57 protein-coding genes and 2 riboswitches (1 of these 59 running past the window's edge) are annotated in these 55,502 nt (G+C 63.5%); of the genes, 31 read left to right on the forward strand and 26 right to left on the reverse strand.

The genetic code is table 11. The annotated features are described in order from the left end of the window. The coding region (locus RQH14_RS14435; RefSeq protein ID WP_311213874.1) for an aldehyde dehydrogenase family protein at window positions 1–462 on the forward strand (462 nt) is incomplete at its 5' end. 72 nt (window positions 463–534) lie between these two features. On the opposite strand, the gene RQH14_RS14440 is transcribed toward RQH14_RS14435, so the two are convergent. Next, on the reverse strand, window positions 535–1,041 hold the full coding sequence (locus tag RQH14_RS14440) for a hypothetical protein (RefSeq protein ID WP_311213875.1): 507 nt from the start codon (window positions 1,039–1,041) through the stop codon (window positions 535–537). A 110-nt stretch (window positions 1,042–1,151) separates the two neighbouring features. On the opposite strand from RQH14_RS14440, the gene RQH14_RS14445 reads away from it, so the two are divergent. Beyond that, window positions 1,152–2,009, forward strand: a complete 858-nt coding sequence (locus RQH14_RS14445; protein ID WP_043806369.1) for a prephenate dehydratase — start codon at window positions 1,152–1,154, stop codon at window positions 2,007–2,009. Window positions 2,010–2,041: 32 nt separating this feature from the next. On the opposite strand, the gene RQH14_RS14450 is transcribed toward RQH14_RS14445, so the two are convergent. The 4 genes from RQH14_RS14450 to arsB are packed head-to-tail and all read right to left on the reverse strand — an operon-like array spanning window position 2,042 to window position 5,990. Further along, window positions 2,042–3,424: an FAD-dependent oxidoreductase gene (locus tag RQH14_RS14450; protein WP_311213876.1), complete on the reverse strand. Its 1,383-nt coding sequence runs from the start codon at window positions 3,422–3,424 to the stop codon at window positions 2,042–2,044. A gap of 27 nt (window positions 3,425–3,451) precedes the next feature. After that, window positions 3,452–4,429 (reverse strand): thioredoxin-disulfide reductase, encoded by a 978-nt coding sequence (trxB, locus tag RQH14_RS14455; RefSeq protein WP_311213877.1) that lies wholly within the window; start codon window positions 4,427–4,429, stop codon window positions 3,452–3,454. A 23-nt stretch (window positions 4,430–4,452) separates the two neighbouring features. Further along, a complete protein-coding gene (locus RQH14_RS14460; protein WP_311213878.1) occupies window positions 4,453–4,875 on the reverse strand; it encodes an arsenate reductase ArsC in 423 nt (140 codons plus the stop codon). Continuing rightward, the gene (gene arsB / locus RQH14_RS14465; protein WP_396136305.1) at window positions 4,872–5,990 is read right to left on the reverse strand and encodes an ACR3 family arsenite efflux transporter; all 1,119 of its coding nucleotides are present in this window, start codon (window positions 5,988–5,990) and stop codon (window positions 4,872–4,874) included. The genes RQH14_RS14460 and arsB overlap by 4 nt, the downstream gene beginning before the upstream one ends. A 110-nt stretch (window positions 5,991–6,100) precedes the next feature. Here arsB and RQH14_RS14470 point away from each other — a divergent pair, with 110 nt between their 5' ends. Together RQH14_RS14470 and RQH14_RS14475 are read left to right on the forward strand one after the other, a co-directional pair. Then, window positions 6,101–6,457 (forward strand): metalloregulator ArsR/SmtB family transcription factor, encoded by a 357-nt coding sequence (locus tag RQH14_RS14470; protein WP_311213879.1) that lies wholly within the window; start codon window positions 6,101–6,103, stop codon window positions 6,455–6,457. A 59-nt stretch (window positions 6,458–6,516) separates the two neighbouring features. Beyond that, window positions 6,517–6,999: an N-acetyltransferase family protein gene (locus tag RQH14_RS14475; RefSeq protein WP_311213982.1), complete on the forward strand. Its 483-nt coding sequence runs from the start codon at window positions 6,517–6,519 to the stop codon at window positions 6,997–6,999. Between the two features lie 118 nt (window positions 7,000–7,117). Here the strand turns inward: RQH14_RS14475 and RQH14_RS14480 are convergent, their stop codons facing one another. Further along, entirely contained in the window at window positions 7,118–9,292 is a 2,175-nt protein-coding gene (locus RQH14_RS14480; RefSeq protein ID WP_311213880.1) for an MMPL family transporter, read from the reverse strand. 166 nt (window positions 9,293–9,458) lie between these two features. On the opposite strand from RQH14_RS14480, the gene RQH14_RS14485 reads away from it, so the two are divergent. The 5 genes from RQH14_RS14485 to RQH14_RS14505 all read left to right on the forward strand — a co-directional run bounded on the left by RQH14_RS14485 (window position 9,459) and on the right by RQH14_RS14505 (window position 13,492). Then, window positions 9,459–9,965 carry a MarR family transcriptional regulator gene (locus RQH14_RS14485; RefSeq protein ID WP_311213881.1) on the forward strand — a complete coding sequence of 169 codons (507 nt, stop codon included), beginning with the start codon at window positions 9,459–9,461 and terminating at the stop codon, window positions 9,963–9,965. A 29-nt stretch (window positions 9,966–9,994) separates the two neighbouring features. Then, complete coding sequence (locus RQH14_RS14490; protein ID WP_311213882.1) at window positions 9,995–10,810, forward strand: methyltransferase domain-containing protein; 816 nt, start codon at window positions 9,995–9,997, stop codon at window positions 10,808–10,810. Window positions 10,811–10,912: 102 nt separating this feature from the next. Then, window positions 10,913–11,272 carry a YciI family protein gene (locus RQH14_RS14495; RefSeq protein ID WP_311213883.1) on the forward strand — a complete coding sequence of 120 codons (360 nt, stop codon included), beginning with the start codon at window positions 10,913–10,915 and terminating at the stop codon, window positions 11,270–11,272. A gap of 45 nt (window positions 11,273–11,317) precedes the next feature. Then, a complete protein-coding gene (locus tag RQH14_RS14500) occupies window positions 11,318–12,490 on the forward strand; it encodes a DUF6596 domain-containing protein (RefSeq protein WP_311213884.1) in 1,173 nt (390 codons plus the stop codon). An 18-nt stretch (window positions 12,491–12,508) separates the two neighbouring features. Beyond that, window positions 12,509–13,492 (forward strand): aldo/keto reductase, encoded by a 984-nt coding sequence (locus tag RQH14_RS14505; RefSeq protein ID WP_311213885.1) that lies wholly within the window; start codon window positions 12,509–12,511, stop codon window positions 13,490–13,492. Window positions 13,493–13,520: 28 nt separating this feature from the next. On the opposite strand, the gene RQH14_RS14510 is transcribed toward RQH14_RS14505, so the two are convergent. Next, window positions 13,521–14,576 (reverse strand): DNA polymerase IV, encoded by a 1,056-nt coding sequence (locus RQH14_RS14510; protein ID WP_311213983.1) that lies wholly within the window; start codon window positions 14,574–14,576, stop codon window positions 13,521–13,523. Window positions 14,577–14,763: 187 nt separating this feature from the next. Between RQH14_RS14510 and RQH14_RS14515 the strand changes: the two genes are divergently transcribed. Genes RQH14_RS14515 through RQH14_RS14525 form a run of 3 tightly spaced genes read left to right on the forward strand, consistent with a single transcriptional unit; the run spans window position 14,764 to window position 16,525 of the window. After that, on the forward strand, window positions 14,764–15,387 hold the full coding sequence (locus RQH14_RS14515; protein WP_311213886.1) for a LysE family transporter: 624 nt from the start codon (window positions 14,764–14,766) through the stop codon (window positions 15,385–15,387). A 42-nt stretch (window positions 15,388–15,429) separates the two neighbouring features. Beyond that, the gene (locus tag RQH14_RS14520) at window positions 15,430–15,783 is read left to right on the forward strand and encodes a hypothetical protein (RefSeq protein ID WP_311213887.1); all 354 of its coding nucleotides are present in this window, start codon (window positions 15,430–15,432) and stop codon (window positions 15,781–15,783) included. A gap of 28 nt (window positions 15,784–15,811) precedes the next feature. Beyond that, window positions 15,812–16,525, forward strand: a complete 714-nt coding sequence (locus RQH14_RS14525; RefSeq protein ID WP_311213888.1) for an ASCH domain-containing protein — start codon at window positions 15,812–15,814, stop codon at window positions 16,523–16,525. On the opposite strand, the gene RQH14_RS14530 is transcribed toward RQH14_RS14525, so the two are convergent. Continuing rightward, on the reverse strand, window positions 16,515–17,552 hold the full coding sequence (locus tag RQH14_RS14530; RefSeq protein ID WP_311213889.1) for a LacI family DNA-binding transcriptional regulator: 1,038 nt from the start codon (window positions 17,550–17,552) through the stop codon (window positions 16,515–16,517). The genes RQH14_RS14525 and RQH14_RS14530 overlap by 11 nt on opposite strands. A 211-nt stretch (window positions 17,553–17,763) precedes the next feature. Here RQH14_RS14530 and RQH14_RS14535 point away from each other — a divergent pair, with 211 nt between their 5' ends. From RQH14_RS14535 to RQH14_RS14545, 3 genes are read left to right on the forward strand one after another with little or no spacing between them, the layout of a single operon-like run. Next, entirely contained in the window at window positions 17,764–18,789 is a 1,026-nt protein-coding gene (locus RQH14_RS14535; protein WP_311213984.1) for a nucleoside hydrolase, read from the forward strand. Next, a complete protein-coding gene (locus RQH14_RS14540; protein ID WP_311213890.1) occupies window positions 18,789–20,234 on the forward strand; it encodes an MFS transporter in 1,446 nt (481 codons plus the stop codon). Before RQH14_RS14535 ends, RQH14_RS14540 begins: the two co-directional genes overlap by 1 nt. Continuing rightward, complete coding sequence (locus RQH14_RS14545) at window positions 20,231–21,187, forward strand: ribokinase (RefSeq protein ID WP_311213891.1); 957 nt, start codon at window positions 20,231–20,233, stop codon at window positions 21,185–21,187. The genes RQH14_RS14540 and RQH14_RS14545 overlap by 4 nt, the downstream gene beginning before the upstream one ends. 79 nt (window positions 21,188–21,266) lie before the next feature. Here RQH14_RS14545 and RQH14_RS14550 read toward each other — a convergent pair whose 3' ends face one another. Continuing rightward, window positions 21,267–21,578, reverse strand: coding sequence for a hypothetical protein (locus tag RQH14_RS14550; protein ID WP_311213892.1), 312 nt, complete (start codon window positions 21,576–21,578; stop codon window positions 21,267–21,269). Between the two features lie 100 nt (window positions 21,579–21,678). Here RQH14_RS14550 and RQH14_RS14555 point away from each other — a divergent pair, with 100 nt between their 5' ends. From RQH14_RS14555 to RQH14_RS14565, 3 genes are all read left to right on the forward strand, one after another. Beyond that, complete coding sequence (locus tag RQH14_RS14555) at window positions 21,679–22,293, forward strand: TetR family transcriptional regulator (protein WP_311213893.1); 615 nt, start codon at window positions 21,679–21,681, stop codon at window positions 22,291–22,293. Window positions 22,294–22,392: 99 nt separating this feature from the next. Next, on the forward strand, window positions 22,393–22,953 hold the full coding sequence (locus tag RQH14_RS14560) for a low molecular weight protein-tyrosine-phosphatase (RefSeq protein ID WP_311213894.1): 561 nt from the start codon (window positions 22,393–22,395) through the stop codon (window positions 22,951–22,953). Then, window positions 22,950–25,004, forward strand: a complete 2,055-nt coding sequence (locus RQH14_RS14565) for a chorismate-binding protein (RefSeq protein WP_311213895.1) — start codon at window positions 22,950–22,952, stop codon at window positions 25,002–25,004. Before RQH14_RS14560 ends, RQH14_RS14565 begins: the two co-directional genes overlap by 4 nt. Window positions 25,005–25,061: 57 nt before the next feature. On the opposite strand, the gene cls is transcribed toward RQH14_RS14565, so the two are convergent. Further along, a complete protein-coding gene (cls, locus tag RQH14_RS14570) occupies window positions 25,062–26,534 on the reverse strand; it encodes a cardiolipin synthase (protein ID WP_311213896.1) in 1,473 nt (490 codons plus the stop codon). Between the two features lie 87 nt (window positions 26,535–26,621). On the opposite strand from cls, the gene RQH14_RS14575 reads away from it, so the two are divergent. Both RQH14_RS14575 and RQH14_RS14580 read left to right on the forward strand, forming a co-directional pair. Beyond that, window positions 26,622–27,563 carry an aminodeoxychorismate lyase gene (locus RQH14_RS14575; RefSeq protein ID WP_311213897.1) on the forward strand — a complete coding sequence of 314 codons (942 nt, stop codon included), beginning with the start codon at window positions 26,622–26,624 and terminating at the stop codon, window positions 27,561–27,563. 250 nt (window positions 27,564–27,813) lie between these two features. After that, complete coding sequence (locus RQH14_RS14580; RefSeq protein WP_311213898.1) at window positions 27,814–29,268, forward strand: amino acid permease; 1,455 nt, start codon at window positions 27,814–27,816, stop codon at window positions 29,266–29,268. Between the two features lie 302 nt (window positions 29,269–29,570). On the opposite strand, the gene RQH14_RS14585 is transcribed toward RQH14_RS14580, so the two are convergent. From RQH14_RS14585 to RQH14_RS14600, 4 genes are all read right to left on the reverse strand, one after another. After that, window positions 29,571–30,053: a carboxymuconolactone decarboxylase family protein gene (locus tag RQH14_RS14585; protein ID WP_311213899.1), complete on the reverse strand. Its 483-nt coding sequence runs from the start codon at window positions 30,051–30,053 to the stop codon at window positions 29,571–29,573. A 146-nt stretch (window positions 30,054–30,199) separates the two neighbouring features. Next, window positions 30,200–31,264: a cysteine synthase family protein gene (locus RQH14_RS14590; protein ID WP_311213900.1), complete on the reverse strand. Its 1,065-nt coding sequence runs from the start codon at window positions 31,262–31,264 to the stop codon at window positions 30,200–30,202. Beyond that, a complete protein-coding gene (locus tag RQH14_RS14595; RefSeq protein WP_311213901.1) occupies window positions 31,258–32,880 on the reverse strand; it encodes an aromatic amino acid ammonia-lyase in 1,623 nt (540 codons plus the stop codon). The genes RQH14_RS14590 and RQH14_RS14595 overlap by 7 nt, the downstream gene beginning before the upstream one ends. Beyond that, complete coding sequence (locus RQH14_RS14600; RefSeq protein ID WP_311213902.1) at window positions 32,880–34,208, reverse strand: NtaA/DmoA family FMN-dependent monooxygenase; 1,329 nt, start codon at window positions 34,206–34,208, stop codon at window positions 32,880–32,882. Before RQH14_RS14600 ends, RQH14_RS14595 begins: the two co-directional genes overlap by 1 nt. Before the next feature lie 154 nt (window positions 34,209–34,362). Between RQH14_RS14600 and RQH14_RS14605 the strand changes: the two genes are divergently transcribed. The 5 genes from RQH14_RS14605 to RQH14_RS14625 all read left to right on the forward strand — a co-directional run bounded on the left by RQH14_RS14605 (window position 34,363) and on the right by RQH14_RS14625 (window position 38,818). Beyond that, window positions 34,363–36,069 carry a SulP family inorganic anion transporter gene (locus RQH14_RS14605; RefSeq protein ID WP_311213903.1) on the forward strand — a complete coding sequence of 569 codons (1,707 nt, stop codon included), beginning with the start codon at window positions 34,363–34,365 and terminating at the stop codon, window positions 36,067–36,069. An 83-nt stretch (window positions 36,070–36,152) separates the two neighbouring features. Beyond that, window positions 36,153–36,264: riboswitch (SAM riboswitch) on the forward strand. A 13-nt stretch (window positions 36,265–36,277) separates the two neighbouring features. Next, window positions 36,278–36,544, forward strand: coding sequence for a DUF1737 domain-containing protein (locus RQH14_RS14610; RefSeq protein WP_089596407.1), 267 nt, complete (start codon window positions 36,278–36,280; stop codon window positions 36,542–36,544). Then, complete coding sequence (locus RQH14_RS14615; RefSeq protein ID WP_159708158.1) at window positions 36,541–36,951, forward strand: rhodanese-like domain-containing protein; 411 nt, start codon at window positions 36,541–36,543, stop codon at window positions 36,949–36,951. The genes RQH14_RS14610 and RQH14_RS14615 overlap by 4 nt, the downstream gene beginning before the upstream one ends. Continuing rightward, entirely contained in the window at window positions 36,952–38,160 is a 1,209-nt protein-coding gene (locus RQH14_RS14620) for an O-succinylhomoserine sulfhydrylase (RefSeq protein WP_311213904.1), read from the forward strand. It begins immediately after the preceding gene. A 10-nt stretch (window positions 38,161–38,170) separates the two neighbouring features. Beyond that, window positions 38,171–38,818, forward strand: a complete 648-nt coding sequence (locus tag RQH14_RS14625; RefSeq protein ID WP_311213905.1) for a hypothetical protein — start codon at window positions 38,171–38,173, stop codon at window positions 38,816–38,818. Here the strand turns inward: RQH14_RS14625 and RQH14_RS14630 are convergent. Then, window positions 38,815–40,011 carry a glutamate--cysteine ligase gene (locus RQH14_RS14630; RefSeq protein ID WP_311213906.1) on the reverse strand — a complete coding sequence of 399 codons (1,197 nt, stop codon included), beginning with the start codon at window positions 40,009–40,011 and terminating at the stop codon, window positions 38,815–38,817. The genes RQH14_RS14625 and RQH14_RS14630 overlap by 4 nt on opposite strands. Window positions 40,012–40,160: 149 nt before the next feature. Next, a complete protein-coding gene (locus tag RQH14_RS14635; protein ID WP_311213907.1) occupies window positions 40,161–41,684 on the reverse strand; it encodes a UDP-N-acetylglucosamine 1-carboxyvinyltransferase in 1,524 nt (507 codons plus the stop codon). A gap of 210 nt (window positions 41,685–41,894) precedes the next feature. Here RQH14_RS14635 and RQH14_RS14640 point away from each other — a divergent pair, with 210 nt between their 5' ends. Then, window positions 41,895–42,872 carry a DUF6973 domain-containing protein gene (locus RQH14_RS14640; protein WP_311213908.1) on the forward strand — a complete coding sequence of 326 codons (978 nt, stop codon included), beginning with the start codon at window positions 41,895–41,897 and terminating at the stop codon, window positions 42,870–42,872. 143 nt (window positions 42,873–43,015) lie between these two features. Continuing rightward, entirely contained in the window at window positions 43,016–43,366 is a 351-nt protein-coding gene (locus RQH14_RS14645; RefSeq protein WP_311213909.1) for a hypothetical protein, read from the forward strand. A 30-nt stretch (window positions 43,367–43,396) separates the two neighbouring features. Here RQH14_RS14645 and RQH14_RS14650 read toward each other — a convergent pair whose 3' ends face one another. Further along, window positions 43,397–44,131 (reverse strand): siderophore-interacting protein, encoded by a 735-nt coding sequence (locus tag RQH14_RS14650; protein WP_311213910.1) that lies wholly within the window; start codon window positions 44,129–44,131, stop codon window positions 43,397–43,399. A 101-nt stretch (window positions 44,132–44,232) separates the two neighbouring features. Here RQH14_RS14650 and RQH14_RS14655 point away from each other — a divergent pair, with 101 nt between their 5' ends. Further along, window positions 44,233–46,347 carry a penicillin acylase family protein gene (locus RQH14_RS14655; protein ID WP_311213911.1) on the forward strand — a complete coding sequence of 705 codons (2,115 nt, stop codon included), beginning with the start codon at window positions 44,233–44,235 and terminating at the stop codon, window positions 46,345–46,347. A gap of 49 nt (window positions 46,348–46,396) precedes the next feature. After that, window positions 46,397–46,996 carry a GNAT family N-acetyltransferase gene (locus RQH14_RS14660; protein WP_311213912.1) on the forward strand — a complete coding sequence of 200 codons (600 nt, stop codon included), beginning with the start codon at window positions 46,397–46,399 and terminating at the stop codon, window positions 46,994–46,996. Here the strand turns inward: RQH14_RS14660 and RQH14_RS14665 are convergent. From RQH14_RS14665 to RQH14_RS14675, 3 genes are read right to left on the reverse strand one after another with little or no spacing between them, the layout of a single operon-like run. Next, a complete protein-coding gene (locus tag RQH14_RS14665; RefSeq protein WP_311213913.1) occupies window positions 46,993–47,787 on the reverse strand; it encodes an energy-coupling factor transporter transmembrane component T in 795 nt (264 codons plus the stop codon). The genes RQH14_RS14660 and RQH14_RS14665 overlap by 4 nt on opposite strands. Then, window positions 47,784–49,382, reverse strand: coding sequence for an ABC transporter ATP-binding protein (locus RQH14_RS14670; protein ID WP_311213914.1), 1,599 nt, complete (start codon window positions 49,380–49,382; stop codon window positions 47,784–47,786). The genes RQH14_RS14665 and RQH14_RS14670 overlap by 4 nt, the downstream gene beginning before the upstream one ends. Then, window positions 49,382–50,002 carry an ECF transporter S component gene (locus RQH14_RS14675; RefSeq protein WP_311213915.1) on the reverse strand — a complete coding sequence of 207 codons (621 nt, stop codon included), beginning with the start codon at window positions 50,000–50,002 and terminating at the stop codon, window positions 49,382–49,384. The genes RQH14_RS14670 and RQH14_RS14675 overlap by 1 nt, the downstream gene beginning before the upstream one ends. A 77-nt stretch (window positions 50,003–50,079) precedes the next feature. After that, window positions 50,080–50,216: riboswitch (TPP riboswitch) on the reverse strand. Window positions 50,217–50,414: 198 nt separating this feature from the next. Here RQH14_RS14675 and RQH14_RS14680 point away from each other — a divergent pair. Together RQH14_RS14680 and RQH14_RS14685 are read left to right on the forward strand one after the other, a co-directional pair. Next, the gene (locus RQH14_RS14680) at window positions 50,415–51,137 is read left to right on the forward strand and encodes an NUDIX hydrolase (protein WP_311213916.1); all 723 of its coding nucleotides are present in this window, start codon (window positions 50,415–50,417) and stop codon (window positions 51,135–51,137) included. A gap of 36 nt (window positions 51,138–51,173) precedes the next feature. Further along, window positions 51,174–51,434 carry a DUF4235 domain-containing protein gene (locus RQH14_RS14685; protein WP_311213917.1) on the forward strand — a complete coding sequence of 87 codons (261 nt, stop codon included), beginning with the start codon at window positions 51,174–51,176 and terminating at the stop codon, window positions 51,432–51,434. 100 nt (window positions 51,435–51,534) lie between these two features. On the opposite strand, the gene mnhG is transcribed toward RQH14_RS14685, so the two are convergent. The 6 genes in view from mnhG to RQH14_RS14715 are tightly spaced (each overlapping or abutting the next) and all read right to left on the reverse strand, a layout consistent with a single transcriptional unit that may run on beyond the window. Next, a complete protein-coding gene (gene mnhG / locus RQH14_RS14690) occupies window positions 51,535–51,927 on the reverse strand; it encodes a monovalent cation/H(+) antiporter subunit G (RefSeq protein WP_311213918.1) in 393 nt (130 codons plus the stop codon). Next, on the reverse strand, window positions 51,917–52,195 hold the full coding sequence (locus tag RQH14_RS14695) for a monovalent cation/H+ antiporter complex subunit F (RefSeq protein ID WP_311213919.1): 279 nt from the start codon (window positions 52,193–52,195) through the stop codon (window positions 51,917–51,919). The genes mnhG and RQH14_RS14695 overlap by 11 nt, the downstream gene beginning before the upstream one ends. Beyond that, complete coding sequence (locus tag RQH14_RS14700) at window positions 52,192–52,758, reverse strand: Na+/H+ antiporter subunit E (RefSeq protein WP_311213920.1); 567 nt, start codon at window positions 52,756–52,758, stop codon at window positions 52,192–52,194. Before RQH14_RS14700 ends, RQH14_RS14695 begins: the two co-directional genes overlap by 4 nt. Next, window positions 52,755–54,338 carry a Na+/H+ antiporter subunit D gene (locus tag RQH14_RS14705; protein WP_311213921.1) on the reverse strand — a complete coding sequence of 528 codons (1,584 nt, stop codon included), beginning with the start codon at window positions 54,336–54,338 and terminating at the stop codon, window positions 52,755–52,757. The genes RQH14_RS14700 and RQH14_RS14705 overlap by 4 nt, the downstream gene beginning before the upstream one ends. Then, entirely contained in the window at window positions 54,335–54,835 is a 501-nt protein-coding gene (locus RQH14_RS14710) for a Na(+)/H(+) antiporter subunit C (RefSeq protein WP_311213922.1), read from the reverse strand. Before RQH14_RS14710 ends, RQH14_RS14705 begins: the two co-directional genes overlap by 4 nt. Further along, window positions 54,832–55,502: the end of a Na+/H+ antiporter subunit A gene (locus tag RQH14_RS14715; protein WP_311213923.1), read on the reverse strand. 2,338 nt of this gene lie beyond the right edge of the window; 671 of the gene's 3,009 nt are visible here — the last part of the coding sequence; its start codon lies off the right edge, out of view; its stop codon occupies window positions 54,832–54,834. Before RQH14_RS14715 ends, RQH14_RS14710 begins: the two co-directional genes overlap by 4 nt.

Below are 55,502 nucleotides of genomic sequence, written 5' to 3' on the forward strand. Positions count from 1 at the left end.
GGCCCGCTGCAAAACCGGCAGCAATACGACATCGTGGCCCGGCTCGTGGAGGCCGCCAAGGAATCCGGCGCCCGAGTGCTTCTGGGCGGAAACCCGGACGCGGAGCAGCCCGGCAACTTCTACCCCACCACCCTGGTAGCCGACATCGACAACGACAACCCTTTGGTCGCCGAAGAACAGTTCGGACCGGCCCTGCCGATCATCAAATACAGCACCATTGACGAAGCCGTCGCCAAAGCAAACGGGCTCGACGTCGGACTCGGCGCCTCCGTCTGGTCCTCAGACCTGAACGCCGCCCGCGAAGTCGCCTCCCGCATCCAAGCCGGCACCGTCTGGATCAACGCCCACGGCATGGTCAACCCCCTCATCCCCTTCGGCGGCTCCAAGCAATCCGGCTACGGCCTGGAGTTCGGAGCCGAAGGCCTCAAAGCACTCGGCGTCCCCCAGATCATCAACGGCTAACCCCCGCCGCCCTTTCCCAAGTAGGTAACAGATAACGTCGCAATGAGCCCTCATAGCGACGTTATCTGTTACCTACTTTTGCTTCCCAGTGCTTGGCCATGCTGCGATCGCAAGAATGATCACGCCGCATGCACCTACGACGACGCCGTCGAGCTCGTGCCCAAGCCTGGCGACAACGGCCGCTCCCAAGGCCAGGACTCCCGTCCCGGCCAGTAGCGGTCGCCGGGCGCTGGCACTCCATGCGATGAGCGCAACGCCGAAGAACGGGCTGTACTGAAATCCCAAGGCGACGTCGGCGAAGAAGGACACCACGGCCGCACAACAGAGAAGCCCGGAGGCGCTGGTCCGGTGAGCCCAACGCCGGCAGTAGAGGTAGACGATGAGAGCTGACAACAGGCTCAACCCGTGTGTCGCAACCTGCCACGGCCCTGATGCCAGGACGTTCTGTCCCGATGCTCTTGAAAGCAGGAATGCCCACAAGAGCGTGAACAGGCCGATGATCGTGCCCGCGAATCTTGCAACCCGCTGTTCGTTGACATTGTTTGCCGTGTTTCTTTGGAACGCTGTCGCAGTCGTCATCGGCCGCCCCCAATCCTTGTTGCGAACCTAGGGTCGGTGGCATCCAGTTGTCCAGTCACAGGGTGGACGCGGTTGGGAGCCCGGGCGCTCAGCGTGTAACCATGAGCATCATGGCCCAGAAGATTGCGTACCAAGGTGAGCCCGGAGCCAATTCGGATCTCGCGTGTAAGGAAATGTTCCCCGAACTCGAGAGCGTGCCGTGCGCCAGTTTTGAGGACGCCTTTGAGCTGGTGTCCACCGGGGAAGTCGATCTGGCCATGATTCCCATTGAGAACTCCATCGCCGGGCGTGTGGCCGATATCCACGTCCTGCTCCCTCAGTCCAAGCTGCAGATCGTGGGCGAGTACTTCCTGCCGATCCGTTTCGACCTTCTGGGCATTCCGGGCAGCACCATTGAAGGCGCTACGGAGGTCCACAGCCACATCCACGCTCTGGGTCAGTGCCGCAGGATTATTCGCGAAGCCGGCCTCAAGCCCGTGATCGCCGGCGATACTGCCGGTTCAGCCCGTGAGGTCCGGGACTGGAACGATCCCCGCAAGCTGTCCCTGGCTCCGCCGCTCGCCGCTGGACTGTACGGTCTCGAAGTCCTGGCTTCCGGTGTGGAGGACGATCCCACCAACACCACCCGCTTTGTTGTTCTGGCCCGGGAACGGGAGCTCCCCACCAAGGAAGAGCTGCCCGGCCCTGCGATCACAAGTTTCGTCTTCCGGGTGCGCAACGTTCCTTCGGCCCTTTACAAAGCACTTGGTGGCTTTGCGACCAACGGCCTCAACATGACGCGGCTGGAAAGCTACATGGTGGGCGACGAGTTCGCGGCCACGATGTTCCTTTCCGACGTCGAAGGCCACCCCGAAGACGCCCGTCTCCGCCGGGCCTTGGAAGAACTGGAGTTCTTCACTACCGAGGTGCGCGTCCTGGGTGTCTACGCCGCTGATGGTTACCGCGAACGGAACACTGTCAGCGCTTGAGCACCCGGACTGGAACGTCGGCCAGCCACGTTCTACCCGCCTGAACGGCCGTGGGCCAGCCCGGTGGGGAAGCCAACAAATGCCGGCTCTGGAGATGCGCAGCAGCCGGCCTCCTTCTCCGCTGCTGTAGCTGGTGACGAAGCAGCCACGGCAGGAACGCCACAGCTGGTACCTGCATCGGAGGAACAGACTCCGGTCTCCGGAAGTTCAAGGTGAACGGTGTCGGCCGCAGCCTGGTCGCCTGCGAGTGCCGCGGCCACGGAACGGACTTGCTCATAGCCGGTGGCCAGCAGGAAGGTGGGCGCACGGCCGTACGACTTCATTCCGACGATATAGAAGTCCTTCTCCGGATGGGCAAGCGCCTTCGCGCCGTGCGGCGGGACTGTGCCGCAGGAGTGGAATTCGGGATCGATCAGCGGTCCCAATTCCGTCGGCGCTTCAACAGCAGGGTCCAGGTTGAGGCGTAGTTCGCGGAGCATCGCAAGGTCGGGACGGAACCCGGTACAAGGCACGACGACGTCTGTCACCAGGGTGCGTCCGTCACCGGCCGTCACGGTGAGGCCGGGATCGGAATCGGTCAGCGAGCTCGTGCCGAAACCGGCGTGCAGTTCGATCGTGCCAGCGTCCACCAGCCGACGAAGCCTGACCCCGAGCTGGCCGCGGGCCGGCAGTCCATCCGAGTCGCCCCCTCCGTAGACCTTCTCTGCGGAAGCGCCACGAATGGCCCAGAGAATCTTCGTGTCAGGGGCGTCCTTGGCCAATTCCGACAGTTTGATCAGCGTGTTGGCTGCCGAGTGCCCTGCACCCACCACCAGGACGCGACGACCAGCGAAGGCGGCCCGGTCCCGGCCGGTAACATCGGGCAGGGGCGAAGAGATGCGGTCTGCTGCACGCTCCTCACCGATGGCAGGCAAACCCGAGGTCCCCAACGGGTTCCGGGTGGACCACGTTCCGGAGGCATCGATGACGGCTGAGACCATGACATCGCGTACCTCGCCCGCAGCGTATTCAACCCGGACGATAAACGGCGTGGTGTCGCGGAGACGCACATGGGTTTTGTCGAGCCCGACGCGGGTAACGGCGATGACACGGGCGCCAGTTCGCAGGCGGGAAGCAATTGCCGGGAGTTCTGCCAGCGGGGCAAGGTAGTCGTCGATCAGCTCCCCGCCGTAAGGCAAAGCCGTCGGTCGAGGCGATTCCCAGCCAGTGCCCTCGAGGAGCCGGACAGCTGCCGCATCCATGGTGAACCTCCACGGCGAGAAGAGACGGATGTGCCGCCATTGTTCGATTGCTGCCCCTGCAGAGCTGCCGGCTTCGAAAATGATCGGCTCAAGGCCGCGTTCGAGCAAATGAGCTGCGGCTGCCAGCCCAACCGGGCCCGCACCGATGACTGCGACGGGGAGGTTCTTGTCCATGCGTACTCGTATCTCCGTTGGTGAAACTCAGAAGTGGGTGGGCTCTTCGACCAATGCCGTGGCAATGCTGTGGGCGTCGTCCAAGGCGGCGAGGTAGCGCTCAGCATCGAGGGCAGCTGAGCAACCAGTGCCGGCGGCGGTGATGGCTTGGCGATAACGATGATCCACCGCATCACCGCAGGCAAAGACGCCCGAAAGGTTGGTGCAGGTAGTGGGTGAGTCCACTTTGATGTAGCCCTCGGCGTCCAGGTCAACCTGTCCTTCCACCAGCTCTGTTCGCGGCAGGTGTCCGATCGCAACAAAGATACCGGTGGCCGCCTGCTCCCGCGTTTCACCCGTCCGGGTGTCCTTGAGCGTCACGCCGGTGACCTTGGCGTCTCCGTGGATGGCCGTGATGGCCGAGTTCCACGCGAACGTGATCTTGGGATTGTCCTTGGCACGCTGGGCCATGATGCGCGATGCCCGCAGCTCATCCTTGCGAACCACGACAGTCACGGACTTACCGAAACGCGTCAGGAAGGTAGCTTCCTCCATGGCGGAGTCGCCGCCACCCACCACAATAATGTCCTGCTCGCGGAAGAAGAAGCCGTCGCAGGTGGCACACCAGGAGACACCGTGCCCGCTGAGTTTCTTCTCTTCCGGAAGCCCCAGTTCCTTGTATGCAGACCCGGTGGCCAGGATGACGGCCGAGGCCTCGTGCGTCTCGCCGCCTCCAGTGACCACCCGCTTGAGGTGACCCTTGAGGTCAACCTCAGTGGCGTCGTCGAACACTATCCGGGCTCCGAACTTTTCGGCCTGTTCCTGGAGTCCATCCATCAGCTCCGGCCCTTGGATACCAGCAGGGAACCCCGGAAAGTTCTCCACTTCCGTGGTGTTCATCAGGGCGCCACCAGCAGTGACGGAGCCGGCCAGCACCAAGGGATTGAGTCCGGCGCGGGCGGCGTAGATAGCGGCCGTGTAGCCGGCAGGGCCGGACCCGATGATGATCAGCTGTTCGGTGCTCATGGGACTCTCTCCTGGTGGTTGGATTACTTGGCTGTGGGGCTCAACGAGGCAATCAGGTTCTCGATGCGGGTCTTGATTTCGTCGCGAATGGGCCGGACAGCGTCCACTCCCTGTCCGGCGGGATCTTCAAGGACCCAGTCCTCGTAGCGCTTGCCGGGGAAGTAGGGGCATTCGTCGCCGCAACCCATGGTGATTACTACGTCCGATTCCTTGACGGCCTCTGTGGTGAGGACCTTGGGGATCTCGGCCGACATGTCGATGCCAAGCTCGGACATGGCTTCAACGGCAGCGGGATTGACCTTGTCGGCCGGCTGGGAGCCAGCAGACCGAACTTCGATGGCCCCCTGGGAGATAGCGGTGAGGAACGCTGCTGCCATCTGCGAGCGGCCAGCGTTGTGGACGCAGACGAAAAGGACGGAAGGCTTCTTTACGGCATCGGTGGTCATGAATTTCCTCGAAGGTCAGGCGGCGATATTGGTGGGGTGAAATAGCGCTTGCGCGCCCATAGGGCCACATACACAAGTGCAACAAGGACGGGTACTTCAATCAAGGGGCCGACGACACCGGCGAGTGCCTGACCTGACGTAACACCGAAGGTTCCAATCGCTACAGCGATGGCGAGTTCGAAATTGTTGCCCGCAGCGGTAAAGGCCAAGGTCGTGGTCTTGGCGTACCCGAGATTCAGCAAGCGGCCAATCACCATTCCGGCACCGAAGACCACAACGAAGTAGACCAACAACGGCAAAGCGATGCGAAGGACGTCCATCGGCCGGGAAATGATGGTCCCGCCCTGGAGCGCAAACAGGAGCGTGATGGTGAAAAGGAGTCCGTAGAGCGCCCAGGGACCAATCTTTGGCAGAAAGCTCTCCTCGTACCAGCCCCGGCCCTTGGCCTTCTCACCGATGACGCGGGTGAGTAGACCGGCGAGCAGCGGGATGCCCAGGAAGATCAGCACAGAAAGCGTTATGGCCCAGAAGGAGAAGTCGGCGGCCGTGGTGGGAAGTCCCAGGAGGGACGGCAGCCACTGGAGGTAGAACCACCCCAAAGCCCCGAACGCGACCACTTGGAAGACAGAGTTGATGAGCACCAGGACAGCGGCAGATTCACGGTCCCCACAGGCGAGGTCGTTCCAGATCATGACCATGGCGATGCAGCGTGCCAAGCCGACAATGATCAGCCCGGTCCGGTACTCCGGCAGGTCAGGGATGAACACCCAGGCAAGCGCGAACATGAAAGCTGGAGCCACTACCCAATTGATCACCAAGGACGTGACCAGCAGCTTTCGATCGGCCAGCACACGGAACGATTGGTCGTAGCGCACCTTGGCAAGAACCGGGTACATCATCACCAGCAGGCCTATGGCGATAGGCAAGGAGACTTCGCCGATCTTCACGGCCTCCAGTGCGGTATTCAGGCCGGGAATCAGGCCGCCCAGCAGCAGGCCCAGCGCCATGGCCGCGACGATCCACACTGGCAGGAACCGGTCCATGGCCGAGAGTTTCCCAGCGGCGTCATGACCGGCGGCACTCTGCTGAGCCGCGATGTACGTTGGGGTGCTCACTGAACTCCAGACTCATGTTGGTGGGTTGCCGAAAACCAAAGATTGATGAACTTCGATATGAGTATGTCCACCTATATCGATGATTGTCAATGTGTGTGCATAATGGATGCATGAACCCCGGGGAAACTCTTGAGCTGACACCAGTGGATGCAGAAGCGTGCTGCGAGCCGTCGGGACAACCATCAATCGACGACTACGAAGCACAGCTGAGGGCGTCCGTATTCAAGGCCCTCGCAGATCCCAACCGCCTGCGCCTGCTGTCCATCGTCAGGGGTTCAGAAGGTGGCGAGGCGTGCGTTTGCGACCTCACCCAGCCCCTGAACCTCGGGCAGCCGACAGTATCGCACCACCTGAAAATCTTGGTCGACGCCGGCCTCCTCCACCGAGAAAAACGTGGCACATGGGCCTACTACTCGCTCGTCCCCGGCGCCATAGAACGCACCACCGGCTTGCTGGAGAGCCTGTGACCAGCCAAGCGGTAACCGACCCACGTCCCAAGGACGGCAAAGGGGTCCGCATCCGATCCATGACAACGACGGACTGGCCACGCGTAAGGGAGATCTTCACTGCAGGCATCGAGTCTGGGCACGCCACCTTTGAAGCCGCTGCGCCAGAGTGGGAACAATTCGACGCAACGCGACTCAAGGATCACCGCCTCGTCGCTGAAAAGGAGGGTCAGGTTCTGGGCTGGACCGCCGTGTCCCCGGTGTCGTCGCGGGCCGCTTACACGGGTGTCGTGGAGCATTCCATCTACGTAGCAGGAGATGCCCGGGGTCTTGGCGTCGGAAAGAGCCTCCTCCGCGCCCTCATCGCCTCCACCGAGAATGCGGGTATTTGGACAATCCAAGCCAGCGTTTTCCCCGAGAATGCAGCCAGCCTCAGGCTCCACGACGATGAAGGGTTCTGCGTTGTGGGCCGGCGAAACCGAATCGCCCGCATGCCGCACGGCCCCCTCGCCGGGCAGTGGCGGGACACCGTCCTGATTGAGCGCAGATCTTCCGTGCTTTAAGCACCAGTGGACACCGTCGTCGGAACGGGCGACGCAACCCGGCGCCTGCATACCGGCCAGCGCGTGACCGTGGATGGAGGCGCCGGCTACGTCGACACGAGAGACCAACAGGACTGACTTAGCGCCCCACCGACGCCTCTTCCTCTTCACGAGGCCCCACCGCGTCCGACGAAGACTCACGCGCCAGCTTGTGCGGCCACCAGATCTTGCTGCCGATGTCGTACGCCAGGGCAGGTACCAGCAGCGACCGGACCAACACGGTATCCAGCAGCACACCGAACGCCACGATGAAGGCCAGCTGCACCAGGAACATGATGGGGATGACACCAAGCGCTGCGAAAGTAGCAGCCAGGACCACACCGGCGGACGTGATGACCCCACCAGTTACCGCCAGCCCCCGCAGGATTCCCGGGCGGGTCCCATGCTTCAGGGACTCTTCGCGCACACGGCTCATCAGGAAGATGTTGTAGTCCACGCCCAGCGCCACAAGGAACACGAAGCCAAACAATGGCACCGTGGCATCGGCGCCCGAGAATCCGAAGACCCCGTTGAACACCCACGCCGAGACACCCATGGCGGCACCGTAGGAAAGCACCACGGAGAGCACCAGCAACACCGGAGCCACCACGGAGCGCAGCAGCAGCATGAGGATGAACAGGATGACGATCAGCACAATCGGGATGATGACCACAAGGTCGCGCTGTGCAGTCGTGTTGGTGTCCAGCGCGGTCGCGGTCACTCCACCCACCAAAGCTTCGGGATCAACCTCGCGGACGGCCACCCGCAGCGACTTCACCGCTTCTTCCGCTTCAATGGAGTCCGCGGCCGAGTTCAGCGTCGCATTGATCAGTACCCTGCCCTCGCGCACGACCGGGTCAGATGGAGCGCCGGGAGCACCTGTGATGGGCACGTTTCCGTCGGCCAGCAGGTAGGCGTCGCCCACGCCGTCGGCGGTTTTGACCTTCTCCAGGACCTGCTGCGCGGAACCTTCCGAGGCGACCACGACGGCGGGGCTGCCGCTGCCGGCGTCGAAATGGCGCGCCAGTGCTTCCTGTCCGTCCACAGCGTCGGACGCCGAAAGAATGACGTCCGTTTGCGGAACCCCGTTGGCCTTCAATTGCATCAGGCCAGTGGAGGCCGCAAGGAGCAGTAGCACTGAAGCCACCCACACAACGCGGGGCCGGCGCGAGACCAGACGACCCGTGGCACGCCACAGACCCTTTTGCCCCTCAAGTCCGGTGACAATCTCAGGTTCGCGTTCGTCGTCGGGCAGCAACTTGGGACGGAAGGGCCAGAAGGCGGCCCGGCCAAGCAAAGCCATCAGTGCAGGCAGGAGCGTGAGCGCTGCGAACAAAGAGCAAAGGATGCCGGCAGCGGCCACCGGGCCCAGCGCCTTGTTGGAATTCAGATCGGAGAACAGCAGGCAGAGCAGCGCGATGATGACGGTGGCCCCGGAAGCGAGGATCGGCTCGAACGATGCCTTCCACGCCGTGATCGCAGCGTGCGTGCGGTTGGTGGTGTGGGTCAGCGCCTCACGGAACCGCGCCACGTACAGCAGCGCGTAGTCGGTAGCGGCACCAATCACCAGGATGGACAAAATGCCTTGGCTTTGGCCGTTCAGCTGGATCCAGCCTGCCTTGGCCATACCAAACACCAGCAAAATGGCGGCACAAAGCGCAAAGACCGATGTGAAGAGCACCGCCAGCGGCAGCACCACGGAGCGGTACACCAGAAGGAGGATTACGAACACTGCACCCAAGGCAACCAGGAGCAGGATGCCGTCGATCCCGCCGAAAGCGTTGACGAGGTCGGCGGTCAGGCCCGCGGGCCCTGTGACAAAGGCCGTCATGCCGTCGGGCGCTCCGGGCTGAACGACGTCGCGCAGTTCCTGGACTTTCTCGCGGAGTTCATCGGAGGAGGCCATCGGGACGATGAACTGGACGGCTTTGCCGTCTTCCGAAGGGATGGGCCCGACGACGGCGCTCCCCAGCTTGAGTGCCTCAATATCGGCTTTCAGCTGGGCTGCTTCGCCCAGTTGGGCAGGGGTGAACGCAGCATCGCTCTCAACGATGACTACGGCGGGGATCTCTTCGGAGTCCCGGAACTTGGCCTGCCAGTCGCCCGCCTCCGTGGCTTCTGCGCCTGCGGGGAGGAACGAAGCTTGGTCGTTGGAAGAAACCTCTTCCAGCCGCCCAAAGGTAGGGCCGCCAATGCCGGCGATGCCGAGCCACGTAATGACCAGCACCACGGGGATCAGCCAGCGCAGCCAGAACGGTACTTTCCGCGAGTTCATGAGTCCTTCTTCTGTGGGGATGCTTGAGGTCTTTATTCCATCACAGATTATCTCTATGATGGAACTATTCCAAGGGTTGGCTCAACCGGATGCCAAAATCCTTCACTGCTGGGAGTAATATCCGGAAGGCAGTAATCACCAGACAAACGCGGGCAGGAGGGCGGATATGTCGGACACACCAGCCACGCGCCCAGAAAACGCAGCTCCCCAAGAACTGGTGCGGCTCCTCCAGGACTTCACCCTCGAAGCCAACCACTACGTTGACGCAGCCGGCGGCCGAAACGACATGCACCGTACGGACCTCAACGCACTCGCCGTCATCATGCGCCACTCCGCGGCGGGCAAGGTGGTCACGCCGGGTGTTCTCCGCGCTGAACTCCGGCTCAGCTCCCCCGCCACCACGGCATTGGTTGATCGCCTGCATGCCTCCGGGCACGTGGTGCGCGAACGACTCGGCACGGACCGCCGGCAAGTTCAACTGCAGATGACACCCAAGGCCTATCGGGACGGAAGCGCCATGTTCATGCCGCTTGCCATCCGTATGGGCACGGCCATGGCCGCCTACAGCTCCGAGGAACTGGAGCTTGTCACCCGCTTCATGACGGACATGGTGGAGGCAACCCTCGCCGCGCGCGAGGAAGCATCCCAACCCGACGCAACGCATTCCACCTAATTCCACCTTCCAAGTTGTAGCGTTTCCCTATGAACGCGCAGCAGCCTGAAGATGTCTACACCCACGGACACCACGAGTCGGTTGTCCGGGCCCACGCCTCACGGACCGCCGAGAATTCGGCCGCGTTTGTGATCCCCCATCTCACCGCAGGGACTTCAGTGCTCGACGTCGGGTGCGGACCCGGGAGCATCACCTGCGATTTCGCGGGGATGGTTTCGCCCGGGCAGGTGATCGGTTTGGACCGTTCGCCGGATATTGTCGCCCAGGCCACCGAACTGGCAACTGAGCGTGGCGTGGACAACGTGACCTTCCGGACCGGCAACATCTACGATCTCGACTTCGAGGACGAGTCCTTCGACCTCGTCCATGCCCACCAAGTCCTCCAACACCTCACCGACCCCGTAGCCGCCTTGCGCGAGATGCGCCGGGTGGCCAAACCCGGTGCGATCGTTGCCGTGCGCGACGCTGATTTCCACGGCATGAGCTGGTACCCGGAAGTTCCGGAGCTCGACGACTGGATGGAGCTGTACCAGAAGATCGCCCGCCGCAACGGAGCAGAACCCGACGCCGGCCGACGCCTGGTTTCGTGGGCCCAGCAGGCTGGATTCACCCAAGTGGCTCCCACCAGCAGCAACTGGCTCTACGCCACCGCCCAGCAGCGCGCCTGGCAGTCGCGGGTCTGGAGCGAAAGGGTGCTGCACTCCGCATTCGCTGAGCAGGCGTTGGAATACGGTTTCGCCAATGAAGCCGACCTCGCCCGGATCGCCGCGGGCTGGCACCGCTGGGGAGCCACCGATGACGGGTACTTCCTCATCCCCAACGGCGAGGTCATTGCACGGGCCTGAAGCTTTTGAAAAGAATTTCCCGAGCCATGTAGAAAAGCCCACCGCAGTTCCGACCCATGAGTGAAGGCAACCACAAAGGGTGCCCCTCGCAAGGAGTTTGAGATGAAATACATGATCATGATGTTCGGGTCGGCCGAGGGCATGATGGAAACCGCCGATCCGGAGTGGATCAAGGAAATGATCGGGTTCATGATCCAGATCGACAAGGACCTGACCGAGTCCGGCGAGCTCGTTTTCAACGCAGGGCTGGCCGACGGCAGCACCGCGAAGCTCGTCAAGCAGACCCCGGACGGCGTCATCACCACTGACGGCCCCTATGCCGAGTCCAAGGAATCGCTGGTGGGCTACTGGGTGGTTGATGTCGCGAGCGAGGAGCGCGCGGTGGAGATCTGTTCAGGCATCGTGAAGTACGCGCAGGTAGTCGAGCTTCGCGCTGTTCAGGAAGCGCCCCCGGAGGTCTAGCTGGACCTTCCACCGGAAGCACCAATAGAGGACCTGCTGCGCACCTTGGCGCCGCAGGTCCTCGGCGCGCTGGCAAGGACTCACGGCCAGTTCGATGCGTGCGAGGACGCCGTCCAGGAAGCACTCCTTGAAGCCTCCCTTCAGTGGCCAACGGCCTTGCCGGACAACCCGAGGGCGTGGTTGATGACTGTCGCAAGCCGCCGGTTGGTGGACATGTGGCGCAGCGAAAGCGCCCGGCGCGGCCGGGAGGAACGCGCCTCAGCCATCGATTTCCCCGCAGGTCCAGTCCCGGAAGCAGATGACACCCTTACCCTCATGTTCCTGTGCTGCCATCCGGTACTGTCTGCACCATCGCAACTCGCCTTGACGCTTCGCGCAGTTGGAGGACTCACGACGGCGGAAATCGCCTCGGCTTTCCTGGTCCCCGAAGCGACCATGGGACAGCGCATCAGCCGCGCAAAACAGGGGATCCAGAAGGCGGGAGCCACCTTCACCCTGCCGCCTGCGTCCGAGCGCAAGGCGAGGCTCGGCGTCGTTCTTCACGTCTTGTACCTGATCTTCAACGAAGGTTACGCGGCAAGCTCGGGTCCATCCCTGCAGCGCGAAGAGCTCACCACGGAAGCCATCCGGGTGACGCGCCTGCTGGTGGCCGTCGCACCGCATGAGCTTGAGGCCGTCGGCCTGCTGGCGCTGATGTTGCTGACCGATTCCCGGCGGGCGGCGCGTACTCTGCCGGACGGAACACCGGTGCCGTTGGCGGAGCAGGACCGAAGCCTGTGGAATCAGGAGCAGCTGAAGGAGGGCATCGCGCTGTTGTCCTCCGTGCTGGGGCGTGGGGCGGCCGGGCCGTATCAACTTCAGGCGGCCATCGCTGCCGTTCACGCAGAGGCCGCCGCAGACGAACAGACTGACTGGCCGCAGATTCTGGCCCTCTACACGGTCCTTGATGCCGTCGCACCCAGTCCCGTGGTCACCCTGAACCGGGCGGTAGCTGTGGCCATGGTGCATGGGCCCGTCACTGGGCTGGAACTATTGATCGGCCTGGATGAAGCGCTCGGCAGGACCCACCGCTTGGACGCCGTGAGAGGCCATCTACTGGAGATGGCCGGCTCCTACGCTGAGGCCCGCGCAGCGTATCTCTCGGCCGCCAAGAAGACGGCCAGCCTGCCGGAACGAAAGTACTTAATGGGAAAAGTTGCGCGGATGGACGAGCAATAACCCCATATAGTCGAATCCATGGAACAGCGCATACTTGGCAAGACCGGCCGGTCCGTCTCAACCGTCGGGCTGGGAACGTGGCAACTCGGAGCCGACTGGGGTTCCGTCACCGAAGAGGACGCCTTTGCCGTCCTGGAAGCCTCTGTACAAGGCGGCGTCAACTTCTTTGACACGGCAGACGTCTACGGTGATGGCCGAAGTGAGCAGTTCATTGGCCGCTTCCTGCGCGCCAACCCGGACCTGCACATCACGGTCGCCACCAAGATGGGCCGTCGGGTGGATCAAGTCCACGGGAATTACACGCTCGAGAACTTCCGGGCCTGGACCGACCGCTCTCGGCGCAACCTGCAGCAGGACACCCTGGACCTCGTTCAATTGCACTGCCCTCCCACGTCCGTGTACAGCAGCGACGAAGTCTACGACGCACTGGACACCTTGGTCAGCGAAGGCGCCATCCGCAACTACGGCGTCAGCGTCGAGCGCACGGATGAGGCGCTCGAAGCCATCAAGCGCGGGAACACCGCTTCCGTGCAGATCATCCTCAACGCCTTCCGCTTGAAACCACTCGACGAGGTGCTGCCCGCAGCCAAGGAAGCGGGCGTTGGCATCATTGCCAGGGTGCCGCTGGCCTCCGGCCTGCTGTCCGGGAAGTACACGCCGGATACCCAATTCCCGGAAAACGATCACCGCAATTACAACCGCGACGGGTCCTCATTCGACGTCGGCGAGACCTTCTCCGGCGTCGATTTCGCCTCTGGCGTCAAGGCCGCACAGGAGTTCAGCGGTTTAGTGCCCGACGGCGTCAGCACCGCCCAAGCGGCCCTCGCCTGGGTCATCGCCCAGGACGGCGTCACAGCGGTCATTCCCGGTGCTCGCTCAGCTTCGCAGGCAGCTGCAAACGCCGAGGCCGGTGGGCTGCAAGCTCTTGGCGCAGGCTTGACTGAAGGGGTCCAGGACATCTACGACCGTTACTTCCGCGAAGCGATCCACCCGCGCTGGTAGCTGACGGGCCGCCGTCGTGCGCTGGTTTTTACCAGCCGCTGCGCGTCGGCGTATGGCCTTTGCGGGCCTCTTCGGGCATGGACATCTCTGCACGCAATCCGAGGAGCCGAATGGGACGGTCCGGCTCCATTTTTCCTGTGAGGTCCAAGGCCTGCGCGAGGACTTCTTCCCTGTCGAAAGTCTCGGGAATCTTCCTGGCGTAGGTCTTGGTGAAGAACGGCGCGTAGCGGACTTTCAGGGTCAGCCCGATCACCGGGCGTCCCTCCGCTGCGACGTCTTCCAGGACGCGGGCGGTCAGTTCCTTGATGGCGTCGCTGATCTGGGTGGGCTCGGTGAGGTCCTGCTGGAAGGTGGTCTCGCGGCCATGTGCCCGGGCGACCCACGGAGTGTCATCCACTTCGCTGGAACCCTCACCGCGTCCCAACTGCGCATACCAAGGGCCCATCTTGGGGCCAAACTCCGTGACGAGATCCAGGGGATTGCATGCGGCAAGCTCAGCCACCGTAGTGATCTGGTGCTTCGCCAGCCGTTGCGACACTTTGCTCCCGACGCCCCACAATTCCTTGGTGGGCTTTTCGCCCATGACGTCGAGCCAGTTCTCCTTGGTAAGCCTGAAAATTCCGGCGGGTTTGCCGAAATCCGTGGCATTCTTGGCGCGGACCAACGTGTCACCGATGCCCACACTGCAGTGCAGTTGGGTTTGCTCGAGGACGGCGGCCTGGATCTGCCGGGCATAGGCGTCCGGGTCCTCAGTTTCGATACCAACGAAAGCCTCGTCCCAGCCAAGCACTTGAACCGTGGCTCCCGGCTGTGCGCGCAGCGTGGTCATCACTACATCCGAGGCCGCCAAATACGCCTCCTGATCAACCGGCAGGATGATGGCGTCGGGCACTTTCCGGGCCGCAATCCTGAGCGGCATCCCCGAGCCGACGCCGAACGCCCTGGCTTCGTAGGATGCGGTGGACACCACAGCCCGCTCCGTGGGGTCGCCCCGGCCTCCGACGATGATCGGTTTGCCCGCGAGCTCGGGCCGCCGGAGTATCTCGACAGCGGCAATGAACTGGTCCAGATCGACGTGCAGCACCCACGGGATTCCGCTCACGGCACCAGTTTGCCCTACGCCGTGGCCTGGGCTGTACCTTCCCCACCTACTTTGAGCTTCGGGAGCCCGGGAAACAACCTATTCCGGGTGCATTTTGCTGTCGCGAGGACCAGACAAGGTCAGGAAGCAACGCGTCCAAACCACCCACTGACCGGGCATAAGCTGAGGTGTGCAGTTTTCACTTTGGCTGGCCCTGGTTGGTGCCGGCACCCTGATCAGTTTCACTCCCGGCGCCGGCGCCATCTTCACCATGAGCAACTCGCTCAATTCCGGCTTCCGACGCTCCATCTGGGGCATTCTCGGACAGCAGGTGGCTCTGGTCATCCACATCGTCATCGTTGCCTTGGGTGTCGGCGTACTGGTTTCCAACTCGCCGGTCATCTTCAACGTCATTCGCTACGCGGGCGCGGCCTACTTGGTCTACCTGGGCATCCGGCAGTTCCTGCGCAAGCCGGACCTGGACGAGGAAAAGGTGGAAAGCGAGAAGAACGAGTCCGCCCTGTCCATGTTCCAGCGCGGCATTTGGGTGAACCTGCTGAACCCGAAGGCAATTGTCTTCTTCCTTGCCTTCATGCCGCAGTTCATCAGGCCAGACCAACCCCTGCTTCAGCAGTACGCTGTGCTGACGGCCACGGTCTTGTTCATTGACATCATGGTGATGTGGTTCTTCTTCGCCCTTGCCGCCAGGTCCTTCCAACGGTTCACCCACGATCAACGCGGCCAAACAATTTTGAACCGCATCTTTGGCTGCCTGTTCGTCCTTGTGGGCATCCTGCTCGCAGTCATTCACTAGCTCCAGCGGCGCCGCAGCAAACGCAGTGCTACCGTCGTGGGCATGGAAGCGGACTGGATCGAACACCGACGCACGGACGATGGCGAGCACGTGGGGTGGATGAAACCCGTTGACAACGGATTTGTTGCCATCGATTTGTTGGGACGCCCGCGCACGGAAGTGGTGGATTGGTTCACCGCCGAGGAAACACTCGATGACCTCGGCCTGCGATACCTCGCCGACCCCCACGAATTACTGCTCGACGACGGCGCTTGGCTGCGCGTCCGGATCGCCGAAGTCACACCTGACACGGTCAGGGTGAAAAAGGAAGATTGGGGCGATATGACCGCTCCGCAGATCTACTTCACCGTGCCCAACCCCGTCTCGGAGGACCAGCTTCGCCCGCTCTCCCGTTGATAACCACCCCGTGTGCAAGGCTTCACCTATGGAACCTTTGAATTCGGAACGTCGGGTCATCGAGGCAGCCGAAGCGCTCGCCAAGACCCTCGGCACCGATCTAAACCACACTGTTGCAGCAGCCGCTATGGACGCGAACGGTCACATCTACGAGGCCGTCAACGTCCATCACTTCACCGGTGGCCCCTGCGCTGAACTCGTCGCTTTAGGTATTGCTGCCACAGCAAAGGCAGGACCGTTAGTCACCATGGCAGCAGCTGGTTGCGGGGGACGCGGGCTGATTTCACCGTGTGGCAGGTGTCGCCAGGTGATGCTCGACTTGCACCCAGATATCCTCGTAGCCGTTCCCACGACGGACGGACCACAGATGCGACCCATCGCGAAGCTGCTTGCGGACGCGTATGCCTTTCCGGAAAGCAACGCTGAGCGGGTGGTCCGCTTCAACAAGCGCTACTACGACGCGATTGTTAGTGGCCGGAAGACCTCGACGGTTCGATGGGACGAACAAATATCAGTCGGTACGGCGCTCTTCTACTTCGAAGACGACGTAGAACACGCGCCGTTGCAGGGCCACGTTCTTGAAGTCCAACACCACCGGCTCTCTGAATTGACGATCGAGAAGCTCCGACTGGAGGCAGGCGCAAGCGTGGAGGACTACGTTGAGGGGCTTAAGCGCCACTACCCGTTCATGCCGCCTGAGGCATATGTCGATGTCGTCGACTTTCGAGTAGCTAAGACGTAGATCCCCGAACCACCAGCGAGCTCTCGAGCGTCACGTGGGGCTCGTCCAGCGGCAGGCCCTCCATGAGCCCTCGCAGCTGCTCCCCCGCTTTACGACCCAAGGGCGTTGCCGGCAGGTGCACGCTGGTGAGGCTGGGGTTGCTGGTGGCTGAGTAGGGCAGGTCATCGAACCCTGCCACAGCCAGCTGCTCCGGGATCCGAACACCCTCCACACGTGCTTCCTGGAGAACGCCGTAAGCGTGCGTGTCAGTACAGCAGACGACGGCGGTCACCCCCTCGCGCTGCCACTCCGGCCAGGCGTCGGCGAACGCGGCGGCGGCAGCACCGACGTCGATCGGGGTGCTGATGACATGGCCAGGGGCTACCGAAAGTCCACAAGCCGCAGCCTCCGCAAGGAAGGCCTCGCGCCGCAACTGGAACGTGGTTGTTCCCGTCACGCCATCCACATAAGCGGCGCGGGTGTGCCCGGAAGACGCCAAATGCCGGGCAAGTTCCCGCGCACCCTGGGCGACATCAAGGTTCACGGACGGCGCGTAGGACTCAAGACCGGGTGCATCCAATAGGACCAGCGGGCCGGCCGCGGACAGATCTTCCAGGAACTCTGCGCTGGGCGCTCCCACCAGCAAACCGGCGGGGCGCAGCGCCAGGAGCTTGCGGACATCGTCAGCCTGCGGCGACTCACCGGCGTCGGTCACGGAAAGCAGCAGCTGATACTGGGATCCAAGCGATTCCCGTACGCCTGCAATGACGTTGGCGAAGAAGGGGTTGGAAACATCCGGTGTCACCAGGATGACAATCGAACTGACGCCGCGGGCCAGGGAACTGCCGATGCTGTCCACCACGTAGCCGAGTTCGGAAATAGCCAAGCGGACCCGGGAGATGTTGTCCTCGGAGACGCGCCCTTGGGTTTTTCCGTTCGCCACCAGGGAGACGGTCGCCGTCGAAACGCCTGCTCGGGCAGCCACCATCGCGGCCGTCACCCGAGGCGAACGGGGCGCGCGGCCGTGGCGCCGATCCAGGGATTCCATGCATCGATCGTAGCGGTCATAGACCGGCCTGACCTGCGACAAGGCATCAAGCGCTTGACGTTGCTAAGACATCATCCACACGAGAGCAACGTTAAGCGTTTGACGTAACCCACAAACCAGTGCCAGAATTCCCCTGAATGCTTAGCGCCCTGCCCGGGGCAAGTACCTGGCAGGCCCCAATGACGTGGAGAGAACCGTGGAACCCAACACCATGACACCAGCACGCAAGAAGATCATTCTTGACTGCGACCCTGGCCATGACGACGCCGTGGCGTTGCTGCTGGCGCACGGCAATCCGGACATCGAGCTCCTGGCCGTCACAACGGTGGTGGGCAATCAAACCCTGGAAAAGGTCACCCGGAACGCCCTCTCGGTAGCCACCATTGCCGGCATCACCGGCGTCCCCTTCGCAGCCGGCTGCGACCGCCCCCTGGTCCGCACCATCGAAACGGCCCCCAGCATCCACGGCGATTCCGGCATGGACGGCCCGGAGCAGCCCGAGTCCGCCATCGAGCTGGACCCGCGCCACGCCGTCGACCTCATCATTGAAACCGTCATGGCACACCAGCCGGGTACCGTCACCCTGGTCCCCACTGCTGGCCTCACCAACATTGCGATGGCTGCCCGCAAAGAGCCGCGCATCGTGGAGCGCGTGAAGGAAGTTGTCCTCATGGGCGGCGGCTACCACGTGGGCAACTGGAGCGCCGTGGCGGAGTTCAACATCATCATCGACCCCGAAGCCGCACACATCGTTTTCAACGAAAAGTGGCCCGTGGTCATGGTCGGTCTCGATCTCACGCACCAGGCGCTGGCCACGGACGAGGTGGTGGACCGCATAGCAAAAATTGGCACCAAGCCGGCCAAGTTCGTCATGGAGCTCATGGACTTCTTCCAAAAGACCTACAAGGACGCCCAGGGATTCGATTTCCCACCGGTCCACGACCCCTGCGCTGTGGCCTACGTGATCGACCCCACCGTCATGACAACCCGCAAGGTCCCTGTGGACATTGAACTCCAGGGCAAGCTCACACTCGGGATGACCGTTGCCGACTTCCGCGCTCCGGCCCCCGAGGACTGCCACACGTCGGTCGCCGTCGACCTCGACCACAAGAAGTTCTGGGACCTGGTCACCGATGCGATTGAACGGATCGGCGAACCAACGCACGACGCCGGCGCTGCCGCCACCGCTGACGTAAACGCCACCGCAGAGGCCATCCTGGCAGGAGAGGCAAAGTAATGTCCTCCCCCGCAACCGAATCCAAGTCAACCCGCGGCAACGTCACAGCCCTCATGGTTGCCCTGTTGGCGGCCTGCGTGGCCTTCCAGCTCAACGCCTCCATGCTCAGCCCGGCCTTGGTCACCATGGGCAACGAACTCAACACGGACCAGGCCACCATCGGCCTGTCCCAGACCTGGTTCTTCACGGCAGCAGCGCTCTTCTCGCTGTTCCTCCCCCGCCTGAGCGACATCGTGGGCCGCAAGAAGATCCTCGTCGGCATGATGATCCTCATGGCTGTCGGTTCGGTCATCGCAGCGATGGCCCCGGACGTGACGTGGCTCTTCGTGGGCCGCATCATCCAGGGCGTTAGCGGCCCCACGGTTCCGCTGTGCCTGATCATGCTCCGCTCCGCCGTCACCAACCCGCGCAAGTACGGCACACTCATGGGCCTCATCACGGCAGTCAACGGCGGCGTGGCCGGCGTCGACTCGTTCGTGGGCGGCTACTTCGCTGAGAACTTCGGCTTCCGCAGCATCTTCTGGCTCATGGTTGCACTGGCCTTGGCAGCCACCGTCCTGATCGCCGTCCTTGCCGGTGAAAGCAAGCCTGCCGCCGGCACCACCATGGACTGGCTGGGTGTGTTCTTCATCGTTGTCGCCGTTGGTGCACTGCTCACGGCTCTGAATGAGGGTGCCAAGCTGGCCACGGCTTTCGATGCCGGCACCCTAACGCTGGCGATCGTGCTCACGGTGATTGCCGTCGTCGCATTCTTCGCCTTCTGGACCGTGGAGAAGCGCGCCAAGCAGCCCATGGTGGAAACCGTGCACCTGCGCCAGCGCTCCACGTGGGCGCCGCTGCTGACCACCACCCTCACCATGACAGGCATCTTCGCAGTCATCAATGGCATCGTCCCCGCCTACGTCCAGGCTGCAGATCCGGGCTTCGGCGTGGGCCCTACGGAGATGTCGCTCATCATCCTGACCCCTTACGCCCTGCTGGGTTGGCTGTTCGGCCCGATCAGCGGCCGCCTGGCACCCGTCCTCGGCTACACCAAGGTCCTGCGCATCGGCCTGCTCGGCAGCCTCGTTGCCTTGGCGATCATCGCGTTCTTCGGCCTGAACAACCTGCCCATGATGATCGTGGGAACGGCCTTGCTGGGCATCATGTACGCCGGTACCGTCAACATCATGCTGAACGGACTGGGCGTAGTTCTCTCGCCGCAAGGTAACCCTGGCTTCCTGCCTGGCATGAACGCCGGCGCCTTCAACCTCGGCGCCGGGCTGAGCTTCCTGGTCCTTCCGGCCGTCCTGGTGGCCACGGCTTCGCTCAATGATGCCAAGGCCTCTTACCTGACCGTTGTAGTGGTGGGCCTCGCCATCACACTTGCCGCCTTCGCCGCGTCGCTCCTTATTCCCAAGCCCGTGGACGCAGAAGTGACCGAGAACCAGAAGGTGACCGCATGACCGCCGCACCCAAGGCGGGAATCGTCGTCGTCGGCTCCCTCAACGCAGACCTCACCATCTACTGCGACCGCCTCCCCCAACCCGGTGAGACGGTTCACGGCAACGGTTTCGCAGTGAATCCCGGCGGCAAGAGCGCCAACCAGGCGGTGGCTGCCAGCAAGCTCGGTGGTCAGGTCAGCCTGATTGGCGCCGTGGGCGACGACCCCAACGGCACCATGCTCCTGGACTCGACGGCCAGCGCGGGTGTGGACGTGTCACGCGTCCTCCGCAGTGACGTGGCCACCGGCGTCGCCGTCATTTCCGTGGACGCGAGCGGCGAAAACAGCATCATCATCTCGGCCGGTGCCAATGGCACGCTCAGGCCTTCGGACGTCACGTCCGATGCCTTCCAGGATGCGGCGGTTGTGTGCCTCTGCCTGGAAGTGGGGATTGATACTGTGACGGCCGCAGCCCAAGCAGGGCACGACGCCGGCGCAACCGTTCTGCTCAACCTCTCGCCTTACGCGGAGGTACCGGAGGTTCTGGCGGGCTTGAGCGACGTGCTGTTGGTCAACGCCCACGAGGCGTCGTTGTTCCTTGGCGCCGAAGCGGACATTCCGGACGCCGACGCAGAAACCGAAGCCTGGGAGCCGGTCCGGAGCCAGTTCGCGGACCGCGGTCTGCAACGGGTTCTGGTGACACTGGGTGCGCATGGCTCGGTGGTCTTGGATTCGATGGCACATGGCGTTGAAGACCAGATCACCCGTATTGCCCCGACACGTGTTTCCGCCGTTGACACCACGGGTGCCGGCGATGCCTTCACGGGCGCTGTCGCTGCGCGTCTGGCGGCTGGAGAATCCTTGGCCGATGCCGCCGCGTTTGCCTCAGTGGCCGCTGCTTTGGCTGCAACCAAGAAGGGCACGCAGGCCGCGTACCCGGGGATCGCCGACGTCGAGCAACTGCTGAACGCGTAGCCCCGCCGCGGCACCCAACTGGGTCGCAATTGAGCGCGTTTTGAGCCTTCAGAACGCGCTCAATTGCGACCTACTTGGGTTAAGCGGCTTTGCGGGCTGCTCGTTGCGCTGAGCGCTCCACTGCCTTGCGGGACAGGGCACCGTGGCCTGCCATCAACCGGGGCACCACGACGTAAACAGCGGCCGGAACCACGAGTGCAGTGAGCAGCAGCGCGCGAAGGACTGGGTGCAACGGCTCCATGATGGGGCCGAGGAGCAGCATGCCGATGGATACCAACGGGAAGATGGCGAGCCAGGTAATCAGCGCCCGCATGTGAACGGAGGGTCCCTGCGGGCGGGCGGCTGGCGCTGTGGGTACAACGGCGGCTTGGGAGGGTGTTTGGGTGGTCATGGCATTCTCCAACTAAACGGTTGCTTTTGGCTTGAGATCACAATATCCCCACCAGTCAAGAATTACAACCATCCAGTTGGAAACTGGTAATATGACTGCTATGGCGTGGGACACAGAGCGAACCAAGGGGCTGCTGCTCAAGGCAGCGACGTCCGAGTTTTGCGCGCGCGGACTAGCAGGTGCCCGCATCGACCGCATTGCCACAGAGGCCGGGGTCAACAAAGAGCGGATCTACCAGTACTTCGGCAATAAGAATGCGCTTTTCGACGCCGTGATCGTCGCCGCCCTGAGCTCACTCATGGATGAAGTACCCATCGAAGGCAACGGGCCGGAGGCCATGGCAGACTACGCCGGCCGGCTCTTCGACCACCACCAGAAAGACGCCACGGCACCCCGCCTCCTGTTCTGGGAAGGACTGGAGCGGGGCACGGAAGTGGTGGGACTGCCGAGGCGGATGGCCAACTGCGCGTCGAAGGTCAACAGCACCATCGCCGCCCTGCCGGGAGTCTCCCGGGAAGACGCCGGGGATCTCCTCATCACCATCGTGAGTCTCTGCGACGCCGCACCCGTACTGCCGGCACTCGACGGACTGATGGCCGGCAATGACCCCGGCCGCGCGCAAAGGCGACGCGCCGCCGTCGTACGCACCGTTTACCTGGCCGCTGCAGCGCTGGCTGCCGAAGCCTCCAACGCTGATTCGACCCTCATCACCTAGGCACTTTCCGCGCCCTCTGTGACAGCTTTGACAGGAAAAGTGACTCAGTTGTGAAGTGGCCCCTAGCCAAGAAGGGGTGCCATCAATCATGCTTGCAGAATGTACTCAACGACGAGCCCATACCGCATCATCACGGTCTGCACTGGAAACATCTGCCGCTCGCCCATGGCAGCGCTCATGCTCACCGAAGCCTTCGACGCGGAAGGGCTCGGCCAGCTCGTAACGGTGGACTCTGCGGGCACCACAGGGTACGAGGTGGGGCATCCGATCGACCCCCGCGCCGCACGTGTCCTCACAGCCCAGCACATCGCTTCCGAGGACCACGCAGCGCGGAAATGGCGGCATGAATGGTTCGCGGAACGGGACCTGATCCTTGCGCTCGACGTAGACCATTTCGGCTGGCTCCAAGAAGGGGCGCCGGACCGCGCTTCACTCGAAAAAGTGCGAATGTTCCGCAGCTTCGACCCCCGCATGGAAGGGCGCAGCTCCCTGGACCTCGGCATCGAAGACCCCTGGTACGGCGGCCACACCGACTTCGACAACACCTGGACGCTCATCAAGGCCGCCAACCCGGGCATCGTGCAGTACGTCAAAGCAGCAATCGCCTCCGCGGAGGCCGCCGCTGACAACGACCACCAGCAGGTAACCTCTATGACATGACCCCTGCACCCCTGATCATCGCTGTTGACGGCAGGTCCGGCGCAGGAAAAACCACACTGGCCGTTGAACTGGCGGCACGGTTGCGGCAGCACCACAAGGTTTCACTGTTCCACTTGGAAGATATCTACCCCGGCTGGAACGGTCTCATGCCCGGCATTGAGCGTTACGTCGGCACGGTCCTGACACCGCTAAGCTCCGGCCAGGCAGCGGAATGGACCAGCTGGGACTGGGAACGGCATTACGACGGCGGACTGAACGTCACGCTGCCCGCCGAGATCGTGATTGTTGAGGGCGTTGGCGCTGCTGCGAACGCCGCCCGGCCCATGCTGGACGCCGTGGTGTGGGTGGAAGCGCCTGGTGACGATCGCCGTCGTCGTGCGTTGGCGCGGGACGGAAGCACCTACGAACCGTACTGGGACAGCTGGGCAGCCCAGGAGGACGAGTGGCTTTCCACCGATCAGGTCATCGGCGCCGCCGATGTGCGCGTGCAAAACCTTGTCGACGGCAATGCGCCGAAAGATGTCCTGCAAGCGCTCATGTACCTGCCTTCAGTTGCTTCGATTTTGTCACCCGAGCTCAGTGCACGGCGTGGTCTCCAACTACGATCCGAGCGTCTGGACGCTGTCCCTGACGCTGAACAGCTCTTCGAATCCCTGTATGCCCGCTCCGGCAACGCCGTCTGGCTCGATTCCTCCAATGCCTCGGCCGTCGCCGGCAGGTCCCAGGCCGCCGCCCGCAGCCGCTTCAGCGTCCTGGCAGACGACGGGGGCACGTACGGACAGTCGGTACGCCACCTGGCGGGGACCACCCACGTCACTGCGGGCACAGCCACCGTCACCACCTCCGGGCCGTTCTTCCGGTGGCTCGACACCGTCTGGGGCCGCAGGGCAGTCCGCGCCCCCCGCGGGTACGACGGCCAATTCACGCTCGGCTGGCTCGGCTACCTCGGCTACGAGCTCAAGCGCGAAACCGGCGGCAACGACGTCGCTTCCCACACCCCGGACGCGGCGCTGCTCTTCGCCGGACGGGCTGTGGTGCTGGACCATCGGGAACGGACCGTCTGGCTGCTCGCCTTGGAAGCGCCCGACGCCGACGAGTGGTTCCGCACGGCCCGCACCGCCGTCGGGGCTGCTGCGGTTGGTTCCGCTCCCGCCTCTTCCGGCGGCGTCGCGTCAGGTGCCGTCTCTTCCGGCGCCGTCCCGGAATTCGTGAGCCGGGACTCCGCGACGGACTACAAGCGCAAGATCGCGGACTCCCAGCACGAAATCAGCGAGGGAAACTCGTACGAGATCTGCCTGACCACCACCCTTGAAGCCCCCGCTGGGGAGCTGGATCCATGGCGCAGCTACCTGAACCTTCGACGCCGGAACCCGGCACCGTTCGCCAGTTACCTCCGTTTCGGCGAACTGGTGGTGGCGAGCACGTCGCCTGAACGCTTCCTCCGGATCCTGTCCGACGGCGGCATGCGCGCCGAACCGATCAAGGGCACCCGGGGCCGCTCATCCGACGCCTTCGAGGATGCTGCTTTGCGGCACGACCTCGAGACGTCGCTGAAGGACCGCGCTGAGAACATCATGATCGTGGACCTGCTGCGCAACGACCTCAGCCACTTCGCCATCCCTGGTTCCGTGACGGTCAGCCGCTTGTGCGCGATCGAAAGCTACGCCACCGTCCACCAAATGGTCAGCACCATTGACGCCCACCTGAAGCCGGGCGCACCTCGTGCGGAAGCCCTGGCTGCGGCCTTCCCCGCCGGTTCCATGACGGGAGCGCCAAAGATCAGCACCATGGACATCCTGGACCAGCTCGAGTCCGGGCCCCGGGGCATCTATTCGGGCGCCATTGGCTACTTCTCACTGAATGCGGCCACGGACCTCGCCGTGGTGATCCGTACCTTGGTGGTCAACCCTGACGCCGACGGTGGTCGTACGCTCTCCCTCGGCGTGGGCGGGGCCATCACCGCGGACTCCGTAGCCGACGACGAGTACGAGGAAATCCGGACCAAAGCGTACGGCGTGCTGTCCACGCTGGGCGCCGAATTCCCGGGCTGATTTTTGTACAGCTAATGCCCCTAAGAGCACCGCTAAAGGGCATCCGCTGTACAAAAACTACTGGAGCGTCGCGGTCAATCTGGCCACATTATCCACATACTTGGCCAACGGGGGTCTATCCATCCAGTCGTCCAGCATAAGCTCACGGGACACCTCGCGATACGTGGACTCCACTGCCCGCATGAGGTCCACGGTTTCGGAGCCAAGGAGCATCACCGAGACCTCCATGTTCAGGGAGAAGGAGCGCATGTCCATGTTGCTGGAACCGAGAACGGCTACCTCGTCATCAATGGTGAAGTGCTTGGCGTGGAGGACGTACGGCGCCCGGTACAGGTAAATTCGGACACCGGCCCCCAGCAAGGCTTCGTAGTAGGAGCGTTGGGCGTGATGGACCAGGAACTGATCACCCTTCTCGGAGACGAAGAGTTCAACGTCAACACCTCGTTGCGCAGCTGTGGTGATGGCATAGAGCAAGGAATCGTCCGGGACAAAGTACGGGCTGCAGATGGAGATCCGGTGCTGCGCCGAGTAAATCAGCGTGTTGAACAGGCGCAGGTTGTTTTCGGTGGCGAACCCGGGGCCACTTGGCACTACCTGGGCGGTGACCTGGCCCGGCGCCGGCCGCGTGGGCAAGCGCAGCTGGTCTTCCAGAGATTCGTCGGTTTCGCTGAGCCAGTCCGTAGCGAACACCACGTTGAGCGTGGCCACGATCGGGCCCTCCAACCGGGACATGAGCTCCACCCATTTGCGGCCCACCTTGTGGTGCTTGGGGTTGTTGTAGGAAGGCTCAATCAAGTTTTGCGAGCCGGTGAACGCAATCTCGCCGTCAATGACCATGATCTTGCGGTGGTTCCTGAGGTCGGGGCGCCGCCATTGACCGTGGATAGGCAGCAGGGGCAGCATCCGCTTCCATTGGATCTTGCCTGCTTTGAGGCGGCGGATCAGTCGGCGGTATCCCTTAACGCGCAACGTTCCGATGTGGTCGAAGAGCAGCCTGACCGTCACACCGCGTTCAGCCGCGTTCTCCAGTTCGGTGAGCAATTCGTCCGTCACGGAATCGCTGCTCATGATGTAGAACTCGGCGTTGACGTAGCTCTTGGCACCCTTGACTGCCTCAGCCATGGCTTTGATGGATTCTTCGTAGCCGGGAATCAGCTCCACTTTGTTGCCGTCAACCATGGGCAACGATCCAAGCCGGTGGTTCAGCTCACCAGCCGACTTCACCCATTCCGGCCCGGAGTAGATGCTGACGGGATCAGCCAGATCGGAGGTCACCGCACGAACACGGCGATTGACCTCCTCCTGCTGTTCACGCCGGCGCCGCGACAGCTTGAAATTGCCGAAGAGCAAGAACAGAACGAACCCAACAGATGGGATGAGGAACACAGCCAAAAGCCAGGCCATGGCGGTAGTGGGACGCCGGTTGCCGGGGATGATGCCCAGCAACACAATGCGCATAATGACTTCCGCAATGGCCCATGCACCCAGCAACCAGGTCCACTCCTGGCCAAACGGAAAAGGAAAGAGCACCCGACAAACCCCCACAGTTCATGAACATCAGTGACCACAGCCTATCCGGCAAAGTCCCGTCCAGCGGGTCCGCACTAAGCTGGGACCATGACTTCACCTGCCCCCACGGTCCTCGTTTTCCTGGACCCCGCCTTCGAAAACGGTCGTATCGCCGATTCCAGCCAGCCTCAACTCATGGCAACGGATCTGGGTGCCACCCGCGGCGACGGCGTGTTCGAATCACTCCTCGCCGTGCAAGGCCGCCCCCGCAAAGTCCAGGCTCACCTGAACCGATTGGGTAGTTCCGCAGCAGCCTTGGACCTGGCGCTTCCCGGGCAGGATGTCTGGCGCCGCGCCATCGAGACGGCCATCAACGAATTCCGCGACGCTCACCCCGCCCCCACGCCTGAAGAGGACGAGGTCGTGGTCAAGCTGATCGTGACCCGCGGCGTTGAAGGCGCCGCCAGCCCCACGTGCTGGGTACAAGCTTCGCCCTCGCCTGCGGGCAGCCGCCGTCAGCGCCAGACGGGTATCGACGTCGTGCTTTTGGACCGTGGCTTCGATACCGAAGCAGGCGAGCGCGCGCCGTGGCTGCTGCTGGGCGCGAAGACGCTTTCTTATGCCGTGAACATGGCGGCGCTTCGCTACGCCCACAAGCAGGGTGCCGACGACGCGATCTTCACCTCCACTGACGGCCGGGTCCTGGAAGGCCCGACGTCCACCGTGTTGCTTGCGCACCTTGAAACGGTCGACGACGGCGACGGTTCCGTCAGGACGGTTCGTCGCCTCATCACTCCCCAGCTTGATAGCGGCATCCTCCCGGGCACCTCGCAGGGCGCATTGTTCGCCGCAGCGAAGGCGGCTGGCTGGGAACTTGGTTATGGCCCCTTGGAGCCGCAGGACCTGTTCGATGCCGACGCCGTCTGGCTGATCTCCAGCATCCGGCTGATCGCCCCCGTGAACCACATCAACGGTAAAGAAGTGGGCACGCCCGAGGTGCGCAAACAGCTCACTGCTGAGCTGAACCACCTGTTCGCCGGGATCGAGTAAGTCGTTTTTCTGCGGGTCCGCTTATGGAGCTCCGCATGGAACCTAACAGATAACAAGTAGAGTAATCGCTCGCGTGACCTAATGATTAGGAACTCTTAGCCTCAGCCGAGGGCCGTTTGCGCGTTCAATCGCGTTCCTTATCCTCCTTGAAATGGTCCTTCGTCATGTGATGAATCTTGTTCTCGTGTTAGTTGGATCACGTCCGGCTGGTACTACTTCAGACTTTGCTGGCTAACTTCCCGGAGGGAATATGGGACTCAGCTCCCCCACAGAAGCCGAAGCATCGGCAACCGAGGCACAGTCCCACACTGATGCCTCACAGACAGGATTGCGCCGGTCCATGGAGGCCCGGCACCTGGTCATGATCGCCATGGGCGGCGTCATCGGATCAGGCCTGTTCGTCAGTTCGGGCTACACCATCGCCACGGCCGGCCCGCTGGGCGCGGTCCTGGCGTTCCTCATCGGCGCCGTGGTGGTCTACCTGGTGATGGCCTGCCTCGGGGAGCTCGCTGTTGCGTTCCCCGTCTCCGGCGCCTTTCACATTTACGCCGCCCGAACCATCGGCCCAGCCACGGGATTCGCCACTGCCTGGCTGTATTGGCTTTGTTGGGCCGTGGCCCTCGGCTCGGAATTTACAGCGGCCGGCCTCCTCATGCAGCGCTGGTTCCCGGGCGTCGACGTCTGGATCTGGTGCTTCGTCTTCGCTACCGTCCTGTTCACGCTGAACGCCATTTCATCGCGTGTCTTTGGCGAATCAGAGTTCTGGTTCGCGCTCATCAAGGTCGCCGCCGTCGTCGGCCTGATCATCCTTGGTGGCGCCGCATTGGCGGGCTTCCACCCCCTCGCCGCGGGCGAGTACCCCTCCTTTGGCGAGAACTTCACCACGCCCGAGGGTCTGTTCCCGAACGGTTTCACCGGCGTGTTCGTGACCTGCCTGGCAGTCTTCTATGCCTTCTCCGGCTCGGAACTGATCGGCGTGGCCGCGGGCGAAACGGCCAACCCGGGCGCCAACATACCCAAAGCCATGCGCACCACGGTCATCCGGCTCATGATCTTCTTCGTCGGCGCGATCACGGTCATCGCGGCCACCATCCCCTATGAAAAAGTCAGCGTGGACGAAAGCCCGTTCGTGACGGTCTTCTCCATGCTCGGCATCCCGTACGCGGCGGACATCATGAACTTTGTGATCATCACGGCGCTGCTCTCCGCAGGCAACTGCGGTCTCTTCTCCTGCGCACGCATGCTCTTCTCGTTGGCTGACGAAGGCCACGCACCGCAGGTCTTCAAGAAACTCACCAAGCGCGGCATCCCCATGGTGGCGCTCTGCGTGAGCATGCTTGGTGGCCTGGCCTCCCTGATCAGCAGCGTTGTGGCACCTGCCACCGTCTACCTTGTACTCGTCTCGGTGGCCGGCTTCGCCACCGTGGGCGTCTGGATGTCCATCGTGGCCTCGCACTTCATCTACCGCCGGACCTTCATCAAAAACGGCGGTGACCTCAGCGCGCTTCCCTACAAGGCACCCCTGTTCCCGCTGGTCCCGATCCTGGCTTTCGCTCTGTGCTTGGTGTCCCTGATCGGTATCGCCTTCGACCCCAACCAGGTTGCGGCGCTGCTGTTCGGCGTTCCGTTCGTGGGGGCCTGCTACGCCGTCTTCTACTTCAAGTACGGCCGACGGCGGTCGCTCAAGAAGGCAGCGGACGCATAGGTCTTCCTGCTCCGTAGCTTCCTGACCTTGTTTGGGCGCAGATCAGCCCTTGGACAACCTTTGCGGGTTGACCAAGGGCTGATCCCATCTCAAAGAGGGTCAAGACGCCACACCCCCGGCCCACCATCACCCACATTGGAACCCGGGCAGCCCTGACACTCCGGGCAAGGGGTGTGTCGGACGGGCCCTGCTACGCAAAGTTGGTGGTGGAGGCACGCCCATTATTTATCGGGCCTACTTCCTGGCTGGGCCTATTTCTTGGCTGGGCCTACTTCCTGGCTGGGCCTACTTCTTGGCTGGGCCTACTTCTTGGCCGCGCGGACCGGGTGCTCGCTCAAGATGGACAGGCGGTTGAAGGCGTTGATTCCGATGGCGGCCATGCAGAGCACACTGATCTGCTGGTCGTTGTAGTGTTGCCGGGCCTGTTCGAAGAGCTCGGGGCTAGGCCGCGAGGAGCTCATCCGTGTGATCTGCTCTGCAATTTCCATCGCGACCACTTCCGCGGGCTCGAAGAGCTGCACTTCCTTGTAAACAGCCACCAAGGACAAACGCTGTTCCGTTTCGCCGTACTTCAGGGCCCGGCGATGGTGAAGGTCCAGGCAGAAGGCGCAACCGTTGATTTGCGAGCAGCGATAGTTGATGAGTTCAAGGGTCCGGCGCGAAATACCCAGCCGGTCAGCTTCGTCTACGAGCTGCTGGGAGTAATGGCTCAGAGTCGCATAAAGATCCGGCTGCTGCTTGTCCAGATAGCCGGCCAGACGTGGTTTGGTTTCCTGTTCAGGCATGGTTGGAGCCTAACGCAAAGGCGCCGGGCACCTTTAGGTGAGAGAAGGTCCGCAGGTAACCCGCGGGACCTGAGAGAGGGTTCGCACCAAACCCGCGGGACCTGAGAGAAGGTCCACCCCAAACCCGCGGGACGTGAGAGAGGGTTCTACTCGCGGGCGGCGGGGGTGTCGGCGGCGAGCCGGATGCCGTGCTCTGCCAGCCACACGGGGTTGAAGGCCTTGCTCATATAGTTCGTCCCGGCGTCGGGCGCTATGGCAACCACCACCGAGCCGTGAGGCGCGGCGCGTGCCACCCGGATGGCAGCGGCGACGGCGAGCCCCGAGGAGGGGCCGAGCGCGAGCCCTTCCTCGTCGAGGAGCCGGTGAACGGTGGTGTAAACCTCGTCGTTGGGGATGCGGAGGAAGCGGTCCACGATGGAACGGTCGAAGGCCTTGGGCCACTCGGGTTCCGGCCAGGAGTTACCCACGCCGTCCACCAGGATCTCGCCGGGATGGCCACCGCTGTAGGCAGAGCCGTAGGGGTCGGCGCCAACAACTTCCAGATGTCCGCCCGGGCGCAGGGCACCTACCTGTTCCTTCAAGAACCGCCCGTTCCCGCTGATGGTCCCGCCCGTTCCGATGCCCGCCACGAAGTGCGTGACCAGGCCTCCCGTCTGCTCCCAGATTTCGGGTCCGGTGGTTTCGTAGTGCGCCAGGGGATTGGCGGGGTTGTCGAACTGCATGGGCCGCCACGCACCGGGCGTCTCAGCCGTGATGCGCGCAGCCACAGCCCGGGCGTTCTCCGGTGACTCCGACGGCGCATTCCAGTCGGTCAGGATCACGCGGGCGCCGTAGTTGTGCAGCGCGGCGAGCTTCTCCTCGGAGATCGTGTCACCTGTCACCACCACTACGGGATGACCGGTCAGGTGGCCAATGAGCGCCAGTCCGATCCCGGTGTTGCCCGAGGTGCTCTCCACGATGGTGGCTCCCGGCTTCAGCTCCCCGGACCTCTCAGCCGCCCGAACCATGCTGAGTGCAGTGCGGTCTTTGATGGAGCCGCCGGGGTTTTCGGACTCAAGCTTGATGTGGATGGTGCTGCCCAGTCCACGGCCCAGCGACTCCAACTTCACCAGTGGCGTGTTGCCCACTTTGTCCAGGACCGAGGCGTCCAGCCCGGCCGGCAGTCGGGCCGATGCGTGGGCTCCATGCTGACGAATCGCCGTACTCACCACGATCCAACCCCTTCCTCTGATTCCGGGAAAACCTGATCCACGGCGCCGCGCAGTTCAGTCCGCGCCCGTTCCACAAGATCCGGCGCGGATGGCCTGTCGGCCAGCACGTCAGCGAGTCGACCCACGACGACGCCGGTCCCCTTCCCGAGCGGTTGCGCAGCTCCCGCTTCGAGCAGCAGATAGGACGCCGTCAGCGCCTCGATCGTCAACAGCTTTTCCAGCACCTCCGCCGACTTTTCGAGTTGCTGGAGGGCCAAGGGGGCCAATGTTGAGTGGTCCTCGACGTCGGCGGACAGGGTCGGTGCGCCAAGAGTGGCCGGGGCGGCCAGGAACTTGAGTTCGGCCAATAGCCCGGCCGCGGAGTACCACAGCAGCCCGGGCAGTTCCTCCTGGGCAAGCCCGGAAGCCGAGGCAGATTCCAGTCCGGCCTCGGTTCCCGACCCTGCAGACGATGCTTGGCTCGATGCTGCTTGCAAGTGCTTGGCCCGGATGGCCCGTTGCGGCGGATACAGCTTGGCGATGCGGCGCTCACTGGAAATCCCCACGTGCGCCAACGCCAGCCGCAGACCCTCGAATGCTAGAGCCAGTTGCATCGGCTGGAAGTTCCCGCCGGACACCATGAGCCCGGATTCGACATCCACCAGGGGATTGTCGCCGCGACCATTCAGTTCCACTTCCAAGGCAACACCAAGTTGCGTCACGAGGGATCGAAACGCCCCGTGAGTCTGCGGTGCGGCCCGGAAGGACAACGCATCCTGCACCGACACCTCGGAACGCACATCCTCCATCCAGCCACCGCTCAGCAGGTGTCGCACAGTTGCCGCCGAATCACCCTGGCCGTTCACCGCCTTGGCCGCTTGGATAGCCGGCGAAAACGGGCTGAGGTTCCCGCCGCCGTCGTACCTTGCGATGGTCTCCAGCGAAAGGGAGAGCGCGACGTCGGCCAGCCGGGCCAGATGGTGCAACCGCAGCAAGGCGAGGGTCCCGGCGCCGACGGAATACGCGTTGGCGCTCACCAAGGCGAGCGCCTCACCGGGGGCGAGGACGAGGGGTTGAAGGCCGGCATCGGCGAGCGCTTTGGCACCCGGGACCAAGGCGCCGTCGGCGTCGAAGGCTTTGCCCTCACCGATGGCGACGGCGGCGACGGCGGCCAGCTGGGTGAGGTCCGATGAGCCCACCGACCCTTCGCGCGGGATGGCGGGCAGGACGCCACGGTTGAGGAGCCCGGCATAGAAGTTTGCTGTTTCGGGCCGCACGCCGGAACCGCCGCGGCTGAAGCCGATCAGCCGGGCGAGGATCACGGCGCGGGCAGCGGGACGGTCCAGATACGATCCCACGCCGCTGTTGTGATACCTGACCACCTGGACCTGATAGGCCAGGAGCGACTTCTCCTCCACAGCGGTGTCCCGGCCGGAGCCGAGCAACGTATTGAGTCCATAAACCCGCTGTCCGGAGGCGGCGGTACGCTCCAGTACGTCACGGGAGCGACCGATCAAAGACAACGCATCTGGGTTGAGTTTCACGTGGAACGCCGGATCAGAGGCGGCCAGCGCCACGTCTGCAGCGCGCACCGGAGCCGTTCCCAGCACTAAAGTCCGCGGTTTGGAAGACGTCATCAGAAATCCAGGAGATTCTGCCGGAACCCACCGTTGCCGTAACTCGTCCTCAACAGGCCTCGCCGCCGTAGTTCAGGGGTGAGCTTGTCCAGGACACCGTGCACGGTTACCGGGTCCACGAAGCCGGAGAAGAGGAACCCGTCGCCGCCCACCTCGGAGCCGGTCGACTCAAGGTAATCTGCGATCTCGCCCACCGTGCCGATGATCGAATCCCCTGCCCCGCCGCTCCGGGCCTGCAGGATCTCGCGCAGCGTGGAACCGGGAGGGGCCGCCTTGGTGAAGTGTTCCAACGTCCCCTGGTTGCTGTTGGTACTCAGCTCCGGGAGGGGTGCGTCGAGGTCGAACTGCTTGAAGTCGATCACCGACAGGTAGGAGATGGAGTTCAGCTGGCTGTCGATGTCGCGCTGGGTGAGCTCACGACGCCGGGCCCGCAATTCCTCGGCCTCGGCAGCAGACCCAACCACGGTGGGCTTCAGGACAAAAAGTACCTTGACGTTGTCGGGGTTCCTGCCGGCTTTGGCGGCCTCCGCGCGAATCGAGTCACGGTAGGACTTCATGCCTTCAACACCACGGGCCAACGCAATGGCCACATCGGCATGACCACCCGCGAACGCCTTGCCCCGGGGAGACGCGCCAGCCTGGACCAGGACAGGTTCCTCCGGCAGCGGCGCCGTGTTCAGTGGACCGCGGACCTTGAAAAAGTCGCCGTCGTGGTTGATCGGGTGGACCTTGGTGTGGTCGGCAAACACCCCAGCGGAGACGTCCTCAAGGACAGCGCCCGGTTCCCAGCTCCGCCAGAGCCGCCTGACGACGTCGACGAATTCCTCCGCTTTTTCATACCTAAGGTCGTGTTCAATCTGCTGGTCCAACCCGTAGTTCTGGGCGGCGAGGTCACTGCCGGACGTGACCACGTTCCAGCCCAGCTGGCCCGCAGAGAAGTGCTGCAACGTGGCGAGGAGGCGGGCGGCAGTGAAGGGTGGGTAGAACGAGGCACTGACGGTCGGCACGATTCCCAGGTGCTCGGTGGCGGAGAGCAGATACGGGACCAGCGCCAGCGGATCGTGTTTCGGGGCAAAGGAGGCGTGAGCCAGGGACACCTCCGCAGATCCGCCATACGTGTCCGGCACGGTGAGGGAATCCTCGATGATGAAGAGGTCCAACCCGGATTGTTCGAACGCCCGGACAGCGTCCTGGTACAGGGCGGGTTTCTTCCAGTCGTAGCCCAGGCCGTAACCGGGCGTCCCCCACCCTTGGACACCGAATCCGTGGCCCACAAACCATCCAAAGTGCAGCATGGGCTTGAGTGTAGAACTGCTCTGTCCGTTCACCGCGACCTGATTTCATGCGAAGTTACAGGGGGACGTACTGGGTCAATTATGCTCCCGGGACGTCATATTTGAACGCGGCTGGAGACGGTCCGGATTTTCCACATAAGGCGTATGTCGTGTTCCGCAAACAGCAGGGGTCGGGAATGATCGCTGTATGAGTGCAGCAACCACCCGCCCCTCCGCCAAGGACCGGCTGTCCAGCGTCTGGGCCCTCAAGGGTTACAAGCGGGAATGGCTGCGGCACGATCTGATTGCGGGCGCTGCACTGTTTGCTCTGCTGGTGCCCGCCGGGATGGCCTACGCGCAGGCGGCAGGGCTTCCCCCGGTCACCGGGCTCTACGCGACAGTGGTCCCGCTGCTGGTTTATGCGGTGGTGGGACCTTCCCGCATTCTGGTCCTGGGACCCGATTCTGCCCTTGCTCCCATGATTGCCGCGGCCATTGTGCCGCTGGCAGCGGGAAGCAGCGAAAAATCCGTGGCGCTGGCCGGCTTGCTGGCCGTGTTGATCGGGGCGCTCATGCTTGCGGGCTCGGCACTGAAACTGGGAGCCATCACGGGCTTGCTGTCCAAACCCATCCGGCTCGGGTACCTCAACGGAATCGCGCTGTTGGTGGCCCTTTCGCAACTCCCGGCGTTTCTGGGGATTGAGGCCGACGGCGACATCTGGCAAAAGCTCGCGAAGGTCACCACCGGGTTACTGGGCGGCGAGGTCAACATCACCGCGCTGCTGTTGGGAGTCGGGTCGCTGGCTCTCATCTGGATCCCCCGGCTCCTGAAATGGAAGGTGCCCGGCGTTTTGCTGGCGGTGGTTGGCTCGTGCCTGGCGACGGCGGTCTTCGGGCTCAACGGCGACGTCAAAGTCACCGGGGTCCTGCCGCAGGGCCTGCCCATGCCCGCACTCGGGGGCATCGGCTGGGCCGACGCCCTGACGCTGTTCCCTGCCGCCGCAGGCATTGCACTCATGGCTTTCGCTGACACAGGGGTGTTGTCACAGACATTGGCAGCCAAGGAAGGGAAGAAGGTCTCCGGAAACAGGGAGATGGCTGCGCTTGGTGCAGCCAATGCTGCTACAGGCCTCCTGGGCGGGTTCCCCATCTCCGGCAGTACCTCCAGGACCCCGGTGGCCGTGGATGCCGGCGCGAAATCCCAGATGACAGGGGTGGTGGGCTCCGTGTTGGTGCTGGCGTTCATGCTGCTGGCACCGGGCGTGACCGAGTACCTGCCATCGGCAACCTTGGCCGCCGTCGTCATCGCCGCAGCCATTGCCCTCGCGGATCCAGCGGGCGTCCGGCGGCTCCTGCGCCTGAGCCGCAGCGAGTCCGTGGTGATGCTGGCCGCGTTCGTGGGAGTGCTGACGGTGGGTGTCCTCCAGGGAATCGTGGTGGCCATCGCCTTGGCGCTCCTGGATTTTGTCCGCAGGGCATGGGATCCGTACCGAACCGAACTCGGCGCCGAGGAAGGCGTCCCCGGGTATCACGACCTTGAACGGCACCCCGAAGGCGAGCGAATTCCCGGGCTCTTGATCCTTCGATTCGATGCACCCCTGTTCTTCGGCAACGGACAGGTCCTGGCCAGCTTTGTCAGGGAGCAACTCGACGAGGCCCCGGACGAGTCCGCGGAGCCCATTACCCACGTCATCCTTGCTGCAGAACCCATCACGGGGATCGACACCACCGCCTTGGATGACCTGGTAACCCTGGACGAATGGCTGGCCAGAAAAGGAGTGGACCTGGTGTTTGCCGAGCTCAAAGGACCTGTGAAGGACAAGTTGATCCGCCTTGGTACGGCGGCCCGATTTACGCCGAACCACTTCTACCCCACTGTCGGCGCGGCAGTGCGGGCGCTTAAGGACCGGCAGTGAAGCAGCCGCCGATTACGCAACATGACGACGGTGCAGCCACCCGCAAGTGCAGCCCGACGCCCGTGGATGTTACGTTTTTCTTGAGTAATGAGTACCAGCGCAAAGCCCTGACTTGCTGGTCGGCAACCCTCTCTCCGGCGGGGTGCCTCAGGTGACTACTCGGCGTATCGACAACTCGAACTGCAAGCGTGACTGAGGAGCACCAGCAATGCCTGAACCCACTGAAGAAAAACTCTCTTACCGCCTGATTACAGGCCCGGATAATCGCGATTTCTGCGAGCGTATCCACAACTCCCTCGCCGAAGGCTATGTGCTCCATGGCAGCCCGGCAGCTACCTTCAACGGCACGGAAGTCATCGTGGCCCAGGCAATTGTGCTGCCTGCGGCGATTGCCAATGCGGATGCCGCCGTCGCCAACGCAGTGGACCAGCTCGAGAACTACGACGATGAAGAAGCATTCGAGGGCCACGCATGAGTTACGCAGGTGACCTGACCCCGCAGGATGCGTGGGCCAAGCTTGAAGAAGGCGCCATCCTGGTGGATGTGCGCACCGAGGGCGAGTGGGCCCACATCGGCATCCCGGACACCAAAGCCACTGAGAACGATCCCCTGTTCATCCAGTGGAACCTCGCCGGCGGTATCCCGAACTCCCGCTTCATAGAGGACCTGCAGCAGCAGGCACCCGAGGACGATGCCGTGGAGCTCGTCTTCATCTGCCGCTCCGGGCAGCGCTCCATCTCCGCCGCCATTGCCGCAACGCAGGCCGGCTTCACGGCCTACAACGTCCTTGAGGGCTTCGAAGGCGAACCGGACCGCTACGGTGAGCGCACCGTGAACGGCTGGAAGAACCGTGGCCTGCCGACGAATCTGGGGACCGAGTAAGTGACTTTCAATCCCGACGCCGCCGGCTGGAGCCCTGACACCCAGGCCGTTCGCGGTGGCCTTGACCGCACCAATTTCCAGGAGACATCCGAGCCCGTTTTCCTGAACTCCGGCTTTGTATACGAATCGGCCGCCGCTGCCGAACGTGCCTTCACCGGCGAGGACGAACGCTTCGTTTACTCCCGCTACGGCAACCCATCTGTCGCCACATTCCAGGAGCGGCTGAGGCTGCTCGAAGGCACTGAGGCGTGCTTTGCCACGGCGTCCGGCATGTCCGCGGTTTTCACTGCCCTGGGTGCCCTGCTGGCTGCAGGCGACCGTGTGGTTGCCGCCCGCTCGCTGTTCGGCTCCTGCTTCGTAATCCTCAACGAGATCCTGCCCCGCTGGGGCGTGGAGACTGTGTTCGTTGACGGCCCGGATCTGGATCAATGGCGTGAAGCCCTCTCGGAACCGACCACTGCCGTGTTCTTCGAGTCGCCGTCCAATCCCATGCAGGAAATCGTCGACATCGCCGCCGTCAGCGAACTGGCGCATGCCGCCGGGGCGACCGTCGTGGTAGACAATGTCTTCGCCACTCCCCTGCTGCAGCGTTGCGGTGAGCTGGGCGCGGACGTGATCGTGTACTCCGGCACCAAGCACATTGATGGCCAAGGTCGTGTCCTTGGCGGTGCGATCCTGGGCACCAAAGAGTTCATCGATGGTCCCGTCAAGCAGCTCATGCGCCACACCGGTCCCTCTCTTTCCGCGTTCAATGCCTGGGTGCTGACCAAGGGTTTGGAGACCATCGGACTGCGGGTAAACCACAGCTCGGCATCCGCTTTGAAGATCGCAGAGTGGCTCGAGCAGCAACCTGCCATCAGCTGGGTCAAGTACCCGCTGCTCAAGTCCCACCCGCAGTACGAGCTTGCCGCAAAGCAGATGAAGGCCGGCGGCACCGTGCTGACGTTCGAGCTGTCTCCTTCGACCGGGCGCTCAGCCAAAGAGGCTGCGTTCGCCCTGCTCGATGGCCTCCGCGTCATTGACATCTCCAACAACCTGGGCGATTCCAAGTCGCTCATCACCCACCCCGCCACCACCACCCACCGGGCCATGGGACCGGAGGGCCGGGCGGCGATCGGGCTTTCCGACGGAGTAGTCCGACTCTCTGTGGGACTGGAAGACGTGGACGACCTCGTCCTGGATCTGGAGAAGGCCCTCAAACAGGTCTAGCCTTGTTGCCATGAGCGGGAACCATCCCTATCGCCGTGCCGGAGCGGTCATCGTTGCCGGCACGGCGGTGTGGTTCGTGGGAATCTCGCCGGTCTCGCGCGTCTACATGACACCGGACGATGCCGAACGCCTGCGCATGCTGACCTCCGGACGGCGCGGTTGGATCGTGGGCCAGCACCTTACCGCCGTGGGAACCGTGGCCGTGCCGGTGGGATTCGCCGCGTTTGCCCGTGCCGTTCCGGGCAAGAACGCCGTTCCGGGCCAGAACGCCGTTCCGGGCCACAATGCACCACGTGGGAATGCGAAGAAGTGGGCTTTCGCTGCCGCCGCCGCATTGCTCGCCGGCGCCCCGCTCTTCGTCTCCAGCCTCGCCCGGCGGGCTGCTGACCTTGAGGGTTTTGCCTACCGCCGAGGATCCAGCGCGCCTTTCCTGGCCTATTCCGGGCTGCATGTTGTGGCGTTGGCCGCCTTGGGTGGGAGTCTTCTTTCCATGCCCACAAAACGCTGGATCGGCGTCACAGCTGCGGCCAGCGCACCTGTCTACGGCGCCATTCTGGTAGCGAAAAAGGACATCCCGCCGTTCTGCTTCTATCTTGTGGAAGGTCTCACGGGCGCCTACTTGATGGCCTGGGAAGAGCCGGAACCCAACAAGGCCTAAGGCCTCCTGACCCTGGACAACATGGGCGCGGGCTCCTTGTGCGCGTCGGCAGAGGTTCCGCGAACCGTCACCTTCGCTGCATGCCCGACGACGGCGGCCAGGGCTGCGTTGGTGGGCGGACTGCCCGGCTGGTTCTGGCTGCCTCGCTGCCTGTTGTTGTACCGCACCGCGGCTTCCCGTTGCTCGTGGGCGCCGTTCCCCCGCTCCAGCAGATCTGAGATCCCCGCTTTGACCAGCTCCAATTCGCCTTGGTCATCCAGCACTGGGCTCACGTAATCCACCAACGCCCAGACCACGCCCGCTGCCGGCTGGGGACGGAAATCACCGAAGTCCAGGAGATCTCCACGCAACCCCGCATTGCTGGCCTGCCAACTCGCCATCCGCAGGAGTGCCGTGGGCACCGCGGTGGGCTCAACGCCGTCGAGCATTTCCAAGGAAGCCGTCTCAACCAAAGCCCGCACCAGCACCGCAATCAACGCGGCGTCCTCGGCGCGGAGGCAGACGTCGGCCACACGGACCTCCACAGTGGGGTGGTTCCGGGAGATGCGGGCATCGAAGTAGATCATGCCCTCATCCAGGATCACGCCCGTTTCCAACAGCCGCTTCACGATGCGTCGGTAGGCAGTGAGTGATCCGAACACGGCCGACGGTCCAGAGGTGGGCCAGCGGTTCCATGCCTGCGTGCGATAGCTGTCGAAACCGGTAGGAAGGCCGCGCCAGTAGGGTGAGTTGGCGGTGAGTGCCGTGAGCACGGCGAGTTTGTCCCGGATGTGGTCCAGCACCACCACACCTTCCTCGGGGGACTCAACAGAGGTGTGCACATGGAATCCGCACGTCAGTTGTTCCGTGGCGATGATGCCGAAGCGGTCCAGCATCTCGGCATAACGGGGATCCGGGGTGGTGTGGGTGTTCGAATCCAGCGGGGAGGTGGCGATCGCGGCAACCCGTGCGCCGTGCTGGCGGGCCGCTTCATTGGCCATGGCCCGGCCGCGGCGGATCTGATGCAGAAGCTCACCGTAGCCGTGGCAGGGGCGGGTCTGGGTTTCGATCTGCTCCAGCTTGAGTTCGCGGCTGAGGCTCGTTGCGGATGCCGGCTGGTTGTGGCCCGCGAGCAGCGCATCCGCGAGGGCAAGAGGCTCTCCCGTCACAGGATGGACGATGAGCAGCTCTTCCTCAACCCCGAAAGTCCGCATGCTCCATTCTGCGTCAGGAGGCCGGTAGAGGACAGGGCCGAAGGCGCAGCGAAGGACCGCCCCCGTTTCCGCTATTCGCACCAGAGCGTGCTGGCGCGGATGGCGGAAACGGGCGCGCTAACTATCCGCTGCCGGCGTACGCGTGGAGCCTAGTCCTGGAAGTACTCGATCTTGGCGCCGATGGTGTTCAAGCGCTCGGCAAGGTCCTCGTAGCCGCGCTCGATCACGTAGATGTTGCGGAGCTCGGACGTGCCCCGGGCAGCGAGCATCGCCAGAAGCAGGCAGGCGGCGGGTCGCAAGGCCGGCGGGCAGCCGATTTCCGCGGCACGCCACTTGGTGGGTCCGTTGACGTAGATCCGGTGCGGATCCAGCAGCTGCACCTGTGCGCCCAGTTTGTTGAGTTCCGTCAAGTAGATGGCACGGTTCTCGTAGACCCAGTCGTGGATCATGGTCTGGCCTTCAGCGTTGCCCGCGATCACAGCGAAGAACGGCAGGTTGTCGATGTTCAGGCCCGGGAACGGCATGGGGTGGATCTTGTCCTGCGGCGCGCGGAGCTCGGAGGGCTTGGTGGTAACGTCCACCAGGCGGGTCCGGCCATTGCGTGCCATGTATTCGCCGGAGATTTCAAGGTTCTGGCCCATCTGTTCCAACGTGGCGAGCTCGATTTCCATGAATTCGATGGGGACCCGGCGGATGGTGACCTCGGAGTTGGTGACGATCCCCGCGGTGATCAGGCTCATGGCCTCGATGGGGTCCTCGGACGGGAAGTACTCGATCTCCACGTCAATGGCGGAACGGCCGGTGATCTTCAGCGTGGTGGTGCCGACGCCCTGGATCTCCACGCCCAGCCCCTGCAAGTAGAAGCACAGGTCCTGGACCATGTAATTGGGGCTGGCATTGCGGATCACGGTGGTGCCCTCGCGGTGCGCGGCGGCCATGATGGCATTCTCGGTGACGGTGTCGCCACGTTCGGTCAGGACGAAGGAACGGTGGTGGCCATCGGCCGGGGGCGCCGTCACGGAATAGAACCCGGACTTCGCTTCAACCTCAAGCCCGAACTGGCGCAGTGCCTGCATGTGCGGCTCAACTGTGCGCGTTCCGAGGTCGCAGCCACCCGCATACGGCAGCAGGTATTCGCTGGTCTCATCCAGGAGCGGACCGAGCAGCATGATGACGCTGCGGGTACGGCGGGCAGCGTCTACGTCCATCGAACAGAGGTCCAGCACATCGGGCCTGCGGATGCGGAGGTCGCTTCCGTTGAGCCAGGTACATTCGACGCCAATGGACGTCAGTACTTCAACAATCCTGTTGACTTCCTCGATGCGGGCCAGGCGGCGCAGCGTGGTGGTGCCGCGGTTGATGAGGCTGGCGCACAAAAGCGCCACGCCCGCGTTCTTGCTGCTGTTGACATCCACTTCGCCGGACAGGGTCCTGCCGCCCTCAACCCGGAGGTGGGTCATCTGCGGCTTGCCCACTTTGACGATTGATCGGCCGAATATTGCCTCAAGCCGTTCGATCATCCGGAGGCTGAGATTCTGTTTACCTTGCTCCATCCGGGCGATCGCGCTCTGGCTGGTTCCAAGCTCGGTTGCCAACTGCCCCTGCGTCCACCCTTTTTCGCCACGGGCGTTGCGGAGCAGAAGGCCTACGTGTTCAGCGGTAGGTTGCGTCATACCCAAGAAATATCACAGGTGAGTTAGGAGGCTCGTACAAAACGCCGTTTGAGCGGCAAACGTCACACTATACCCGCACCGTGAGATATAGAGCCCCACGGCGGCTGGTCGCTGCGGGTGAACGCTTTCCCTCAGTAGCCACCGGGCAGAAGTACCCATTGCGGTCCGCGGAACAATACCAAACCATGAAGGGAAAGCTCAGGGGGAAACATGCCTTTCTACGGCGCCGACGTCGACCAACTCAAAGCACTCTCCAAGGCCTTGGCCAACGGTGCGTCATTGCTGACCAGCCGGGCCCGGGAGCTCGACTCGCTGATCGGCCAAGGCATGACCGGCCAGGGCGGCGGCTGGCAGGGCCAGGATGCCAAGCGTTTTGCCGCAGATTGGCAGGGCCGCCTGAGGCCGTTGCTGGAGAGAACCACTCGAGGCCTGGAAGAGGCGTCACAGTCCGTGCTCACCAATGCCGACCAGCAGTCCTCCGCATCCACGGAGGGTAGCGGCACCTCGGGCAGCTCCGGCACCTCCGCCAACCCCGGGAACGACTCCACCACCAAGACCGCAGCCAATCCGAACCCTGGCCAGCCAACACCGCAGGAAATACTGGACGAATACCAGGTCAGCGACGCCGAAACCACCAATTGGCCCGGGGACTGGGACCCGCTGCGCTTCGTGGTTGACCAAAGGGAAGTCACCGAGAAGGAAGCGGAGCTCCTCAACGGCTTGGGTCCTTTCGAGATGAACGCCTTCAAAGGCATTCACGATGACGCCTTCAGCACTGCCGACGACCGCTTCCCCAGCGCCGACCGCAACGATGACCAGAACGATGCCTTCCGTCACGCGTATTGGAACGCGCTCATGGTCAAGGAGTTCGGTGCGGACTGGGCGGAGGACTACGCCACGGCGCACGAGCAGCTCCCCGGCAACCCCGCACCCCGTGAAGCCATGGATCTGTATAACAATGAGGTGGGCCGCAATGTGGCCATAGCCAACCCGGATGCCAGCGCTGAGGAGCTTGCGGACTTGATCGAGGAAGCCGTGAACAACGGCGACACTGTGGTGGTGGGACAGGACCTGCTGCCCCATCCGTCCAATGAGGTCCCCATGGACCAAACCGGCGACGCCAACAATGCCGAGCCCGCCCCCGGCGAGGATCCGGAGTTTAACGACGAGTCGAGGACCACCTCGTGAGGTTCCAACACCAACCACAGGCTCGACGACGGCCGCTGACTTCCGCAGGCCGCCCCACTCTTGCTGGCCGCGCCTCCCTGGCCGGCTTGCTCACTGTCATCCTGGCCTGCGCCCTGGCCGCCTGTTCACTAGGAGGATCTGTCATGCCCGAATCGAACGAGAAGCTCAACAGCCAGGTGCTCGAGTCCGCGAAGAACGGGACGGCCTTGAAACTGGCCGACGCCACGGACTTCGAGTGGGACCAGGCGGGTTTCGTGACAGCGGGAACGCCGGCCAAGGACATCGAAGCAGCCTTCGGCGAGCCTCTGACCAAGGAGAACCGCTACACGGCGTCGCCCGCGTTGTTCGTCTTCCTGAAGGACGGAAAGGTGGCCAAGGCAATCCGCATCGTCCCGGATGCCTTCTTCGGCGCTGACGCTCAGAAGAAGTACGGCCGGGACGTGGTCCTCACCCCGCCTGACGGGAAAAAGGGCTTCCTCAACTGGCGCGAGTAACGCCTGAAGACCGCAGAAACGCCGCGATTCCTAGACGCGCCAGTACCCCAAGGCATCGATCCGGTGTTTGTCTACGCCCAGCGTCTTCCGCAGGTGTTTCACGATTGCCCGGGTACTGGAGGCTTCGCAGGCGATCCAGAAGAAGTCGTTGTCCACGGACACACTCTCCGCAGTGAGCGCATCGCAGACTTCCTCAACCAAAGCGGCGCCGTCACGTTTGCGCGGAACCCAACTGACGACGTCGGACTCTAACGTCCGCACCTCCAACGAGGGGTCGGCGTCGTGCTGGTATTCAAGCCAGGCGGTCACGGGAGCCGCGCCCGCGGCAGTGAACTCCCGCTCGTCCAGCAACGAGTTGATGGCCGGGATGGAGGCGGGATCGCCCACTACCCAGATCCGGCGCGGAGCGGGCTGCGGGAAGGTGAAGGAACTGCCCTGAACGGTGGCGTCGATGGTGTCGCCGGCCTGGACAGAGCGGGCCCAGTCAGCGGCCACACCGTTGTGCATCGCGAAGTCCATGCTGAACGTGCCGTCCGCAGGAGAGGCATTGACCAGGGTGTACGCACGCTGGTGGGCCTTACCGGAATCATCGAACCACAGCCTGATCCACATGGTGGGATGCAGTCCGCTTCGCTCCAGCAGTCCACCGTCGCGCACGTGCACACGGAGGAAGTCCGGGGTGATTTCTTCCTTCCCGGTGACTTCGAGCGTGAAATCCTTGGCGCCCATGACTTTGAGCACGACGCCTTCCCAATTGCGCTTCAAGCAACACTCCTTCACGAACGGCCACGATTTGTGAACGGGGCCAAAGCCATTTATCTTGAGCTTAAGTAAGCCTAACCTAAGCTCGAAAGCGGCCAGAGATTATGACGCCTGCCCCGACGCACCCTTCCGCCCCGGCAGGCGGCCCCGGAACCTACCGTGATCGGTGGGGGATCCCGCACCTGTGGGCGGATTCCACCGATGAGCTCGCCTTTCTCCAAGGCACGAACGCAGCCACGGACCGCTCCTGGCAGATCGAGCTGGAACGGTGGCGTTCCGAAGGCCGAACAGCGGAAGTCCTGGGTGCCGACGTCGTGGTGTGGGACCGGTTTGCACGCCAAGCCCGGCTGGATGACACGGCGCGCCGCTGCTTCGAGAACCTCGACGCAGACACTCAGCGTTGGTGCGGACAGTACGTGGCCGGCATCAACCAAGCGCTGGCAGACGGACTCCGCGGCGGCCCCGAGTTCGACGAGTCCGCCTGCACGCCGGAGCCATGGAATCCGTGGACGCCGCTGGGTGTCTTCCTGGTCCATCACATCCTCTTCTCCACGTTCCCCAACAAGCTGTTCAGGGCCCACGTCGCGCGGACCTTGGGCGACGACGCCGTGAGCCTGTTCAGCATCGAAGCTCCCGTCTGGTCAGGCAGCAACGCCTGGGCTGCGCACGGCTCGACGACGGCAACCGGCCTCCCGCTGATCGCCGGCGACCCCCACCGCCTCATGGAACTCCCCGGCGTGTACCAGCAGGTACGGCTCGCCTGCCCGGACTTCGACGCGATCGGTTTCGCGTTCCCCGGCGTCCCCGGCCTCCCGCACCTCGCCCACACCGGGCACACCGCTTGGGCCATCACCAACGCCATGGCCGATTACCAGGACCTCTTCGAGGAAGAACTGCGCCGGGTCACGGACGCCACCGGGGAACGCATCGAGGCGCGCGGACCGCACGGCTGGGAACCCGCCGTCGTGAGTGCCGAAACCATCATCGTCCGCGACGGTGAGCCGGTCACCGTTGAGGTCATCGAGACCGCGCGGGGTTCGGTGATCTCTGAAGCGCCCGACGGCGAGGCGCTGAGTTTGCGCTTCCCTGCCCGCGTTGAGGGGCGGCTTGGTTTTGAGGCCCTCCTGCCGCTGCTGCGGAGCCGGAGCGTCTCCGAGGTGGAAGCGGCGTTCGATGCCTGGGTTGAGCCCGTCAACAGCGTCGTGGCCGGGGACACCTCCGGAGCAGTGCGGCACTTTGTTGCCGGCCTTGTTCCGCAGCGCAATCCCGCCAACAGGAGGTTGCCCTCGCCGGCCTTCTCAGCCCGCCACGATTGGGAGGGTCAGTACGTGATCCTGCCCCGCACGGAGGTGGAGCAGTTTGCCGTGAGCGCGAACGACCGCGCAGCAGGAGGCGGCGACGCCGTGGCCATGGAGTTCGCCCCCGCGCATCGGGCGTTGCGCATCCGTGAGCTGCTCGAGTCGGCTCCGGGGCCGTTGTCCGCGGACGATATGCAGGCCATCCATACCGACACTCTTCTGGGCCCGTGGCCGTTGTTCCGGTCAGTGCTGTCCGGCCTTGAGGCTGATGACTTGTCCCGGGAAGCCGCGGGACTGCGTTCGATGCTGCTGGAGTGGGACGGCCGCATGGATGCCGGGAGCCATTACGCTGCAGTGTTTGCGGCGTGGCGGGGCTCATTGGTCCGGCGCCTGGCGCAACATTCCGCGCTGGCGCCGTTGAACGAGCCAACAGGCTACTCGCCCTTGTTCGGGCCGTGGTTGTCAGTGGCATCCCGCATCGGCTTTGCGCTCGAGACCCTGTTGGTACGCGGCTCAGAACTCGGTATCAGCGTCGCTGCGGAAGCCGCCACAGCACTCGAGGGCGTTGCGCTGGAAGAGTCCGGGCTGCGCTCCTGGGGCGACAGGCACACGCTGTTGCCCGTTCATGTCCTCCCCGGCGCGCTCGCGACCGCCGCACCCACAGCCGGCCTCAGCGGTGATACGGGGTGTGTGCTCTGCACCGAAAGCCTCCCCGGCGTAGAAGACCGAAGCTTCCGTGGACCCGTGGCCCGCTACGTCTGGGACTTGTCCGAGCGCCGCAACAGCCGCTGGATCGTCCCCTTTGGCGCCTCCGGTACGCCCGGCCACCAGCACTTTGCCGACCAACTCCCGCTCTGGACTGCCGGGGAACTCGCCCCGGTGGTCACTGACTGGCCTGAATTGATCAAAGACATCACCTAACCAATCCCCGCTCCCGCATCAGCCCGCTTTAGCCCCACCGAAGGAAATCATGACCACCACCACCCAGGACTACTCCGTCCGCACCACCGTCTACTCCGAAGACCTCGAAGGATGGGGTGCGCTGCGGCTTGTCCCGCTGGTTCCCGGCGAGGACATTGACCTCATCTTCGAATGGGTCACCCAGCCCCGCGCCAAGTTCTGGGGAATGACGGAGAATTCCCGCGAAGAAGTCCAGGGGATCTACGAGTTCCTTGATTCGCTGGAGACCCACCACGCGTTCTTGGCCGTCCTTGATGGCGAACCGTTGGCCCTTTTCCAGACCTATGAGCCTCTGCACGACCCCGTGGGGGAGGCCTACCCCGCACGCGAAGCAGACATTGGCATGCACTTGCTGTTGGCCCCTGCCACGCGGCCCATCCCGCACTTTACGCCGAAGCTCGGTACGTCCCTGATCAAGTACATGTTCTCCTTGCCGGGCAAGGACCGGATTGTGGTGGAGCCGGATTCACGCAACGCTAAGGCCCTGCGTCGTCTGGAGGCCACCTGCTTTGAGCTGGGACCCATCATCCAGCTCGCCGAGAAGGAAGCCCAGCTGGGGTTCCTGACGCGGGCAGGCTTTGACGAGATCCAGGAACAGCAAGCTCCCTAGCGCCAGACGAAGCTCCACGTTCCCGCACCCACGGCCGCGAGCACCGCGCCCGCTGCGATGACCACGCCGCCCAGAAGCACCCAAGCGTCCAGCAACGAGTACGTTGATTCGCGGGCCCACGTCCGTTGACCGCCACCAAAGCCGCGCGCTTCCATGGTCACTGCCAGCCGGGATGCCCTGCGAACAGCCTGGACCAACAGCCCGAAGCTCTGGCCGAGAGTGGCCTTCAGCCGTTGCAGCGGGCTGCCTTGGGAACCGACGCCGCGGGCCCGGCGGGCCATGCCGATGGTCTGCCATTCCTCGGCCATGAGGCCCACCAGCCTCATGGCCGCCAGGGAGCCGAGGACGAAGCGGTGCGGCAGCTTGGCCTTCTGCGCCAGCGCATCGGCCAGGTCAGTCGGGTCCGTGCAGGTCATCAGCAGGATCGCCGGCAACGCGATCGCCAAACCGCGCAACATGAAACCCAGCCCCAGCTCAAGGGAACCTTCGCTGATGGACCAGAGTCCGACGTCGAGCAGTACAGCGCCGCTGTCCGCCGCCACGATCGCAGTGCTCCAGCCACCGATCGCGGCCGCGATGATCAGCGGCCAAGCGCGCTGCCACAGAAGCCTGAGCGTAAGCCCGGCGAGCGGAAACAACGCCAGCTCCGCAACCAGCGCCGCGGACGCCGATACCCAGTCGATGGACAGGGCCAGCACCAGGGAAATCAGGAAAACGGACACGAACTTTGCCAAGGGGTTGGCTCGGGTCAGCAGGGCATGATTCCCGCGGAGATTCAACGCATCCCTCATGCTGCACCCGCTTCCTGATGCGTGGCTTCACCATGCTGGACCGGACCGAGCCGAAGCTCCGTTCCGCCGAGCACTGCGCTGAATTCCTGGTCATGGGTCACGGAGACCACAGCCGTTCCGGCGTCCAACAACTCTGAAAGGAACGACGCCAGCTCGGCCCACGTATTGGCGTCCTGACCGAACGTGGGCTCGTCGAGCACCAGGACTTTGGGGTGCGCGGCCAGCACGGTGGCCACCGAAAGCCGCCGCTTCTCGCCGCCGGAAAGGGTGTAGGGGTTGGCATCCACCAAATGCGTAAGCCGCAGCCGCTCCAACAGTTCGTCGACGCGTTCTTCGCCGCGGCCCACATGCCTGGGCCCAAACATGAGCTCGTCCAGGACCTTGCCCGTGACGAACTGGTGCTCCGGTTCCTGGAACACCGTACCGATCCGTGAAATCAGCTGGTCTGCTTTCCACTTGAACGGGTCAATGCCGGCCCCTTCGGAAAGCTCGACGGCGGCACTCACCGTGCCGTCCACCGGCGCAAGAAGGCCGGCCAACGTGAGCGCAAACGTGGACTTTCCGGCGCCGTTGGCTCCAGTGATGGTCAATGCTTGGCCGGCCCGGACCTGCGCGGTGATTCCCGTTTGCACTGGGACCGGCGGGAAGGTCTTGAAGCCCTTGCGCCGCGGCTTCTCCCGGGAAACTGCGAGGTCCTGGGCTGCAAGGAGCAGTTGGGAGGTGTGGGGTTGGCTGCGCCGTTCGCGGGTGGCCGGAACGTACCCAGGCACCCAAACGCCGGCGGCCATCAACATGGTGCGGGCTTCGGACAGGACCTTGTCAGGCGGGCCGTCCAAGAGGACCCCGGCCTTTGCCGTGCCCGTTCCCGTTCCCGCCGCCAGGGAACCCGGCTGCAGGACCACGATCCGGTCCACCAGGTCTTTCCAGACGGACACGCGGTGCTCCACCACCACCAGCGTTGCGCCGGTCTTGTCGAGGCAGCGCTTCACCGCGTCACGCACCTCCAAAACGCCTGCCGGATCCAGGTTGGCGGTCGGTTCATCCAACAGGATCAGGCCCGGCCGCATCGCCAGGATGCCCGCCAGTGCAAGGCGCTGCTTCTGCCCTCCGGAGAGTGCCGCCGTCGGGTGGTCCAACGCCAAACCGCCACCGGCAGCGGTACGCAACCCGACGTCGTCGAGCGCTTCATGGACGCGGGACCAGATCTCGTCCCGCGGCACAGCAAGGTTCTCGGCACCAAAGGCCACGTCGTCGCCAACCCGCGACAAGACCACCTGCGTTTCCGGGTCCTGCTGCATCAGCCCGGCGCGGCCCCGCTGCTCCCGGGGCGCCACGCCGTCGATTAGCAGCGAACCTGACTCGTCCGAGTCGTCTTCCTCATCGCCCAACACGCCGGCAAGGGCGTGCAGCAGCGTTGATTTGCCGGCACCGGAAGGTCCCAGAAGGAGAACCCGCTCGCCAGGTTCAATCCGGAGGTCCAACCCATGAATGGCCGGAGTGGACCGGCCGGCATGCCGCCAAGCCCAGCCCTCGGCGGAGATGGCGGCAGGCCGTACCGGGCTGCTGTTGTTGCTGCCGCTCTGCGTGGCGGGCATCAGCTGAAGACGGGCTCCGACGCGGCCTTGCGCGATGCGAAGGAGCTCAGCACGCCGGTTTTCGCCAAGCCACGGGTGGCAATCCAGGACAGTGCGCCAGCGATGATCGCACCCGAAATCGTGGTGAAGGTGATGTACGCCAGCTTGTCCACGGCCTCGTAGGCGATGTTCCAGCCCCACGGGAGGAAGGAGTCGTTCAGGCCGCAGAAGAGGCCCGCACCGGCACCCGCGAGGAGGGCCGTGGGCAGGTTGAACTTCTTGTACCGGAAAGCGGCGAAGATGAGCTCCGCGCCCAAACCCTGCAGGACGCCGGAGATCAGGACGGTGGTGCCGTACTGGGAACCCATGATGAGCTCACCGGTGGCCGCGACAGCTTCGCAGAACAACGCTGCGCCCGGCTTGCGGATAATGAGCATGCCCAGGACTGCGGGGATCATCCAGCCACCGGCGATCAGGCCGGTGAGCGGCGGATACGTCGCGTTCATGGGGATGGAAACCAGCGCGGCACCCTGGGACCAGGCCCAGAAGATCACGCCGCCTGCGATGGCGATAAGAGCCGCCACAACGATGTCTACAACACGCCAGGTGTAACTGGCCTTCTTCACGTTTACCGTGGTCATTTTTCTGCCTCCTGAGGTTACAGGAGGGGAAAGTGCTCCCCGGATTTCCAACCGGCCTGCGCCGCCCGGATCCGGACACTCTGAGAAGCTCGACTCCCTTGCGCCGGTACTAACCGGATCAGGTTCGAGGGTCTGCGGCTGTCCGCACTCTCAGCGCCCTCGCGTCTCCTGCATCTCTGCAAGGTCCGACGGCGGCGCTCCCCTGTCGTTATCAAATCTGCCCTGATGGGCTGGTTCAGTTTACACCTGCGCGTGTTGCGGGCGCTGGTCCGTTGCCGGCAGGTGGTCACAATCGGACGTTGCGAGGCCCGCTCTACACCCTTCGCGCCGGTCTTGGCATGCACACCAGGCCCCACAACGAGACCTGAGAGAATGATCCAGCAGACTCGACCGCGGCAAAGGGGCACTTTTCATGAACAATCCACCCAGTCAGGATCACGCTGTCGGCGAGGGCACCATATCCGAGCCACGGCTCGCTGCCAGTGTCATCCTGCTCCGTGATTCCCCGGGCGGGCTCGAGGCGTTCGTCCAGCACCGGGTCAGCACCATGGACTTCGCCGCCGGAATGGTGGTCTTCCCAGGCGGCAGGGTGGATGCTGCGGACGAGTCAGGCTGGGACTACCCAGCGGAGCTGCTTCAACGCCACGCTGCCGCCTGGAGTTCGAGTTCCATCGGCACCGGCACCGACTCCGACTCAGGTGCCGGCACCAACTCAGCGCAGGCCGTGACCAACGCAGGCACGGTCCTCACCGCCGCAATCCGCGAAGTCCAGGAGGAGTCGGGGCTCAGCATCAGCGCCGCGGACGTCCGACCGTGGGCCAACTGGATCACGCCCACGGACATGCCGAAGCGCTTTGACACCTACTTCTACCTTGCAAAACCCGTCCCTGGAGCCGAGCCCCGGCATCAAACCACGGAGGCCTGGCAATCGTTGTGGATGCCGGTGGACGGAATTCTGGAAGCGGAGGCGGCCGGGACGCTGAAGCTGATGCCGCCCACCTATTACCTGCTCAAGGAAATCGCCGATTTTGAGACGGTGGACGCTGTCTGGTCGGCGGAACACACGGTCGTTCCAGTGTTGGCCCCGGTGGGGTCCCTGGCAGCGTTCCTGAAGGAGCGGGAAAGCCGACGCTGACACTTGAGTTGGCCCATGGACGGCTAGGCTGGAGGCATGAACCTCTTCTTCAAGCTGCTGGGTACCGGAGTGAGCCTCGGAGCGGGCTTCGTTGGCACCAAACTCGTCAACAAAGGGTGGGAAAAGGCCACTGGCAACAAACCACCCCTGGGCAACGACGACATGGAAACGAGCTTGCGTTCAGCGCTGACTTTTGCGCTGATCTCAGCCTTCGTCAGCACCCTGATTCAGGTGTTGGCCAGCCGTGGCACCCAGCGTGCCATTGCACGTTTCGCCAAGACGCACGACATCCTCTAGCCTCAACCACAGACAACAACGCGGGGTCGCTTTGCCTCCACCTGATGGAATGAACACCAGTGGACGCACGGCGGCCCCGCGTTTGCTGTGACTGGGACTTTTAGTGGTCGTTCCGGGGTTCTTGCCCGGCAGCCGCCCGTTGAACAACGGCTTCGAGTTCGTCCTTGGTGAGCATCTCGCGGTGGCCGTGCTTGGTGCGGTAGGCGGAGCGACCCACCATGTGGGCGGACACAGGTGCTGTCAGCAACTGGAAAATCCATGCCACCAGCAGAACAGGCCATACCCACCACGTCCGCATTTGAAGGCCAATCGCAGCAAGCATGAGGAACAGTCCCAGCACTTGGGGCTTGGTGGCTGCGTGCATGCGGCTCATGAGGTCCGGGAATCGCAGCAAACCGATCGCAGCGCCGAGGGACATCAAAGCACCCACCACCAGGAACACTGCAGTGACAGCGTCGATCACGACATCCACGCCGTTGGCATCAGGACTCATTGTTCTGTTCCCTCCGTTCAGCAACGAACCGTGCAACGGTCACCGATCCGATGAATCCGATCACCGCGAGGGCTACCAGCAGCATCAGGTTGTTGAGGTGCCTGTTCATCGCCATGTCGATCGCCAGTGCAGCACCCAGGATGGCCAGCAAGACGTCTGATGCCAGCACGCGGTCCAGCAGGGAAGGGCCGATGGCGATGCGGACAATCGCGCCCGCGGCAGCCAGGCTGAGGATCACCGCTGTGACCACGAGGATCATTTCCTTCATCGAGCTGCCCCTTCCATTCCCGGTCGTACTTCGGCTTTGAGGGCTTCCACTTCTTCGGGCGTGCCCATGATCCGGATCAGCCGCGCTTCAATGGTCTGGACTTCCTCGCGAATCTTGTCGATGTCCGCTTCTTCGTAGATATTGAGCGCGTGCAGATACAGCGTGGACGTCGACCGGTCCACTTCCACCACCAGCGAGCCCGGAATCAGCGAGATGACGTGCCCCGTAGCGGTCACCATCAGGTCCGAGTGGCTGCGCAAGGGAACGGCGACGACGGCGCTGCGCACCTTGGGCCCCTTGACCACGGCCAGGAACAACACCAGGAAGCTCGCTGCCACCACTTTGGCGAGGAACATCAGGGCGAAGGGAATGGCGCGCAGGATATTGAACCTGCCGCTCAGTTCCACCGGTGGAAGGTAGAACAGCTTGGCTACCAGCACGGCGATCAGCGCGCCAAACAGCAGGTTTCCTGGACTGAAATCCCGCCACAGTGCGCCCCAGACAATGACCAACCAAATGAGCAGTGGCAGCTCGGTGCGGAACGAAATGGGCTTACGGCTCATTTGGCATCACCCGTCTGCATTTCCTCGGCCGGCCCCAGCGGTGGCACCTCGACCGAGTCGCCCAGAACCGAGTGGATATACGCCGAACGGTCCAACATGATCCCTGCGGAACCGTCAGCGACTTGGAAGAGCGGACCGGCGAAGACCGTCAGCGCGACACCGAAAACTACCAAACCCGCCGTCGAACCGACCATGGTCCGCGGCAAGACGCCGACGTTTCCGGGAGTCTGGAGCACGGGGTCCGGATACTCAGCGTCTTCGGGCTTGCGCCAGAATGCCCTGTTCCAAACGCGGGCGATTGCAAGCAGCGTCAGTAGGCTGGTGACCACGCCACCCACCACCAGCGTGATGGCCAAGGGTGTTCCCAGCTCCACGCCGGCCTGCAAGAGACCCAGCTTTCCCAGGAAGCCTGAGAACGGCGGGATGCCTGCGAGGTTCATGGCCGGAATGAAGAACAGCAGGGCCAGCAACGGGGAAAGCTTGGCCAAGCCACCCAACCGGTCAATGGATGAACTGCCGCCCCTGCGTTCTATGAGACCTGTGACCAGGAACAGGCTGGTCTGCACTGTAATGTGGTGCGCCACGTAGAACACCGCTGCGCCCAAACCTGCAACTGAACTCATGGCCAGGCCAAACACCATGTACCCGATGTGGCTCACCAGGGTGAAGGACAAGAGACGTTTAATGTCGCTTTGGGCCAACGCACCTAATATGCCCACCACCATGGTCAGTAACGCCACCACCATGAGTGGAACGTTCAGTGTGTCCCCAGGGAACAAGAGCGTCTCGGTGCGGACCATGGCGTAGACGCCAACTTTGGTCAGCAACCCGGCGAACACGGCCGTAACCGGCGCCGGTGCCGTGGGGTAGGAGTCCGGGAGCCAGAAGGACAGCGGGAACACGGCCGCCTTGATGCCGAAGGCCACCAAAAGCATGACGTGCAGGAGGTTTTGAGTGCCTTGGTCCAGTTCCGCCAACTTGATGGCCAGGTCCGCCATGGTGATGGTCCCCGTGGCCCCGTAGATCATGGCGATGGCGATGAGGAACAGCACGGAGGACACCACTGACACCACCACATACGTGACGCCTGCGCGGATGCGCGGGCCGGTGCCGCCCAAAGTCATGAGCACATAGCTCGCTGTCAGCAGAATCTCGAAGCCTACGTAGAGGTTGAAGAGATCGCCGGTGAGGAAGGCGTTGGACACGCCCGCCACCAGGATCAGGTACGTGGGGTGGAATATCGAGACGGGCGCTTCCTGGTCGCCGTCGGCCATGCCTTGGCCGGTGGCGTAAATCAACACGGCAAGGCTCACCACGGTGGAGACAACCAGCATGAGCGAGGAGAACTGGTCCACGACCAGGACCACGCCCCACGGCGGCAGCCATCCACCCAAGGTGACTGATGTTGTGCCGCCGTCCCATACGGAGAACAGCAGGAGGCACTCGAGCAGCAATGTTGCACTCAGAATGCCGATGCTCACCACACGCTGGGCGGTGTGGTGCCGGATCAACAGGAACGCGAGAGCGGCACCCAGAATCGGCAGGAGGACAGCTAGCGGCGACAGGTTTGCGAGATTCACGCGCTGCCTCCTTCCTGGTTTGGTGCCTTGCTCGGGGTCTCGGTTGCTTCGGGGTGAGTGTGGTCCGAGGTGTTGGCAGGGGTGACGGCGAATTCCGAGGTCTCCAACGGCACAATGGCGTCGTCCTCGGCGTCGAAGCTTGGCGTCTCAGCAACGCGACGGTCCTCGAGGTCATCCTGGATTTCGTCCTGTCGCGCCAGGACCCACGTGCGGTAGATAATGCCCAGCATGAAGGCCGTCACGGCGAAGGAAATCACGATCGATGTGAGGATCAGCGCTTGGGGCAGAGGGTCGCTATAGGCGTCCGGGCTGGTTTCCTTGGTGAACAAGGGCGCCAAACCGGCGTATCCGCCGGTGGAAAGGATCAGGATGTTGGTGGCATTGGCCAGCAACATCAAGCCCAACAGCACGCGTGTCAGGCTCCGCTCCAGGATCAAATAGATGCCGCAGGCGTACAAAACGCCCATGACGATCAGCAGGGTCAGGTTGATGCTCATGCGGTACCTTTCCCGGATGCGGCGGATTCAGCAGCTTCTCCTGCAAGGTCGGCGGCGTCTTCCTCTGCAAGGGGCGCGCCCTGGCCCTCAAAGTGTTCGTCGATTTCGGCACCGAGGCTGCGGAGAACGTCGAGCGCCAAGCCCACCACCACGATGTACACGCCGATGTCGAAAATGGTGGAGGTGACAAACTTGATGTCTCCGAAGACCGGCAGCCAGAACTCGATGATCGCGCTCTGGAACACCTGTCCGCCGAGGAAGAGCGGCACCAGACCAGAGGCTGCCGCCGTCGCAAGTCCTGTCCCCAAGAGAGTTCCGGCGCTGACTGTCGCAGCCTCGCTCAACTCGAACCGGCCGCCTGCCAAGTACCGGATGGTCAGGGCAAGGCCCGCGGTGAGGCCTCCGGCGAAACCGCCGCCGGGCAGGTTATGACCGGCAAGGAGAAGGTAGATGGAGAAGACAATCATCGAGTGGAAAATCAGTCTGGTCACCACCTCGAAGATGATCGAGCGGCGTTCAGGAGCCAAGGTGCGGCCCGCCACCAGCCATGCGTCGCGGCTGACGTCAGTGAACTTTTTGGCCACGGCCAGTGTGGCACCGTCCCGGGAGTCACGGTCGACGCCGGTGCGGCGCCCAACGCTGCCTTCCGGCACTGCCTCCGAGGTCT

This window comes from Arthrobacter sp. WCS2018Hpa-7, from assembly GCF_031843805.1.
Lineage (GTDB): Bacteria > Actinomycetota > Actinomycetes > Actinomycetales > Micrococcaceae > Arthrobacter.

Coding starts and splice junctions, on each gene's coding strand:
- RQH14_RS14560 (WP_311213894.1), top strand. CDS start 22,393: ATGTACTCAACGACGAGCCCATACCGCATCATCACGGTCTGCACTGGA.
- RQH14_RS14470 (WP_311213879.1), top strand. CDS start 6,101: ATGAACCCCGGGGAAACTCTTGAGCTGACACCAGTGGATGCAGAAGCG.
- RQH14_RS14670 (WP_311213914.1), bottom strand. CDS start 49,382: ATGCCCGCCACGCAGAGCGGCAGCAACAACAGCAGCCCGGTACGGCCT.
- RQH14_RS14635 (WP_311213907.1), bottom strand. CDS start 41,684: ATGACGCAACCTACCGCTGAACACGTAGGCCTTCTGCTCCGCAACGCC.
- mnhG (WP_311213918.1), bottom strand. CDS start 51,927: ATGAGTCCTGATGCCAACGGCGTGGATGTCGTGATCGACGCTGTCACT.
- RQH14_RS14645 (WP_311213909.1), top strand. CDS start 43,016: ATGCCCGAATCGAACGAGAAGCTCAACAGCCAGGTGCTCGAGTCCGCG.
- RQH14_RS14685 (WP_311213917.1), top strand. CDS start 51,174: ATGAACCTCTTCTTCAAGCTGCTGGGTACCGGAGTGAGCCTCGGAGCG.
- RQH14_RS14480 (WP_311213880.1), bottom strand. CDS start 9,292: ATGAACTCGCGGAAAGTACCGTTCTGGCTGCGCTGGCTGATCCCCGTG.
- RQH14_RS14675 (WP_311213915.1), bottom strand. CDS start 50,002: ATGACCACGGTAAACGTGAAGAAGGCCAGTTACACCTGGCGTGTTGTA.
- RQH14_RS14490 (WP_311213882.1), top strand. CDS start 9,995: ATGAACGCGCAGCAGCCTGAAGATGTCTACACCCACGGACACCACGAG.
- RQH14_RS14585 (WP_311213899.1), bottom strand. CDS start 30,053: ATGCCTGAACAGGAAACCAAACCACGTCTGGCCGGCTATCTGGACAAG.
- RQH14_RS14540 (WP_311213890.1), top strand. CDS start 18,789: ATGTCCTCCCCCGCAACCGAATCCAAGTCAACCCGCGGCAACGTCACA.
- RQH14_RS14655 (WP_311213911.1), top strand. CDS start 44,233: ATGACGCCTGCCCCGACGCACCCTTCCGCCCCGGCAGGCGGCCCCGGA.
- RQH14_RS14630 (WP_311213906.1), bottom strand. CDS start 40,011: ATGCGGACTTTCGGGGTTGAGGAAGAGCTGCTCATCGTCCATCCTGTG.
- RQH14_RS14445 (WP_043806369.1), top strand. CDS start 1,152: ATGGCCCAGAAGATTGCGTACCAAGGTGAGCCCGGAGCCAATTCGGAT.
- RQH14_RS14680 (WP_311213916.1), top strand. CDS start 50,415: ATGAACAATCCACCCAGTCAGGATCACGCTGTCGGCGAGGGCACCATA.
- RQH14_RS14565 (WP_311213895.1), top strand. CDS start 22,950: ATGACCCCTGCACCCCTGATCATCGCTGTTGACGGCAGGTCCGGCGCA.
- RQH14_RS14495 (WP_311213883.1), top strand. CDS start 10,913: ATGAAATACATGATCATGATGTTCGGGTCGGCCGAGGGCATGATGGAA.
- RQH14_RS14665 (WP_311213913.1), bottom strand. CDS start 47,787: ATGAGGGATGCGTTGAATCTCCGCGGGAATCATGCCCTGCTGACCCGA.
- RQH14_RS14610 (WP_089596407.1), top strand. CDS start 36,278: ATGCCTGAACCCACTGAAGAAAAACTCTCTTACCGCCTGATTACAGGC.
- trxB (WP_311213877.1), bottom strand. CDS start 4,429: ATGAGCACCGAACAGCTGATCATCATCGGGTCCGGCCCTGCCGGCTAC.
- RQH14_RS14460 (WP_311213878.1), bottom strand. CDS start 4,875: ATGACCACCGATGCCGTAAAGAAGCCTTCCGTCCTTTTCGTCTGCGTC.
- RQH14_RS14485 (WP_311213881.1), top strand. CDS start 9,459: ATGTCGGACACACCAGCCACGCGCCCAGAAAACGCAGCTCCCCAAGAA.
- RQH14_RS14640 (WP_311213908.1), top strand. CDS start 41,895: ATGCCTTTCTACGGCGCCGACGTCGACCAACTCAAAGCACTCTCCAAG.
- RQH14_RS14505 (WP_311213885.1), top strand. CDS start 12,509: ATGGAACAGCGCATACTTGGCAAGACCGGCCGGTCCGTCTCAACCGTC.
- RQH14_RS14440 (WP_311213875.1), bottom strand. CDS start 1,041: ATGACGACTGCGACAGCGTTCCAAAGAAACACGGCAAACAATGTCAAC.
- RQH14_RS14525 (WP_311213888.1), top strand. CDS start 15,812: ATGGAACCTTTGAATTCGGAACGTCGGGTCATCGAGGCAGCCGAAGCG.
- RQH14_RS14475 (WP_311213982.1), top strand. CDS start 6,517: ATGACAACGACGGACTGGCCACGCGTAAGGGAGATCTTCACTGCAGGC.
- RQH14_RS14545 (WP_311213891.1), top strand. CDS start 20,231: ATGACCGCCGCACCCAAGGCGGGAATCGTCGTCGTCGGCTCCCTCAAC.
- RQH14_RS14580 (WP_311213898.1), top strand. CDS start 27,814: ATGGGACTCAGCTCCCCCACAGAAGCCGAAGCATCGGCAACCGAGGCA.
- RQH14_RS14660 (WP_311213912.1), top strand. CDS start 46,397: ATGACCACCACCACCCAGGACTACTCCGTCCGCACCACCGTCTACTCC.
- RQH14_RS14530 (WP_311213889.1), bottom strand. CDS start 17,552: ATGGAATCCCTGGATCGGCGCCACGGCCGCGCGCCCCGTTCGCCTCGG.
- RQH14_RS14575 (WP_311213897.1), top strand. CDS start 26,622: ATGACTTCACCTGCCCCCACGGTCCTCGTTTTCCTGGACCCCGCCTTC.
- RQH14_RS14550 (WP_311213892.1), bottom strand. CDS start 21,578: ATGACCACCCAAACACCCTCCCAAGCCGCCGTTGTACCCACAGCGCCA.
- RQH14_RS14625 (WP_311213905.1), top strand. CDS start 38,171: ATGAGCGGGAACCATCCCTATCGCCGTGCCGGAGCGGTCATCGTTGCC.
- RQH14_RS14700 (WP_311213920.1), bottom strand. CDS start 52,758: ATGAGCCGTAAGCCCATTTCGTTCCGCACCGAGCTGCCACTGCTCATT.
- RQH14_RS14555 (WP_311213893.1), top strand. CDS start 21,679: ATGGCGTGGGACACAGAGCGAACCAAGGGGCTGCTGCTCAAGGCAGCG.
- RQH14_RS14520 (WP_311213887.1), top strand. CDS start 15,430: ATGGAAGCGGACTGGATCGAACACCGACGCACGGACGATGGCGAGCAC.
- RQH14_RS14695 (WP_311213919.1), bottom strand. CDS start 52,195: ATGAAGGAAATGATCCTCGTGGTCACAGCGGTGATCCTCAGCCTGGCT.
- RQH14_RS14605 (WP_311213903.1), top strand. CDS start 34,363: ATGAGTGCAGCAACCACCCGCCCCTCCGCCAAGGACCGGCTGTCCAGC.
- RQH14_RS14535 (WP_311213984.1), top strand. CDS start 17,764: ATGACACCAGCACGCAAGAAGATCATTCTTGACTGCGACCCTGGCCAT.
- RQH14_RS14450 (WP_311213876.1), bottom strand. CDS start 3,424: ATGGACAAGAACCTCCCCGTCGCAGTCATCGGTGCGGGCCCGGTTGGG.
- RQH14_RS14615 (WP_159708158.1), top strand. CDS start 36,541: ATGAGTTACGCAGGTGACCTGACCCCGCAGGATGCGTGGGCCAAGCTT.
- RQH14_RS14595 (WP_311213901.1), bottom strand. CDS start 32,880: ATGACGTCTTCCAAACCGCGGACTTTAGTGCTGGGAACGGCTCCGGTG.
- RQH14_RS14710 (WP_311213922.1), bottom strand. CDS start 54,835: ATGAGCATCAACCTGACCCTGCTGATCGTCATGGGCGTTTTGTACGCC.